At 67.7% G+C, this 43,803-nt stretch carries 41 protein-coding genes and 1 pseudogene; 21 read left to right on the top strand and 21 right to left on the bottom strand.

Going from position 1 to position 43,803, the window contains the following annotated elements:
• The 5 genes from P3H15_RS42355 to P3H15_RS55900 all read right to left on the bottom strand — a co-directional run.
• A partial coding sequence (locus P3H15_RS42355; protein WP_276142748.1) for a methyltransferase occupies window positions 1-250 on the bottom strand: 250 nt, incomplete at its 3' end.
• Window positions 251-422: 172 nt separating this feature from the next.
• Window positions 423-1,463: an ABC transporter ATP-binding protein gene (locus tag P3H15_RS42350; protein ID WP_276142747.1), complete on the bottom strand. Its 1,041-nt coding sequence runs from the start codon at window positions 1,461-1,463 to the stop codon at window positions 423-425.
• Complete coding sequence (locus P3H15_RS42345) at window positions 1,460-2,974, bottom strand: iron ABC transporter permease (protein ID WP_276142746.1); 1,515 nt, start codon at window positions 2,972-2,974, stop codon at window positions 1,460-1,462. The genes P3H15_RS42350 and P3H15_RS42345 overlap by 4 nt, the downstream gene beginning before the upstream one ends.
• Window positions 2,975-3,045: 71 nt before the next feature.
• Window positions 3,046-4,086, bottom strand: a complete 1,041-nt coding sequence (locus P3H15_RS42340) for an iron ABC transporter substrate-binding protein (RefSeq protein WP_276142745.1) — start codon at window positions 4,084-4,086, stop codon at window positions 3,046-3,048.
• Window positions 4,087-4,298: 212 nt separating this feature from the next.
• Window positions 4,299-4,388 (bottom strand): three-helix bundle dimerization domain-containing protein, encoded by a 90-nt coding sequence (locus P3H15_RS55900; protein ID WP_369426227.1) that lies wholly within the window; start codon window positions 4,386-4,388, stop codon window positions 4,299-4,301.
• A gap of 336 nt (window positions 4,389-4,724) precedes the next feature.
• Here P3H15_RS55900 and P3H15_RS42335 point away from each other — a divergent pair, with 336 nt between their 5' ends.
• Both P3H15_RS42335 and P3H15_RS42330 read left to right on the top strand, forming a co-directional pair.
• A complete protein-coding gene (locus P3H15_RS42335) occupies window positions 4,725-5,189 on the top strand; it encodes a hypothetical protein (RefSeq protein ID WP_276142743.1) in 465 nt (154 codons plus the stop codon).
• Window positions 5,186-9,757, top strand: a complete 4,572-nt coding sequence (locus tag P3H15_RS42330; protein WP_276142742.1) for a cation-translocating P-type ATPase — start codon at window positions 5,186-5,188, stop codon at window positions 9,755-9,757. Before P3H15_RS42335 ends, P3H15_RS42330 begins: the two co-directional genes overlap by 4 nt.
• Window positions 9,758-9,772: 15 nt before the next feature.
• Here the strand turns inward: P3H15_RS42330 and P3H15_RS42325 are convergent, their stop codons facing one another.
• Window positions 9,773-9,901, bottom strand: coding sequence for an Rv1535 domain-containing protein (locus P3H15_RS42325; RefSeq protein ID WP_276142741.1), 129 nt, complete (start codon window positions 9,899-9,901; stop codon window positions 9,773-9,775).
• Window positions 9,902-9,963: 62 nt separating this feature from the next.
• On the opposite strand from P3H15_RS42325, the gene P3H15_RS42320 reads away from it, so the two are divergent.
• The 3 genes from P3H15_RS42320 to P3H15_RS42310 all read left to right on the top strand — a co-directional run bounded on the left by P3H15_RS42320 (window position 9,964) and on the right by P3H15_RS42310 (window position 12,598).
• Window positions 9,964-10,236 carry a hypothetical protein gene (locus P3H15_RS42320; protein WP_276142740.1) on the top strand — a complete coding sequence of 91 codons (273 nt, stop codon included), beginning with the start codon at window positions 9,964-9,966 and terminating at the stop codon, window positions 10,234-10,236.
• A gap of 227 nt (window positions 10,237-10,463) precedes the next feature.
• Window positions 10,464-10,991 carry a DUF6328 family protein gene (locus P3H15_RS42315; protein ID WP_276142739.1) on the top strand — a complete coding sequence of 176 codons (528 nt, stop codon included), beginning with the start codon at window positions 10,464-10,466 and terminating at the stop codon, window positions 10,989-10,991.
• Between the two features lie 155 nt (window positions 10,992-11,146).
• On the top strand, window positions 11,147-12,598 hold the full coding sequence (locus tag P3H15_RS42310) for a CYTH and CHAD domain-containing protein (protein WP_276142737.1): 1,452 nt from the start codon (window positions 11,147-11,149) through the stop codon (window positions 12,596-12,598).
• Between the two features lie 169 nt (window positions 12,599-12,767).
• Here the strand turns inward: P3H15_RS42310 and P3H15_RS42305 are convergent, their stop codons facing one another.
• A complete protein-coding gene (locus P3H15_RS42305) occupies window positions 12,768-12,941 on the bottom strand; it encodes a hypothetical protein (protein ID WP_167540941.1) in 174 nt (57 codons plus the stop codon).
• Window positions 12,942-13,084: 143 nt separating this feature from the next.
• On the opposite strand from P3H15_RS42305, the gene P3H15_RS42300 reads away from it, so the two are divergent.
• On the top strand, window positions 13,085-13,579 hold the full coding sequence (locus tag P3H15_RS42300) for a serine/threonine protein kinase (protein ID WP_276142751.1): 495 nt from the start codon (window positions 13,085-13,087) through the stop codon (window positions 13,577-13,579).
• A 20-nt stretch (window positions 13,580-13,599) separates the two neighbouring features.
• On the opposite strand, the gene P3H15_RS42295 is transcribed toward P3H15_RS42300, so the two are convergent.
• Window positions 13,600-13,857 carry a hypothetical protein gene (locus tag P3H15_RS42295; RefSeq protein WP_276142736.1) on the bottom strand — a complete coding sequence of 86 codons (258 nt, stop codon included), beginning with the start codon at window positions 13,855-13,857 and terminating at the stop codon, window positions 13,600-13,602.
• Window positions 13,858-14,065: 208 nt separating this feature from the next.
• On the opposite strand from P3H15_RS42295, the gene P3H15_RS42290 reads away from it, so the two are divergent.
• Window positions 14,066-14,326 (top strand): three-helix bundle dimerization domain-containing protein, encoded by a 261-nt coding sequence (locus tag P3H15_RS42290; RefSeq protein WP_276142735.1) that lies wholly within the window; start codon window positions 14,066-14,068, stop codon window positions 14,324-14,326.
• Between the two features lie 321 nt (window positions 14,327-14,647).
• Here the strand turns inward: P3H15_RS42290 and P3H15_RS42285 are convergent, their stop codons facing one another.
• On the bottom strand, window positions 14,648-15,562 hold the full coding sequence (locus tag P3H15_RS42285) for an undecaprenyl-diphosphate phosphatase (RefSeq protein ID WP_276142734.1): 915 nt from the start codon (window positions 15,560-15,562) through the stop codon (window positions 14,648-14,650).
• Window positions 15,563-15,954: 392 nt separating this feature from the next.
• Here P3H15_RS42285 and P3H15_RS42280 point away from each other — a divergent pair, with 392 nt between their 5' ends.
• Window positions 15,955-16,635 carry an MspA family porin gene (locus tag P3H15_RS42280; protein ID WP_276142733.1) on the top strand — a complete coding sequence of 227 codons (681 nt, stop codon included), beginning with the start codon at window positions 15,955-15,957 and terminating at the stop codon, window positions 16,633-16,635.
• 1,158 nt (window positions 16,636-17,793) lie between these two features.
• Here the strand turns inward: P3H15_RS42280 and P3H15_RS42275 are convergent.
• Window positions 17,794-19,251, bottom strand: coding sequence for a plasmid pRiA4b ORF-3 family protein (locus tag P3H15_RS42275; RefSeq protein WP_276142732.1), 1,458 nt, complete (start codon window positions 19,249-19,251; stop codon window positions 17,794-17,796).
• Between the two features lie 540 nt (window positions 19,252-19,791).
• Here P3H15_RS42275 and P3H15_RS42270 point away from each other — a divergent pair.
• Window positions 19,792-21,795, top strand: a complete 2,004-nt coding sequence (locus P3H15_RS42270) for a cutinase family protein (RefSeq protein ID WP_276142731.1) — start codon at window positions 19,792-19,794, stop codon at window positions 21,793-21,795.
• A gap of 566 nt (window positions 21,796-22,361) precedes the next feature.
• Window positions 22,362-22,715, top strand: a complete 354-nt coding sequence (locus P3H15_RS42265) for a hypothetical protein (RefSeq protein ID WP_276142730.1) — start codon at window positions 22,362-22,364, stop codon at window positions 22,713-22,715.
• A gap of 251 nt (window positions 22,716-22,966) precedes the next feature.
• Here the strand turns inward: P3H15_RS42265 and tcuA are convergent, their stop codons facing one another.
• From tcuA to P3H15_RS42250, 3 genes are all read right to left on the bottom strand, one after another.
• The gene (gene tcuA, locus P3H15_RS42260) at window positions 22,967-24,448 is read right to left on the bottom strand and encodes an FAD-dependent tricarballylate dehydrogenase TcuA (protein ID WP_276142729.1); all 1,482 of its coding nucleotides are present in this window, start codon (window positions 24,446-24,448) and stop codon (window positions 22,967-22,969) included.
• Between the two features lie 75 nt (window positions 24,449-24,523).
• On the bottom strand, window positions 24,524-25,693 hold the full coding sequence (locus P3H15_RS42255) for a hydroxylase (RefSeq protein ID WP_276142728.1): 1,170 nt from the start codon (window positions 25,691-25,693) through the stop codon (window positions 24,524-24,526).
• Window positions 25,694-25,718: 25 nt separating this feature from the next.
• Window positions 25,719-26,624 (bottom strand): VOC family protein, encoded by a 906-nt coding sequence (locus P3H15_RS42250; protein WP_276142727.1) that lies wholly within the window; start codon window positions 26,622-26,624, stop codon window positions 25,719-25,721.
• Window positions 26,625-26,934: 310 nt separating this feature from the next.
• On the opposite strand from P3H15_RS42250, the gene P3H15_RS42245 reads away from it, so the two are divergent.
• On the top strand, window positions 26,935-27,804 hold the full coding sequence (locus tag P3H15_RS42245) for an alpha/beta fold hydrolase (protein WP_276142726.1): 870 nt from the start codon (window positions 26,935-26,937) through the stop codon (window positions 27,802-27,804).
• A gap of 110 nt (window positions 27,805-27,914) precedes the next feature.
• Here the strand turns inward: P3H15_RS42245 and P3H15_RS42240 are convergent, their stop codons facing one another.
• Window positions 27,915-28,793 (bottom strand): IclR family transcriptional regulator, encoded by an 879-nt coding sequence (locus P3H15_RS42240; protein ID WP_276142725.1) that lies wholly within the window; start codon window positions 28,791-28,793, stop codon window positions 27,915-27,917.
• Window positions 28,794-28,922: 129 nt separating this feature from the next.
• Here P3H15_RS42240 and P3H15_RS42235 point away from each other — a divergent pair, with 129 nt between their 5' ends.
• The 3 genes from P3H15_RS42235 to P3H15_RS42225 all read left to right on the top strand — a co-directional run bounded on the left by P3H15_RS42235 (window position 28,923) and on the right by P3H15_RS42225 (window position 33,168).
• On the top strand, window positions 28,923-30,221 hold the full coding sequence (locus tag P3H15_RS42235) for a flavin reductase family protein (protein WP_346348839.1): 1,299 nt from the start codon (window positions 28,923-28,925) through the stop codon (window positions 30,219-30,221).
• A gap of 36 nt (window positions 30,222-30,257) precedes the next feature.
• A complete protein-coding gene (locus P3H15_RS42230; RefSeq protein WP_276142724.1) occupies window positions 30,258-31,631 on the top strand; it encodes an SLC13 family permease in 1,374 nt (457 codons plus the stop codon).
• 823 nt (window positions 31,632-32,454) lie between these two features.
• Window positions 32,455-33,168, top strand: coding sequence for a hypothetical protein (locus P3H15_RS42225; RefSeq protein ID WP_276142723.1), 714 nt, complete (start codon window positions 32,455-32,457; stop codon window positions 33,166-33,168).
• A gap of 438 nt (window positions 33,169-33,606) precedes the next feature.
• Here the strand turns inward: P3H15_RS42225 and P3H15_RS42220 are convergent, their stop codons facing one another.
• The 3 genes from P3H15_RS42220 to P3H15_RS42210 all read right to left on the bottom strand — a co-directional run bounded on the left by P3H15_RS42220 (window position 33,607) and on the right by P3H15_RS42210 (window position 35,864).
• Window positions 33,607-34,101 (bottom strand): hypothetical protein, encoded by a 495-nt coding sequence (locus P3H15_RS42220; protein ID WP_276142722.1) that lies wholly within the window; start codon window positions 34,099-34,101, stop codon window positions 33,607-33,609.
• Between the two features lie 190 nt (window positions 34,102-34,291).
• On the bottom strand, window positions 34,292-34,531 hold the full coding sequence (locus P3H15_RS42215; protein WP_276142721.1) for a hypothetical protein: 240 nt from the start codon (window positions 34,529-34,531) through the stop codon (window positions 34,292-34,294).
• A gap of 385 nt (window positions 34,532-34,916) precedes the next feature.
• Window positions 34,917-35,864, bottom strand: coding sequence for a phosphatidylserine/phosphatidylglycerophosphate/cardiolipin synthase family protein (locus P3H15_RS42210; RefSeq protein WP_276142720.1), 948 nt, complete (start codon window positions 35,862-35,864; stop codon window positions 34,917-34,919).
• 284 nt (window positions 35,865-36,148) lie between these two features.
• Here P3H15_RS42210 and P3H15_RS42205 point away from each other — a divergent pair, with 284 nt between their 5' ends.
• Window positions 36,149-37,033 (top strand): hypothetical protein, encoded by an 885-nt coding sequence (locus tag P3H15_RS42205; protein ID WP_276142719.1) that lies wholly within the window; start codon window positions 36,149-36,151, stop codon window positions 37,031-37,033.
• Entirely contained in the window at window positions 37,033-37,251 is a 219-nt protein-coding gene (locus P3H15_RS42200; protein ID WP_276142718.1) for a hypothetical protein, read from the top strand. Before P3H15_RS42205 ends, P3H15_RS42200 begins: the two co-directional genes overlap by 1 nt.
• A 282-nt stretch (window positions 37,252-37,533) precedes the next feature.
• Here P3H15_RS42200 and P3H15_RS42195 read toward each other — a convergent pair whose 3' ends face one another.
• A complete protein-coding gene (locus tag P3H15_RS42195) occupies window positions 37,534-38,337 on the bottom strand; it encodes a phosphoadenosine phosphosulfate reductase family protein (RefSeq protein WP_276142717.1) in 804 nt (267 codons plus the stop codon).
• Window positions 38,338-38,360: 23 nt separating this feature from the next.
• On the opposite strand from P3H15_RS42195, the gene P3H15_RS42190 reads away from it, so the two are divergent.
• The 5 genes from P3H15_RS42190 to P3H15_RS42170 all read left to right on the top strand — a co-directional run bounded on the left by P3H15_RS42190 (window position 38,361) and on the right by P3H15_RS42170 (window position 41,887).
• The gene (locus tag P3H15_RS42190) at window positions 38,361-39,011 is read left to right on the top strand and encodes a hypothetical protein (protein ID WP_276142716.1); all 651 of its coding nucleotides are present in this window, start codon (window positions 38,361-38,363) and stop codon (window positions 39,009-39,011) included.
• 99 nt (window positions 39,012-39,110) lie between these two features.
• Window positions 39,111-39,551, top strand: coding sequence for a hypothetical protein (locus tag P3H15_RS42185; RefSeq protein ID WP_276142749.1), 441 nt, complete (start codon window positions 39,111-39,113; stop codon window positions 39,549-39,551).
• Window positions 39,548-40,399, top strand: coding sequence for an RAMP superfamily CRISPR-associated protein (locus tag P3H15_RS42180; RefSeq protein ID WP_276142715.1), 852 nt, complete (start codon window positions 39,548-39,550; stop codon window positions 40,397-40,399). Before P3H15_RS42185 ends, P3H15_RS42180 begins: the two co-directional genes overlap by 4 nt.
• A complete protein-coding gene (locus P3H15_RS42175; protein WP_276142714.1) occupies window positions 40,396-41,133 on the top strand; it encodes a hypothetical protein in 738 nt (245 codons plus the stop codon). Before P3H15_RS42180 ends, P3H15_RS42175 begins: the two co-directional genes overlap by 4 nt.
• A 331-nt stretch (window positions 41,134-41,464) precedes the next feature.
• Window positions 41,465-41,887, top strand: a complete 423-nt coding sequence (locus P3H15_RS42170; protein ID WP_276142713.1) for a hypothetical protein — start codon at window positions 41,465-41,467, stop codon at window positions 41,885-41,887.
• Between the two features lie 351 nt (window positions 41,888-42,238).
• Here the strand turns inward: P3H15_RS42170 and P3H15_RS42165 are convergent, their stop codons facing one another.
• The 3 genes and pseudogenes from P3H15_RS42165 to P3H15_RS42155 all read right to left on the bottom strand — a co-directional run.
• On the bottom strand, window positions 42,239-42,361 hold the full coding sequence (locus tag P3H15_RS42165; RefSeq protein ID WP_276142712.1) for a hypothetical protein: 123 nt from the start codon (window positions 42,359-42,361) through the stop codon (window positions 42,239-42,241).
• A gap of 224 nt (window positions 42,362-42,585) precedes the next feature.
• The gene (locus P3H15_RS42160; RefSeq protein ID WP_276142711.1) at window positions 42,586-42,912 is read right to left on the bottom strand and encodes a hypothetical protein; all 327 of its coding nucleotides are present in this window, start codon (window positions 42,910-42,912) and stop codon (window positions 42,586-42,588) included.
• Between the two features lie 166 nt (window positions 42,913-43,078).
• Window positions 43,079-43,639: pseudogene (locus P3H15_RS42155) on the bottom strand (IS21 family transposase); the annotation flags it as partial.
• Window positions 43,640-43,803 lie beyond the last annotated feature (164 nt).

Raw genomic sequence — 43,803 nt, 5'->3', positions numbered from 1 at the left:
TGAGGTCACCGCGCACCACTCGCACCGAACGACGGTGCGGCCGGGTATTGATCCACGTAGTCGCCACGGCGCGCCGCGACACGTCCACCGCCGTGACCCGCGCACCTCGCTCGGCAGCGCAGACACTCACAACCCCGGACCCGGCGCACAGATCGAGCACCCGGGAATCGGGCCCGAGAGCCTCCCGTTTCAGCGCCTCGACCACCACCCATGAATCATGCTGCGCGGGGTATACCCCCGGAAGTCGCATTAGCACAGAGCCCCCTTCACCATCCAGACTCCGCTCCAAGTCGTTCCGAGCGCCGAGGAAACTATACAAACACCACCACACGCGCTGGACCACCCACGCCGCGGCATGAACACCGATACCCTTTTGAGCGCATTCCTCGAGGTCGTTCAACCCTGACGCCCAAGGCGAGGATTCACGTGGGGTATGTCACGGCGCGGCCGAGGACGCGGATACCGACGCGGTCGCCGGGGGTGAGGTCGGTGGCGCCGAAGCGGCGCACGGTGACCCGTTCGGGAACCTCACGATCCGCGGTGTCGAGGCGGATGCCGAGCAGCATCTCCGACCCGAGATATTCGATGTCGACGACCGTCCCGGAGACACCGGCACCCTCCGTGGTCACCTCGATCTGCTCCGGCCGCACCATGACTCGGGCGTTCCCGAGGACGCCGCTCGGTGCCACGGCCACGTCGCCGAGGGCGCAGCGTGCCCTGCTGCCCTCGACGTGCGCCGACAGCACGACGGCGTCGCCGATGAACTGCGCGGTGGGGACGTCGATGGGGGTGGAATAGATTTCGCGCGGGGTGCCGATCTGGGCGAGCCGGCCCGCGCGCATCACCGCGACCCGGTCGGCGAACGACAGTGCCTCGGGCTGGTCGTGGGTGACGAGGATGGTGGTGATCGCTGCCTTCGCCAGGACGTCGGCGACGATCCTGCGGGTGTTTGCCCGCAGCCCGGCGTCCAGTGCGGAGAACGGCTCGTCCAGCAGCATGAGTTCGGGTTCCCGGGCCAGCGCCCGCGCGAGCGCCACGCGCTGCTGCTGCCCGCCCGACAGCTGGTCGGGTCGCCGGGCCGCGTAGGACGGGTCGAGCGAGACCATCTCGAGTAGCTCGGCGATCCTCGCCGGGGTGCGGGCCCGGCGGGGGAGCCCGAACCCGACGTTGGCGCCGACCGTGGCGTGCGGGAACAGCGCACCGTCCTGGGCGACGTATCCCACCGACCGGCGGTGCGCGGGCGCCCATCCACCGCCCGCGACGACCCGGCCGGCCAGTGCGATGGTGCCGGCGTCCGGCTTCTCGAAACCCGCGATCAGGCGGAGCAGGGTGGTCTTGCCGCAGCCGGACGGTCCGACGATTGCCGTGGTCGACCCCGACTCGACCGCGAACGTGACCTGTCGGAGGATCGCCGCCCCGCCGAACGACTTGTCGACGCCGTCCACTTCGAGTGCGAATGTCATAGTCCCGCCACCTTTTTCGACTGGGAGAAGAGCACATACGTCATCGGCAGCGACAGCACGATCATGATGAACGCGTACGGTGCGGCACCGGCGTAATCGATTTCGCTGCTGAGCGACCAGAACTGCATGGACAAGGTGCGGGTACCGGTCGGTGCCAGCAGGAGGGTGGCGGTCAGTTCGTTCACGATCCCCAGAAACACCAACGCCCCGCCCGCCGCCGTCGCCGGGGCGGCCAGTCGTAACGTCACCCGGAAGAACGCCGACAGCGGCGAGATACCCAGCGACTGCGCCGCCTCCTCCAGCCCGACGGGCGCCTGCGCGAGCCCGGCCCGCTGATTGATCAGGGCACGCGGCAGGAACAGCAGCGCGTAGGCCGCGATCACGACGGTGACCGTCTGGTAGAGCGGATGCAGGTAGCGGATGGAGACGGTGACCAACGCCAGCGCCACGACGATGCCGGGCAGCGAACTCGAGATGTACGTGCCGCCCTCGAGGAAACGGCTGAATCGTCCGCGGTGGCGGATCGAGATCCAGGCGATCGGGAACGCGAGTACACAGGTCACGACAGCGCCGGCGATGCCGAAGCCGAGGGTCTGGACCAGCGCGGCGGCGACGGTATCCAGTTCCCAGACCGCGCTCCCGCCGATGACGAGCCAGCGTAGGACACTGACCACCGGGACACCGACGGACGCGGCGATCAGCACCCCAAGGAACAGCAGCACGATCGGCGCATACCGCCAGCCGAGTTCGGCGGGGACGGCCCGGCGCGCCGCACCCGACCCGATCCGGGCATACCGGGCGCTGCCACGGACGACCGATTCGATCACCAGCAGGGTCAGGCACAGCAGCACCAGGACACCGGCGAGCATGGTCGCCGCGGCTCCGTTGAACGTCGACTGGTACTGCTCGAAGATCGCCGTCGTGAACGTGTCGAACCGGATGAACACGAACGCCCCGTACTCGGCGAGAAGGTGCAGCGAGACCAGCAGCGCCCCACCGGCGATGGCCAGGCGCAGTTGCGGCACCACGACGCGGAAGAACACCGCCCAAGACCCGGCGCCGAGGGCGCGCGCCGATTCCTCGACGGCCGGATCCAACCGGCGCAGCGTCGCCGCCGTGGGAATGTAGACGAGCGGAAAGTACGACAGGGTCGCGATGAGGACACCGCCGTGCAGCCCGCCGAGGGAGGGAATCGCCGTCACCCACGAATAACTGTTCACGAACGCCGGAACGGCCAGCGGCGCCGCGAGAACCACCGCCCACACCTTCGCCCCGGGCACCCGGGTGCGCTCGACGAGCCAGGCCGCCGTGACACCGACGGCGACGCAGATCGGCACCGTGACCACGACCAGCATCACGGTGTTGGTGAGCAGTTCGCGGACCCGGGGCCGGAACAGCAGCGCCGACGCGGTGTCCCAGCCCGTGTCGATGCTCGCGGCGATCACGTACCCGAGCGGGATGAACGATGCGGCCACCACGATCACCGCGGCAACGGCCAAGGGCAGCGGCATGCCCGGCCGGGCGGACGGACGACGCGTCGTGTCCGCGCCTCCCGACCGCACTCGGCCGATCAGTGCGAGATTCAGAGCAAACCGGCTTCCGTCATCAGTTCGGTAACCTGCGGGCTGTTGAGCTTCGCGGGGTCGACCTGCGGCGCCTGCAGTTCGGCGAGGGGAACGAGCTTCGGGTTCGCCGGCACGCCACTGCCAACCGTGTATTCGAACGACGTCCCGGTCTGCAGAACCTCCTGCCCCTTCTGGCCGGTAACGAACTTCAGGAACTGCTGCGCCGCATCCTGCTTCGTGCTGGACTTCAGGACGCCACCACCGGAGACGCTGACGAACGCACCGGGGTCCTCGTTCTTGAAGTAATGCAGAGCGACGTTGTTGCTGTTCTCACCGGTCTTGGCCTGATCGCCGAACCAGTAGTAGTGATAGATGACGCCGCCCGGGATCTCCCCGGCGTTGACAGCCTTCATCACCGCGCCGTTGCCCTTGTAGGTGCGGACGTTGTCCTTCATCCCGGCCAGCCACTGCCGGGTGGCGTCCTCGCCCTTCAGCTCGAGCAGTGCGCTGACGATGGCCTGAAAGTCGGCGCCCGACGGGGAGGCGGCCCAGCGGTCCTTCCACGCCGGGTCCTGCAGGTCGAGCAGCGACTTCGGCAGCTGGTCCTGGGGCAGCTTGTCCTTGTTGTATGCGAAGACGGTGGAACGGGCCGCGATGCCGGTCCACTTGCCGCTCGACGGCCGGTACTGGCCCGGGACCTGATCGAGGACGTCCTGGTTCACGTCGGCGAACAGCCCGGCGTTCTCGACCAGCGTCATCGCGGGGGAGTTCTCGGTGAGGAACACATCAGCCGGCGACTGGTCCCCCTCGGCCACGAGTTGGTTGCCGAGTTCGGTGTCGCTGCCGTTGCGCAGTTCCACCTCGATGCCGGTCTCCGCGGTGAAGGCGTCGGCCCATTCCTGGGTGAGCGACTCGTGCTGGGCGTTGTAGACGGTGATCTGGTTGGCTCCGCCGGAGTCCGTCCCACCATCCGAACCGGAGTTCGAGCATCCCGACACCGTCAACACCGCGGCGGTGGCCAGTGCCAGCCCCGACATCAGTCCGATCCGCATCCTCATCGATTGTCCGTCCTCTACCGCAGCGGGACCTGTCCCAGCCGTCTCCAGAAAATGATGCTACATACAGGATTGGCAAACCTAACCATCCGGATCTTGGTGGACCGGGGCACAGTCCCCACTCGGTCGGTCGAGAACTTCTGGGACTTCATGACGACCTTGAAGTCCCGCCATTTCACACTGAAGTTCAGATCGCCCCCAGTCACGGTGACAGTTCAGGACACGGGTCGGTCATCGAAGCGTTCGACGAGCAGGGGCACGAAGTCCCGAACCTTTCGGCCGCGGAAACGGTCGTACGCAGACATCACCACGGCGCTCACTTCACCCTTCACCTCCCGGGATGTCCGGGTGTCTGCGGGTCAGCCTCTCGATGACCTGTTCGATGAGCTGGCGTTCCTCGTCGGTGCCGATCACCTTTCCAGCGTCCGCGATCCGTGCCCGGGTGGTCGATATTCAACGGAACGTATGGCGCTGCCCTTCGCTTCACAAAGACACGCCGAAGGGCATGGCATATTCGTCCATCTGATAGGCACTACCTGTTCATTTCCCATTCACCGAGGATTAGGGTTGCGGGTGGGGGTAATCGAGCCCATTGCGCAACTTCGTTGTGGGCGTGCGTTTCGCGAAATCGGGTGAATGTGATGAACATTCTGAAGAGCACTGCGCGGGTTGTCACCGGGGCGGGGGAGGCCGCCACCGCCGCGGTCGGTGCGGTGGGCGGCGCCGCGGTGGGAAGCTTCGGGGGAAGTATCCGAGGCGCCGTCGAGGGCGCCTATGACGGCGCCCAATATGGTCGCCGTTCGACACCGGTGGCGTTGGCGACTTTGGGTGCGGTCGGCGCGGCTGGGTTGGTGGAGTGGCCGATCGTCCTCGCCGCCGGCGGGACGGCGCTGGTGCTGCGCCAGTTCAGGCCCGAGCCCCCCGACCGAACCGTAAAATCAAAACCGGAAACTGTGTCCTCCCCGAGTGGACCGAAAGTCGTGTCGCCCCCGAATGGGCCCACCGCCGCCGCGGTATCTTCTCCGAGTCCCCGTACCAAACGTGCGGCTTCCGGAAAGACTTCCGGGGCAACGCCGTCGACCGTCCCGGCGCAGCCGCACCCGTGAGTGCCGGATGGGTGAAGGACCTCGTGTCCTTCCCCGGCCGGTGCGTACGCACCGGAACGCACGCGGCCGCCGCCGGCGCCGCGGCGGCCCTCGACGCCACCCTGGTCGGTACGGCCACCGCGCTCGGGGTCGGGTCGGTGTTGCTCAAGGCCCCGGTCGCGGTGCCCAGGCCGTCTCCGGGTGCCGTCGCCAGATCCGTTGCCGGCCTGGCCCGGGAGGCCACCGGGGGGACACCGGTACGGCGATTCGGCTCGGGTTCCGGGCGCACCTGGATCGAGGTGCGCGGTCTCGGCGGCCCGCACGGCCCGGCGGTGGCGGAGCGGGCGCTGTCCGCGGTGCGCGCGGTGCCGGGTGTCGAGAGGGCGGAACTGCATCGTCCGTGGTCGCGGCTCGTGGTAACCGTCGGGCCGGACGGTCCCAGCTCGCAGACGCTGTGCCGGGTTGTCGACGAGGCCGAAACCGCAGTGGACACAGCGGCTTCGGGTAGGTGCCCCATCGACCTGCCCGGCGACGACGCGGTCCTGGTCGCCCGGGTGGTCGGCGCCGCGGTATCGACCCTGGGATTGGGTGTCGCGTTGGTGGGGCGATTCCTGCGGCTGCCCCGGCTTCCCGCTGCCCTGGCGTCCGGGGTGATCTCGGTCGACTATCAGCCCCGGCTGCGACGACTCGTGGAAAGTGCGGTGGGCCCCGACGCCACCGACCTGCTGTTCGCGGCCGCGACCGCGACCGCGTACACGGTGACGCTGTCCCCGGATTCGCTGGCCATCGAGGCCGCCAGGCGCGGCGCGCGGGTCGCGGAGGCCTGGTCGGGGCGGAGGGCGTGGCAACGGATCGAGCCGACCCTGGCCGCCGCCGTCGACGGCGAGCCGCGGGCCGGGTGGCGGCCCGACCGCACCACGGGTCCGGTCGAGCGCTATGCCGAGCACGCCGGACTCGCCGGATTGGCGGGTGACGTCGCGATCGGGGCGCTGACCCGCAACCCGGCCGGCATCGGCACCGCCACCCTGGTGTCCGCCCCCAAGGCCACCCGGACGGCGCGGGAGCTGTTCGCCGGCACCCTGGGCCGGGGGCTGGCCGATCGGCACGACGTACTGCCCCTTCGCCCCGAGGCACTGCGCCGCCTGGACCGGGTCGACGCGGTGGTGATCGATCCCCGCGTCCTCTACACCGCGACCCTGACCGTCAGTCGGGTGGCCGGAGTCCCGGACCGCGACCGGACCCGGGTGTGGGAGGCAGGCCGCGCCGCGGTCGATCAGGGCCGGCTCGCCGCGGGGTGGCATCCCGTGACCGCCGTGCCCGGCCTCGCGGACACCACCCCGGACGACGCTTCTGCCGACGATGATGCCCGGGTGCTGGTCAGCCCGGTCCACGACCCGTACGCCTCCGCGATCGTCGCCGAAGCCCGCCGCGCCCAAGCCCAGGTGATCTCGATCGACGACGACGGACTCCGCTCGCTGCGCAACGGATTCGATCGCCTCGACCCGATCACCGGGTCGATCGATGACACCCTGCGCGAAACCGTGGCACACCTCCAGCGAGACGGCGCGGCGGTCGCGGTGGTCACGGCGCAGGCGCCGCAGGCCCTCGCACTGGCCGACGTCGGTATCGGCGTCACCCGCGCGGGTAGCCCACCGCCGTGGGGCGCGCACCTGTGGGCCGCCGAGCTGACCGGGGTGTGGCGCATCCTGCACGCGTTGCCCGCGGCGCGCACGGCCAGCCGCCGCGGTGTGCAGATCAGCGTGCAGGCGTCCGCGCTCGGCACCCTGCTGATGCTGCCCGGTATCCCCGGCAGCGGACCCGAGTCGGTCACCGCCGGTGCGGCCGCCGGACTGTGGATCGGACGCGCGCACGCCCGCGGAGTACTCACCGCGCCCCTGCCCGCACCGCGGCCGGGACACGAGTGGCACTCGCTGCCCACCGAGGAAGTGCGCCGGCTCCTACCCCCACCGGCAGCAGACTCATCGGGGCAGGAACCCCAATCAGTCCCGAGCCGGTCGTGGAGCGCACCGCTCCTCCGAATGATCCAGCCCCTCACGGCGGGGTGGCGCTTTGTCCGCGCGGTGCGCGAGGAGCTGGACGATCCACTGACCCCGGTGCTGGCGACGTGCTCGGTGGCGAGCGCGGTGCTGGGCTCGCCGATCGACGCGGTACTGGTGGGGTCCGTGGTCGTGCTCAACGCCGGCATCTCCGCAACCCAGCGACTGCGGGCGGAAGAGGTTTTGAATCGCCTTCTGGCGGTGCAGGATCCGTTGGCGCGGAAGGTCACCGACCTCGACGGACACCATAGCGACGTCGACGTCACCTATCCCGGGGGCGAGCGTAGTTTCATCGAGGTCACCGCGGACCGGCTCCGGCCGGGCGAGGTGATCGAGGTCCGTCCCGGTGAGGTGGTCCCGGTGGACGGGCGGCTGCTGGGGGCCGCGGGCGTCGAGGTCGACGAGTCGGCGCTGACCGGGGAATCCCTGCCGGTCGTCAAACAGACCGACCCCACACCCGGTGCGCCGTTGGCCGAGCGCACCTGCATGCTCTACGCCGGCACCACGGTGCTGGCCGGAGCCGCCGTGTCCCTGGTGACCGCGACCGGTCGCGGCACCGAGACCCGGCGCGCCACCGCCCTCGCACCGGCGAAGGTGCGGGAGGTGGGCCTGAATGCACAGCTGAGCCGGCTGACCCGGCGGGCGATGCCGGTCAGCTTCGGCGGCGGCGCCGTCGTGACCGGGCTCGGTCTGCTCCGTGGTGTCGGGGTCCGGTCCGCGGTGACCAGCGGTGTCGCGGTCATCGTGGCGGCGATTCCCGAAGGCCTGCCGCTGGTGGCCACCCTCGCGCAGATGTCCGCCGCCCGCCGGCTCACCACATCCTCGGCGCTGGTCCGCGTCCCACGGTCGGTCGAGGCGCTCGGGCGGGTGGACGTGGTCTGTTTCGACAAGACCGGCACCCTCAGCGAGAACCGGCTACGTGTGTCCGCCGTGGAACCGGCACCCGGCTGTTCCCGGCAACAGGTGCTGTCCTTCGCCGCGCGGACCGGGTGGTCGTCGAACGGCGGACCACCCGATCACGCCACCGACGTCGCCATCGTCGACGCCGCCCACACCGAATCCGCCGAGGAGGACCGCACGCGACGGGCCGCGTACCTACCGTTCCGCTCGGGCCGCTCCTACGCCGCCGCGATGTCCGACACTCATCTGGCGGTGAAGGGCGCACCGGAGGTGATGCTCGAGGCGTTCGGCGACGCCGACTCCGCGCTCGAGGAGCGGGTGCAGTCGATGGCGGCGGCCGGGCTGCGGGTGATCGCCGTCGGAGAGCGCGAGCTCACTCCAACCGAAGCGGCTGGGGCCACCGACGATCCCGCGGTGCTCGAAAAGCTGTCCGCGGGGAAGCTGCACCCGGTGGGTCTCCTCGGACTGTCCGACACTCCCCGCGCCGACGCCGCCGGCCTGCTTCCCGCGCTGCTGGACCAGGACGTCGGTGTCCGGCTGATCACCGGGGATCACCCGGTCACCGCCGTCGCGATCGCCGGCGAGTTGGGCATGCCCGTCACCGAGGATCAGGTGATCAGCGGCACCGACTGGGACACGCTGCCACACCGCGAGCAGGAGCGGGCCGTGCAGGACCGCCGGGTGTTCGCCCGCATGTCCCCCGAACACAAGGTGCAGATCGTGCAGACCCTGGAGCGGATCGGCCGGGTGTGCGCCATGGTCGGTGACGGCGCCAACGACGCCGCCGCCATCCGCGCGGCCAGCGTCGGCATCGGCGTGGCCTCGCACGGCAGCGCTCCCGCCCGCGGCGCCGCCGACGTCGTCCTCCTCGACGGCAAGGTCGGGGCGCTGCTCGACGCACTCGACGAGGGTCGCCAACTGTGGCGACGGGTGCAGGCCGCGGTCGCGGTCCTCGTCGGCGGCAACGCCGGCGAGGTCGCGTTCGCGCTGATCGGCAGCGTGCTCACCGGGCGCTCACCGTTGAACGCGCGCCAATTGTTGTTGGTGAACATGCTGACCGACGCGCTTCCCGCCGCGGCCCTGGCGGTCAGCGCAACGAACCACAACGGGGTCGCTGTCACCCACGGGCCGGACGAGGCGGCCCTGCTGCGCACCGTCGCCTTCCGCGGCGCCACCACCGCCGCCGGTGCCACCGCAGCGTGGGCCATGGCCAGCGTGACGGGCGGTCCCCGGCGGGCCGCCACCGTTGCCCTGGTCGCACTGATCGGAACGCAGCTCGGACAGATTCTGCTGGACTCCCGCAGCCCGCTGGTCGTCACCACCTCGGTCGGCTCGATCGCCGTCATGGTGGCGTTGATCAGCACCCCGGGAGTGAGCCAGTTCCTCGGCTGCGTGCCCCTCGGCCCGCTCGGCTGGGCCCAAGGGTTCGGATCCGCCGCCGCGGCGACCGCGGCCGCCGCGATCGCCCCCGACCTACTCACCCGCACACCCGGGATCAGCCAGACGATCCGCGAACTACTCCACACCGCCGGCAACTACGACCGCACCCTGTCCTACCCGGCCAGTGCCGTCGACGTCCTCGCGAGCCGGAAGAATGGAGCCACTCCACAACCACTGGCACCGAGGCAGTAGGCGGCCGATGGAAATTCAGTCGATGATCTCCACCACACCCACCCGCGCCAGCAGCGCGTACAGCTCCCGCAACGGCGGCGTGAACACCCGCGCCACCACGGACACCACCGGATCTCCACCCACATCGACCGCAGAATTCGCCACGCTGCCACCCTGCGCACCCGAAACGAACCCCCGGTAAACCCCACACAGTGCGGAGGCAAGCAATGACCGACAAGTCAGCCACCACCCGGTCACACCGGGACACCGTCGAACGTGTCCGGCACGCCGACAGCTTCGCCGTGAAGCTGCCGATCGTCGGGAGCGTCGGCATCCCCCGACCCGAGCACCTCGCGTTCTACGCCGCCCTCGGCGCCCTCGCGGCACTCGAGATCATCGAATGGCCCGTCGCCGTGATCATCGCCGCCGGGCACGTCATGGCCGCCGAGAAACACCACCGCGCCCTGCACGAGATCGGCGATGCCCTGGAATCGGCCTAACACTGCAGGAGGGGTTGGGCGCGCCGACGAGGGCGGCGCAATCACCATCGGGGCGGCGGCTCAACGAACGCCGTCCCCATCGCGGGCCTACCGGACCTCCACCGGGTTCGCCGATACCCAGCCCCCGGCGAATTCCGCGGCCCCGTGGTGGCAGCACCCGCGCCATCGCCACCGCCATTCACACTGGCCAGTCGTGAGCGTGCCCGAAAAGCGGGTACTTGGTGGGGATGGACAGCACAGATGACCGGGACGACGCCGCTTGGAATCGCCAGGTTCGGCACGAAACCGAAACCCAGCGACTCGACCGCAACTGGAGCAATCTGCTGTCGGAGCTACGGGTGGTGCAGACCGGCGTCCAGCTGCTGACCGGATTCCTGCTGACCCTGCCGTTCCAGCAACGTTTCCAGGATTTGTCCGACACACAGGAGGTGATTTACCTCGTCACCGTCACCTGCTCGGTCACCGCCACGATGATGCTGGTCGCACCAGTGGGATTACACCGACTGCTGTTCCGCCAGCATGCCCTTCCCACCCTCGTCGCGACCGGACAGCGACTGGCGATCGGCGGCATCACCGTGTTGGGCTTCGCCCTCGTCGGTGTCGTCCTGCTGATCTTCAGCTTCGTTGTCAACATGCTCGCCGGGGTGATCGCGGCAGCAGTGGCCCTGCTGATGTTCTTCGGTTTCTGGATCCTGCCGGCACTGGTCGGCCGCCGCTCCACCGACAACGCCCCGACACCACACGAGACGACGTGAGCCACGACGTTCGCCCCCTCTCGAGTGGACATATCGCGTCCGCCTGATGAAAGGCACAACGATGCGCCTGTGTCGGTACCACCGGGCGAGTCCGTCCGAGCGCCTTGCCCCGCGATTGCCACTGGTGGTCTTGCTGTGGGGTGCAGACTGGACTCATGGTGTCCTCGCAGCGAGAGCGCGCCGTCAAATACAATCTGGGCCTCGATGTCCTGCTGCCGGATCTCGGTGGTCTGATCCCGGCCGGGGGACGCATCGAGACCGGCGAGGCGAACCCGTCGGCGGTCTATTACGACACCGCCGACCGCGACCTGCTCCGGCACCACATCACGCTGGCTCATCACACCGACGGCACCGACACCGGATGGCACTTGACGGTCCCCGCCGACAAGGCCCGCACCGACATCCGGACGCCTTCCGCCGACAGGGATGCGGTCCCCGACGAGTTGACCACCCTGGTGACCGGGATCGCACTGGGCGAACCCCTCCACCGGGTGGCAACGTTGTCCACCACTCGGCGCACCCACCGCCTCCTCGACCGCGACGAGCACCTCCTCGCGGAGATCGCCGACGACCTGGTGCACGCCACCGTCGCCGGAGACGCCGCCCTGGTCAGCGAATGGCGGGAAATCGACATCATGCTGGGCGACGAGGGGAAGAAGCCGCTGCTCACCACGGTCGGCACACGGCTCACCCGGGCCGGTGCCTCGCCCTCGACGCACACATCGACGCTCGACCACGCGTTCGCCGGCGATCACACCCCCACGGGCGTCGACTTCGATTCCCCGGCGCAGGAGGCACTCACCGTGTACCTCGACACCCAGGTCCAGGCGATCGTGGCCGGCGACGTGTGGCTGCGCCGCGGGCTGGACCCGATCCATTCCACCCGGGTGGGGATCCGACGGTTCCGCAGCACCCTGCGCGTATTCAAGAAACTCTTCGATGCCGAGACCGCAACTCACCTCGGCGCCGAATTGTCCTGGTACGCGGGGATACTCGGCGAGGTTCGGGACCGGCAGGTGCAACGGACACGGTTCGCCACCGCGGTCGCGGGCCTGCCGACCGAGCTGGTGATGGGGCCGGTCGCCGCCCGCATCGAAACTGATTTGCTCGCCGAGCAACACCGTTACCGCGGCCACGCGATGGACGCCCTCGGCAGTGACCGCTACCGGGACCTGATCGCCGCGGTGGGCCGGTGGCGCACCGCCCCACCCTGGGCTGCCGCCGCCACCGATTCTGCGGTGACGAAGGCGACCCGCAAGGCCGGGCGGAAAGCGAACAAGAGGCTGACCGCCGCGGTCGCCGACCCCGACGACGCGGCGCTCCATCGGGCGCGCAAGGCCGCCAAGCGGGCCCGCTACGCGGCCGAACTCGCCGTCCCGATCCTCGGGAAGAAGAAGGCGAAAAAGACGACCAAGAAATACAAGAAGATCCAGAAGATTCTCGGCGAGCACCAGGACAGCGTCGTGGCTGCGCAGACCCTCCGCACGCTCGGCGCCCGCGCCGGAGCCACGCCGGGCGAGAACGGATTCGCATTCGGGCTGCTGTACGCACTCGAACAACAGGCCGCCCAGCGGGCGCGGGCGGACGCCGCTCGTCTCGCTCACTGACCCCGCCCCGGAAGAGGCGGCCTTCTTGGGGTGTCAACCAGTCGGCGTGGGCGCGGTCTACCCCAGCCGCCCGACCAAGACGACACTAACGAGTACCGGCGACACAAGGCCGGCGGTCGGGCACCGGGGTGGACGCCACCTCTGGCAGCACGCCGTCAGCCCCTGTAGCTCAGTTGGTCCCTGCTCGCCGGGTCGACCCGGCGGGTCTGCGGGACGCCCGTCGCGGAGTCACGCGTTCTCCGGTGAGGGCCTCCACCACTCCGGCCATATCGTCCGAGGACAGGTCACCGTTCGACACGACCCCGCCGCCCTCATCTGATGCTTCCTCGCTGAACTTCTTCATCGGATACCACCTCCTCCTCGAATCCTTTTGACAGGACAAACTATACAGCTGGAGGGCGGGGCGGGGCTCGACCAGGAGCGCCGTGAACCGCCGCGATACCCGGCAACCGAGTGTGTTTGCGGCCGCCGTGGTGGTCGGGCAACATCGGGTTCGTGCGCAGACTCCGCTGGCCCGCGACCGCACCACCGGCGTGTGGCGGTGTCCAGGTGCACGGCCGCCGACTCCTGTCCGCGGACGCCCACCTGACCTTGGATTTGTTGCGGATCGTGGCGTATCCGTCCGGTCTCGCGGTGCACCTGACGCTGACCGCAACCGGCCAGCGGGCCGAACAAGCGCGGCATGAAACCCGCCCGCTCACCAACCCAGCGGACCCGTCGGCGCAATGGTCGTATCTGGATGTGTGGGCCGGAACGGACGAACTTGCCGTCGCCGACCCATTCCTGCACCGCCCCGATCGGCAGGAGTCGGCAGCGGGGACATGCCGGTACCGGACCCAGCCGATGTACTGGCTGCCGGCATCGCCACCGGTATCGATGGTGGCGCTGACCGCCGAGTGGCCACAGATCGGCCTCCCCGCGAGCGTGAGCACTGTGGCACTGTTCCCAGCCGAACGCTCCTCAACACCCCGCCGCGGGTGAGGTCCCGATGAAACCTCGGGTCAGTTCCGTTCGACGCCCCGGAGCTCCGGATAGCGTGCGGTGAGCCGGGCGACCAGGTGGTGAGCCTCGGAAAGTCGCGCACGCAGGGTGTCCTCCTCCGGCCGTACGCGCGCACCCGGCCGGTCCAGGGCTCCGGGACGGCGTGCGTCGGCTTCGGTCTCCGCGATGCGGGCGGCCAGGACGTCGATCTCGGTGTTGAGCAGGTCCATGAAGACCTGCGCCTGGGCGATATCGGGGTTGTGCTTGATCGGTGTCATCCGGTGACCTCCTGCTCGGCGCGACAGGATTCATGCCGCGGGATTCACACGAGACGGCAGCGCTGCGGCCTGGCGAAGATCGTGCAGCCCGCCGGTCGACCCGTCAACCCGACGACCCAGACACTCGGCGGTGCCGGAGCCCGCGTTCCACCCTGAAGACCGTGAGAAAACAGCCCGACGCGGAATGTGCGGGAGGACAATTCTGGTCATGGACGTCACCGAAAAGCAGCATCTCGACGCGGTGCGCGCACAGCTGGTCCGCCGGTACCAGTTTGTCGATCCGGACCTGGTCGGCGAGATGGTCGACACCGCTCATCACCGGTTCGACGGATGCCGGATCCGGGACTTCGTCCCCCTGCTGGTCGAACGAGCCGCCATCAGGTCCCTCGACACCGCCCTGGCCGCTGCCGCGACAGCACCCGCCACCGTGCCCGCGGCGGTTCCGGCTGAGCACCACAACATGCTCTAGGTGGCTCCGGTCGGCGGTCACGAGGGGCGCACCGCGGCACCGATCAGCCGATACGTCGCCACCGCGACCAGACCGACGAGGCACCGGTGCGCCCCGCGGCAAGCAGCAGCGCCACCACGGCCCGCGTGGATTCGATCGGTTCGCAGTCTGTCTGCACCGACGGCGACCGTGACCGGGCCGGTGACCGACTCGGCGCGGTACACGTCGATCCAGAGGTCCCGTTCTTCGTATCCGGACGATCTCGTCGAACAAGTGCCCCTGGGCGATCATCGCGACGATGGACCCCACAGGGCCTGGTTTCCCCCACAGGGCCTGGTTTCGTCAGGCGAATCGGATGATCGACAGGACCCCGGCGACCAGGCAGTAGACGGCGAACGGGGTCAATGTCCTGGTTGTGAAGTAACGGGTGAGGAACTTCACCGACAGGTATGCCGCGACACCGGCGACGAGGGCCCCGACCAAGATCTGCCCGTGCATGCCGTCGCCCTGCGGACCGACCAGGGTGGGCAGTTTGAGAACACCGGCCGCCAGGATGACCGGGGTGGCCAGCAGGAAGGCGAACTTGGCGGCGTCCTCATGGCTCAGGCCCCGGAGCAGGCCACCGACCATCGTCACGCCCGACCGGCTGATCCCGGCCAGGAGGGCCAGACTCTGGATCACCCCGATGCCCGCCGCTTCCCGATAGTTCAGGGCCGCCAGGGCGCGCTCGGGCGGTTCGTCCGACACCGCGTGCGGGGGTGCCCCGACCGCGGCCGGCTCGACCGCCCCGGCGGCCCGCCGGCGAAGGACCTCACCGGCCGCGAGGACGACCCCGTTGACCGTCAGAAAGATGGCGGCAGCAAGCGGGGTGGCGAACAAGGTGCGCAAAGGGTGTTCGAGGAGCAGGCCCAGGATCCCGACCGGGATGGTGGCCACGATGATCAGCCAGGCCAGCCGCTCGGTGGAGGTCTCGATGCGGCGGGTGCGCACGGTGGTGACGAACGCGCCGATGATCGCCACCCAGTCGCGGGCGTAGAAGATCAGCAGTGCGACGGCGGTCGCGACGTGCAGGGCAACGATGAAGGCGAGGAACGGGGTACCCGAGTCGGAGTCGCCCTCGGTGACCAGGGCCTCCCACGAGCCGCCGAGCCACGCGGGCAGCAGGACCGAGTGGCCCAAGCTCGAGATCGGGAACAGCTCGGTCACGCCCTGGAGCGCGCCGAGGACGATCGACTGGGGATAGGTCAGTGCAGACACCCGGACAGCATGGCCGCTGCGGTGACCATCGGCAACCCGGACGGCCCCCATCCGCGAATTCGACGGAGCCTGTTCTAAGGATGCAGCACAAGGGGTTTCGATGAACCCACAGAGATAGCGTGCCGACGGTACGCGATGGTCGTTGAGAATTCGCTGAGAGCGCGAAACGGACCAAATAGTTTGCGTGACAATGGGTTTCGGTGTCCGTTTGCGGATTGTTATGTTCGTGGCGGTCAGGCACTCGACGCCGTCCGTTCATCGTGTGTTACCCGCGGGCCGTAACGCTGTCGCGGGATCGGAATACCGGTCCTGGCCCACGCCAGCCTCCCCGACGGTTCCGCTCGGATGCGCCCCCGGCGCATGCGGGCGATCGTCCTCACGAGAGACACGACATGAACCAGGACAGCACCACATCCCGGCTGCGCCGGATCCTTTCCCCCGCCCGGACCGCCACCCTCCTCGGCCTGGCCGCCATCACCCTCGGGCTCGGCACCGGAACCGCGAACGCCGCGGTGATCCCGATCGCCGACTCCTCCGCCACCAAGACCACCGTGCTCGGCACGAACCTCGAGGTCGTGCAGTCCGGGCAGTGGATCAACAACGTGATCCCGCTCAACGGCACCCCGTTCGACAAGGACGTCTTCTTCGGCGGCAACACCGCCGTCAAATCCAGCGGCGGTGCCCCGATCACCGCCGGCACCCTCGACGTCGGTGTCGAGGTCGGCTACCTGCTCGACGTCTCCAACGGCCTCTCGCTCGGCGGCAAGGTCGGCATCACACCCCAGGAGGGCCTCGGCCTCCCGGTCGGTGGCCTGCCCACCCTGACGATGTCGGTGCAGACCCCGCTCGAGGGCAACTGGGTGGTCCCGATCCGCCCCGGGCAGATCGTGGCCGTCTCCCTCGACAAGAAGACGATGACGACCGGCAACGGCAACGTCAACCTCGACAACATCCACTTCCAGATCAACGGCGCCGCCGGTCCGGTCTCCCTGCGGACCTACTCGCAGTGGACCGCCTCCACCAAGGAAACCGACGACTCCTTCGCCGCCTACGGACCCCCGATCACCCTCTAGAAAGGCCTCGGCCGGCGATCCCGTTCCCCCGAGCCGCCGACCCGGCCCGGTCCCACCCCACCCACCGAACACCACAGGAGAATTCTCATGCTGCTCGACGTCCTGCACTTCGTCGTCAAGACCCCCACCACCAGCCTTCTCGATGCCATCATCCAGTCCATCCAGTGGTTCACCGGGTCCTCCACCCAGACCGTCTGATACCCCGCGGTTCGGCGCTCATCCTCCACTCAACTGAATGCGGCCGCGTCCCTCATCCGCGGCGCTCCTGTTCCCCACCTCCCGTCCACAGGGAGGTGGGGAACAGCAGCGCCCGGGCACACCGTCGTCGTCTTCGTTCCTCTCCGGCCCCCGTATCCCTGATCAGCTCGGGCGGATGCTTCGGAGTGGACAGGTTGGTGCGGCCGGATGCGCCAAGCGACCTGGCTGGTCTCGAATTGGCCGACTGTCTCGGCGCGCTATATGCCAGCGGCGGGAATGCTCGTCACAGCCGACGAGGCGGTCGTCGCCGACCGTATCGTCTACTGGGTCGAACCCTTCGACAGGCAGCAGTAGCTACGGTGAAGATCATCCGACCAGTTCACCCTGCCCGTGGCAGTCGACGATCAGCGGCACCGACAAGGCCGCCCAACCCCGAGTGGGTCGAGTGCGGCAACGGTCGGCATCGCGTTCGAGCCGCGGCCATCGAAGTCGTCCACGGTGCACAGGACTCCCGACCACAGAAATCAGAAGGCGGCTGCACAGGACGGAAGCTTCAATGAAGCCGTGCAGTCCACTCCTGAAACTGACAGCCGAACTGTGATTCCCAGCGGTATTTGGCACGGTTTTGCCGACCGCTATTTGGCACGATCCGGTTGGTTGCTGCTCAGGTGAGGTTGCAGTAGACGTTCCGTTTCCAAGTGCACCTCACCCGCCGGTGGTAGATGCCGACGACGAACTCGCCAGTTGATCGCCGTGCCAGTTGATCGCTGTGGAGACCCGGGCCAAGGGCGATCCGCAGCCGTCGAGCGTAAGACGAACCCCCGAGCACATGCCGTAGCCGCGGACACGGGAAACTTGACACCGACGACCTGGGGAAACGTCCTCGGGTTCGGGGTATCTCGCGAACCATCGTTTCCATGCCATAGAACCGGGGGCGGTTGAGTCCGAGGGGTGCTCGGGTCAGCGGTCGGGGCCGATCACGGCGAGGGCGGTGGCGGCGACGGCGGGATCCGTGCCGGTGATCTTGCCGCGTGTCTTCCCGGCGAGGAGCTCGAGGACGTCGAGCGTGGGGCTGTCGACGGCGACGCGGTCGGGGGACGGACTGCCCTGGACGCGCCAGCCGAGGCCGAGCAGCAGGTTTCGGATCTCGCGGGTCCATTCCTCGGCCGGGGTGCCGCTGGCGACGACGGCGAGGGCCAGCCAGCCCGCCTGGCGGTCGAACTCGGTTCTGCTCACCGGTAGTCGGGACAGGATGTGCCGCCACAGCGCCAGTGGCTGGTTACCGCTGCGGCGGGCGAGCGCGGTCGGCGCCAGCCGGCCCTTGCGCACACTCACCAGGCCGAGCACTCGCGCGCTGTCGCGGAGCTGCGCGACCGGCCACGTGAGGTCCTCGCGGTTCGCCTTGCCGATCCACCAACCGGTGACGCCGGTCCGCTCGGCGAGCTGCTCGACCAGCGCCGGCGGAAGGTAGCCGGCGCTCGTCAGCCGCACCCCGTCACCGATCACGTCGAGCAGGACGGTGTACGGCTCGATCAGGCGTGCGGCATCGGCCTCGGTCACCTCGACCGCGGTGTGTGACGCCGACCGTTCCAGCAGCTGCGTGAGTGCCCGGTTGCCGCCCCGCTCCAGTTGCTCACACAGCGCGGCCAGTTCCCCGGCCACCCGGAGCGGCGCGGCCACCGCCGCCGCGAGAGCGGTGTTGGCCTCGTCGACGTCGAACCGGTCGGGGTGCCAGTCGAGCGGCAGCCAGTCGCGGGCGTGGCCGGCGTCCTCGAACGGGGCCGGGACGGACCCCGGGTCGCACCCGCCGCGCACCCATGCCGCCAGCTCCGTGTACCCCCAGATCCCGCCGCAATCCTCGGGTGGGCAGGCCATCCGGCCACCGGTGCAGCGCGCCTCGGTGGGCGGCTGGTCGAGGACCGCCTCCACCGCGAGCACGTGGTCCCAGTCGTCGCCGAAGTCGTACTGGTACCACAGGCGGTCACCGGTGCCGGTCAGCACCTGATCGAGCCGGACGCCGTCTTCGAGCACGCCGTCCTCGCCCTCCTCGACGTCGAACGGTGTGACGAAGTACGGCGACCGGGGATCGCTGCCCGTGCGGAACCGGTGCAGGTGGCCGTCGAGCCACCCCATCGCGGCCTGGATCACCAGGTGCAGCCGGTCGAGGGGGAGGTCGCCGGGCAGCTCGAGCCGCCGCCACACCGGGGGCTTGGCGCCGGCCAGGTCGAGCCGGACCCGAAAGCCGCGGATGCGGGTCGGGGCATCACCGACCGTGGGCTCGGGGGTTCGCCGCGCATTCTCGATCAACGCCATCGAATGATCCGCCCCGATCGCGGCCAGGAATGTCTGTTGCTGCTGCGGGGACAACTCGGCCATGAGCTGCTCGGCGAGCCGTCGTACGTCGTCTGAGGTCGGCACGACACCAGTCAACCATCGACCGGGAACGGCCGTGCCCAGCCGATCCACGAATCAGGGCACCGAGGTGCTCGGCGTGCAGGGTCGCCCGTGTTGCCGCCACCTCGCCCGATCGGCACCGTGCCAAATAGCGCCGGCAAAACGTGCCAGACAGCGCTGGGAGTCACATGCCTGAGGGTGTTAGCCGCCAGCCGAGTTGGACCTTCAGAGAGGCGCTCTGGTGGCCGAGAACTGGCCTCAATGCGTGTCGGCGGTCGGGTCGGCGCCAACCAGCGGAGATGGCCCCGGCCAAAAGCGTGCCAGATCCCGCGAATGGTCGAGGACGGAACACCGAGAACGGAGATCGCTGCCGTCCGTAGAAAACCGGAGCAGTTCGGTACCCGGCCGAGGTCATGGCCGGCGACCGCAAGACCCCGACTGCTGGATGCCGACGGCCATAGCCGACACGCCCGACCGCGTGCGGGGGTCGTCGCTGGCAGGAGGGCTGCTATCCGAGACTGAATCCGGAAGAGCAGTGGTGGCAGCGCGATAGGAGTCCGGACGATGGCACGGTCGGCGAGGGGTCGGCTCGCGGCGGTCACCACCATCACCGCCGTGCTGTGCGGGACCGCCCTCATCTGTGCGCCCGCGATCGCGCACGCCGACCCGGTCGGCTGCGCGTCGACGTTCAACCTGCTCATCCCCGGCACCTGGGAGACCGACGAGAACGCCGACCCGAACCGGCCGGTGGGGATGCTGGCGCCGATCGCGGAGGCGATCGAGGCGAAGAACGGTGCCCGCGCACAGACATACACGCTGCCGTACATGGCGCGCGCGTTCGACAACGGCCACACCTACGCCGACAGCAAACTCGACGCGGTCGACAAGGCCACCACGGTGCTGAAGTCCTACGCCGACAAGTGCCGGGGCGCGAAGTTCTCGATCACCGGGTACTCCCAGGGTGCGGACGCGGCAGGCGATCTCGCGTCGGCGATCGGCAACGCTCGCGGACCGGTCGAGGCGGATCGGGTCCTCGGGGTGGCCTTGCTCGCCGACCCGGGTGCCGGCACGCCGGGCACTGCGACGGTCGGCCCGACGACGTCGGGGGAGGGCATCGCCGGTCCCCGGTCACAGGGCATGGGAACCCTGTCGGGGCGGGTGGCCTCGATCTGCGATCCGAACGACCTGTACTGCTCGATCCGCAAGGGCGCGAACCCGTTCCTCGGATCCCTCGGGTCGATCCTGTCGAAGACCCCCAGCACCACCAACACCAGCGGTGGTTCCGGTGCCGGTGGGGGTGACGCGGCGGTCGCCACCGCGCTGACCTCAAATTTCAGTGGCGCCGACCTGCCCGGTCTCGGATCCACTGTCGACGCGCTCGGAAAACAACTGTCGGGCAACGACACCGGCGGGACGGTGGACGTGCACCAGGTCGCCGACGCTGCGACCTCACTATCCAAGACGCTCAGCCCACTCGTCGATTTGCTGCAGTCCGGCGCCGCGAACACCGCCGCCACCACCACCCTGGCCGCAGCACCGGTGGGCACACCGGAACACGCGGCCGCCCAGGTCCTCACCACCGCCGGTCACGCGGACCTGACCGGTGCACTCGACTCGGTGGCCACGATCGCGAACACCGCAGCCGCGCTCGCGAACAACGGCACCACCACCCTGCCCGCCACCGCCCCCGAGATCTCTCCACTCGCGGACACCGCCGCAACGCTCGGCAGCCAGATCGCGCCCGTCGCCGCCACCCCGGCAGATGCCCTCTCGACAGCGTCGAGCGTGTTGTCGGTGCTCAAACCGACAGTCGTCGTCGACCAGGCCCTGAACGTCGTCACCGGGGTCACCGCCCTCGATATCCCGGCGATCCTGCACAACCTGACCGTGCTCCCGCAGAAGATCGCCGCCGGCGATGTCCGCGGCGCCCGAGATGCCGCCCGGGAACTGAACGTGCAATTCGCACCGGTGGTGAAGATGGCCGCCGGTGTCGACTTGAAGTGGATCTCGCAGATCCTCGCGATCATCCCGGACCCGACGGGGTACACCCAGATCGCGGCGCTGGTCACAGGCATTCTCGGCAACGTCGACGTGATCAAGCTGGCCAACATCGCCGGCCAGGCCCAGGAAATCGCGTGGGCCGCCGCGGACAAACTCTTCCCTCCGCCCGGGGTGCTCCCCGACCCGGTGGGTGCTGCCGCGCAGACCACGGCGTTGCTCCCACTCGGCCTCGAACTCGCCTCGGTGGCCGCGAACATGCTCACCGGCACAGCCGGCAAGACCGACCCAGAGCTCCTGGGGAAACAGGTCAACCCGGTCGGGAATGCGATCACCACCCAGGCGCAGACCCTCGACCTGAAAGGACTCGCCGGATCGGTGTCGACGATGGCGCGCTCGCAGGGCGCCGAGGACCTCGCCGCGGTCGTCGGTGAGGGCCTGAACGCGGCCAGCTTCCTCGCCTCCGGCGCACACCAGAGCTACCAGCACCTGGTAGTCGACAACGCCGGCCGCAACGCCATCCAATGGGTCTCGGATTGGCTGAACCTGCAGATCACCCGCGCCGCCTGACGATCCCGACCGCGCGCGTATAGCGTCTCACGCCGCGCTTCCCAATCTCACAGCGAACTGCACTCGGACTTCACGGAACTGAGACCTGGCAGGCCAGAGCGGTTGCCGTGTCGAGGAAAAACACGACTCGGCCAAGGAAATGAGGGACTACGTGAGACAACGACGAGGTGAAGGCCTTGTGAGACAACATGAACGCAGCAGTCATGGCGTTCGAAGATGAAATTCAGCCCGAGACCCTACAGCGCGCGGCGTCGTCCCCGCCCGAACAGGAGCACCGAAAAATTGGCCCCTCACGCCCACCGCCCCTCCTGCTGGGTGACCTGCCCGCACTGCGATAAACGCACCTACTTCACCCGCAGGGATGCCCGCGCCGCCCGCACCCACCACGAAAGGCGCCGCGGCCTGTCGATCTACCCCTGCCCACACCAAGACCAGGACAGTGACGGCTTCCACGTCGGGCTCCGGCCAATCGGGTTGGGCCGCGGGAGTATCGACCGCGGCACCCTCGCCGAGAACCAGCGAGGAACACAAACACTGCCCGAAGCCAGGTTCACAGTGCGGGGTACGTGGTGACCCTGATAAACGCCACGGGATCACCGACCACCCCGATCCCACTCGCCCCCGGTGACCGGATCCGCTTCGGTATCGAACCCCGCCGCCCCTACACCGTCCGCGCACTCTCGGAGAACTTCGTCGTCTGCACCCGCCACCGCGACTTCGCAACCCAAGGTGAATTCGTCTACACGGTCATCGACTGGCGCAGCGGAATCCGCGGCCCGGTCACCGTGATCGGACACAGCATGGATGTGAGCACCGATCAGCAGTGCCGCGACCTCCTCGACGATCTCGAAGCCGGTCGGTGGGAAATCAGCCACCGCAACCGTGTCCCGCTCGACATCCTCGACCGGGGTGAAGCATGAGAGACCCCACGCCCCGAGGTGCCTTCTCGCGGCACGGATGCTGCTCATCGCACCCGCGGTGGTCCTGCTGTGACCGGAGGCCATCCTGCGCTCGTTCGACCATCCGCCACTACCGATTCCACAGACATAGAGTGGGCATCAACCTGCTCGCCTCTCCGCCCTACCTACCCGACGGCGGCCACGATGTCACGATGGCACCGAGACCTCAGCACAAGGAAACCGAACGCCGATCTCCGTGGGCTGAGTGTGATCTACCTCAGCGTGGTAAGCGCGGAGTGGTAGCCGGCGATCCGGCCGAACACCGATCCGTTGGTCAGTCCAGACCCACCGGGGTAGTTGAAGTAGAAGATGCCACCGACCAGCTCGCCGGCTGCGTAGAGACCCGGCATCGGGTTCATGTCGGTGTCGAGTACCTGGGCGTTTTTGTTGATCCGCAGGCCACCGAAGGTGAACGTGATTCCGCAGGTGACCTGGTACGCCTCGAACGGACCTTCGTCGAGGGTGTTGGCCCAGTTGGTCTTGTTCACCGGTAGGCCATTGGTGGAGCGACCGTCCTTGACGTTCGGGTTGAACTCGGTGTTCGTGTCGACCGCGGCGTTGTAGGCCTGGACCTCAGCGAGGAAGCCGGCGGGATCGACGCCCTCGAGCTTCTCGGCGATTGCTTCGAGTGTGGGTGCGGTGACCTTGGTGACCTCGCGGATCCGGTACTCGTCACGGAGCAGGTGAGTGACCTTCTGGTCGAAGATCTGCCAGGCGAACTGGTTGGGTTGCTCGAGGATCCGGCGTCCGTACTTGGCGTAGGTGTAGTTGCGGAAGTCGGCGCCTTCGTCGACGAAGCGCTGGCCGTGGGCGTTGACGAGAATGCCGAACGGGTAGCTGTGTTTCTGGAAACCGTCGCCGACGGCGAGGTCGCCGAACTCGGGGGCGTTGCGTTCCCAGCCGACGGCGTGGCAACCCGACCAGTTGCCTGTCGGGCTGGCACCGATGTCGAGGGCCATCTTGTGGCCGTCGCCGGTGTTGAACATGGTGCCGCGGACCTTGGCCAGGTCCCACGAGGGGCCGAGGTAGCGGGTGCGCCATTCTGTGTTGGCCTGGAATCCGCCGCTGGCGAGGATGACCGCGTCGGCCTCTTCGTTGCGGGTCACGCCGTCCTGGGTGAGGGTCACGCCGGTGATGCCCTCGTCGCCGTGGATGAGCGAGACGACGCGGGCGCCGTACTCGATCTTGATGCCCTCGCGATCGGCGGCTTTGGTGAGGTACTCGACCAGTCCGGGTCCGCCGCCGTTGACTTCGACGGTCAGTCCGCCCCAGAACTTGAACTTTCCATCCACCTTGAATGCCTGGCGTCCGTAGATCGGCATGAACTTCACACCCTGGTCCTTCATCCAGGACAGGGTCGGGTAGCTCTGGTCGACGAGGATGCCGGCGAGGTCGGGGTCTGTGCGGTACTCGGTGACCCGCGCGAGGTCGTCGAGGAAATTCTCGGTGGTGTAGGAGCCGAAGTCGGTGTTGGCGACGTCCTCGTCGGTCAGGTCGGGCATCAGTTCGCGCAGGTCGTCGACGCCGTTGTAGGCGACGCGCATGGCGCCGGCGGTGAAGGCGGTGTTGCCGCCGCGGCGGGTCTTGTCGGCGCGTTCGAGAACGAGGACCTCCGCGCCTCGTTCGCGTGCGGCCAACGCTGCGCAGAGTGCCGCATTTCCGGCTCCGACGACGATCACCCGGCGTGTAGACATGGATCAACCTCTCGATGAAACAGTTGGGGAAGATTGGTGTTGCGAAAATGTGATTCGAAGATCGAATACTGATGTTCAGTAGCGGGCGGTCGGCGGCAATTCGTGCCCGAACAGATTGAGCCCGTACTGGACATACGTTGGGGCTGTCGTATTCATCATGTGATTCATCGCTGCGTGGGCGTCCCGCCACATCCTCTGGATGGGGTGCGAGGTGTGCAGTGCCGCACCACCGGTGTTGACGAACAGACGGTCCGCGGCCTGCACTGCACGGGCACTGGCGTTCACTTGGTTGCGGCGCACCTCGATCCGGAGATCCTTCGAGATCGTCTCGCCCTGTGCAGCGAGGTCGTAGACGCGGTCGATGTCCCAGAGAAAGTGCTGGATGGACGCCTGAATGTCGGCGGCGGCCTCGCCGAGCACGGCGAGACTGTTCGGGTCTTGGCTGGTGCTCCCCGACAGCCGCGACACCCGCTGGCGGCTGTGATCGATGTACGCCTGCAGCACGCCCTGGCAGATCGCCAGTGTGCCCGCGGTGATCGCGCCGGAGAACATGGTCTGCCGGGGGATCGAATACAGCGGGTTGTCCAGGCCGATGGCCCGAGCGGCGGTACCGGCGATGATCTCCTCCTGGTCGATGACGCGGTGCGCCGGCACGAAGGTGTCTCGGACGATCAGGTCCTTGGATCCGGTGCCGCGCAGTCCCATGACGTCCCAGGAGTCGGGGACGATCTCGTAATCGCCTCGGGGAAGGCAGAAATGACGAGTGCCTGCTCCGTCGGGCTTGCCCTCGGCGTCGAGGACCAAGCCGCCGATCATCACCCACTGGCACTGATCGGTGCCGGATGAGAACGACCACCGTCCGTTGAAGATGTATCCGCCGTCGACCGGCTTGGCCCGGCCCATCGGCGCGTACGGCGAGGCCACCCAGGTGTCCTCGTTTTCACCCCACACCTCCTCTTGAAGTTGCGGGTCCGTCTGCGCCAGCTCGTGTGCGTGTACCCCGACGACACCGGCTACCCAGCCGGTGGACGAGCATCGACTGCCCAGTTCGATCAGTGTCTCGAAGAAGTCGCGGGGGTGACACTCGTATCCGCCGTATCGCTTGGGCTGGAGCATGCGCATCACTCCGATGGCGCGTAGCTGTGCCGCGACTTCGTCGGTGATCTGTCCCGCTGCCTCGTTTTCGGCGGCGTGGTCGCGCCAGAAGTCGGACAGTTCCAGCACGCGGGCCTTTACCTCGAACATCAGTTGCCTTTCGTTGAATCTGTCGCTAGTCGACGTCGGCCGCGGGAAGGAGGTTCGCCACCGGTTCGGCTCGTCGGTGCCCCCAGTAGTGCGCGTCGTTGTAGCGGGCCGGCCGCCACGATTCGTCGACAAGCGTTCCGCCGGTGCCGTATTCGAGTCCGAATCCGGATGGCGTTCGGACGTAGAACGAGAGCATGTCGTCGTTGGTGTGTTTCCCGAACGTGGTGATCAGTGGTGCTTCACCGTCGAGGACCTTGTCGTAGGCGCGGCCTACCGCGTCGAGATCGGTCACCTCGAGCATCAGATGGCCGACACCCGGCTCGACCCCGTCGAGTTGGGCGAAAGCGAAGGAGTGATGTCGTGCATTGCACCGCAGGAAAAGTAATTCGGCTTGGCGCTTCGGGGAGTCGACCAGGTCGGTGAACTTCATGCCGAGCACGTCGACGTAGAGGTGCCAGTAGGCGTCGCGATCGTTGACGATCTGCAGTAAGTGGCCGAGCCCGTGCTCGCCGGCAACGAAGGAGACGCCGTTCGGGGAGGCGAACCGCTCCAAGGATTCGGTCAGACCGTAGAAGATTTCGAGCGAGGCGAGGCCGTCGGGATCGGCGAACGAGAAGAGTTCGATGACGCCGCGGTTGCGGGCGTCGTCCTTCGATCCCATGGTTGTCACGTAGCCTTCTGCTTCCAACCGTGCTCGCAGGGCTTGTAGCTCCTGGGGGCCTGAGACCTCCCATCCGATCACCGCGATTCTATCGCGGGTGGATCGTCGGACCTCGACACGATAATTCTTGTTGTCGATCCGGAAACGGAGAAAGCCGTCGAACTCGTCGGCGATCTGCATGCCGCAAAGCGACTTCCCGAAGCGTCTCCACTCGTCGAACTGTGTCGTCTCGATGACGACGTAGCCCAGTGCCTTCACACTCGGATCCATCGGGGGTCCCCCTTCTTGATCGGGGCGGCGGCGCAGTCGTCAGCTGCGCTTTCGCTTGCTGGGTGCCCCGCGGGTCAAGCGGCTCGCGATGGGTGGAGCACCGCCTGCACGAGCCGATGACGGCCGGGACACGAGCCATCCTGTGGCCTGGCCCACGAGAGGGCCAGCATTGTGTTCCAAAGCCTGAAACTTTCGCTCAACGGCCAGATTGTTCCAAACCTCGGAAACCGAGGATGGTGTTCGCGAGAGGCGGTGCGGCACTCTGCGCGGTGAGAGCAATTTCGCTGCGTTATATCGAGGAGGGTGCATCATGATTCCGTTCACCGAGGAAGCGACCAGCCGGTTCGTCGACACACCCAGTGGGACGTTGCACTTCCACGAGTACGGGGAAGGGCATCCGGTCGTGTTTCTGCACGGCTCCGGCCCCGGGGCGACCGGATGGAGCAACTTCTCGGAGAACATCAGGACCCTCGGTGCCCACTTCCGGTGCTTGGCGGTGGACATGCCCGGGTGGGGCCGCTCCGCCGCGGTCAGTCCGGCCGACCGGTGCCATCACCGAACCGCGGTCGAGTTCCTCGATGCACTCGGCATCGATTCCGCCGCGTTCATCGGCAACTCCATGGGCGGTGCGACCTGCCTCAAGGTTGCAGCTACCGCACCCGAGCGCGTAACGCACCTGGTCACCATGGGTGCAGGAGGAGGGGGCGCGAAACTGTTCGGGCCCGGTGACGGACCGACCGAGGGACTGAAGGTCCTCCAGCGGGCCTACCGAGATCCATCTCCGGAATCGATGCGCGCCCTCGTCGACATCATGACCTACGACCCCGCACACGCCGGCGACGCGCTTGCCGAAGAGCGATCCCGGAACGCGAAGAGCAACCCGGAGCATCTGGCCAACTTCATCTCGGGTATCGGCAAGGATCGACCGCACCGTGCCACCGATGCGGAACTCGCCGCTATTTCGGTGTCGTCGTTGATCATTCACGGGCGAGATGACCGTGTTGTGCACTGGGAAAACGGACTGAAGCTGTGCACGATAATCCCCGACTCGCGCCTGGTGATGATCAATCGATGTGGGCACTGGGCCCAGATCGAGCACGCCGACGAGTTCAACCGACTGGTAGCCGGCTTCGTGGGTGCGAGATCCGTCGAGTCCCGCGAGGCTGTCCTCAGCCGATGACCTGCTGACTTCCGGACAGAGGACCGTGTGACCCGACGATAGCTCCATCGTCGGGTCACACCCATGTCTACGGGCGGGCCAGACCGACCCTGCTGCCGGTGGACCGTCGACTAGGGGTTCCGGGGAGCATCGTCGTCTTCTTCCTCCTCTGCGGACACCAGCATGTCCGACAGCAATCGTGCATATCGCACGACCCGCCTGGAGAGCTTCGCTTCGTCGAAGGCATGGCTTCGTACGGACACCGAGAGCGCCCCCACCGGACGCTGGCCGCGCATCACGGGCGCTCCGACACAGCTCACGCCCAGGATCGTTTCTTCCAGGTCGACGGTGTAACCCATCGCGCCGGTCCGGGCGAGCTGGTCGACGAGAAGTTGGGGGGCGACCTTGGAGTTCCTGGTCAGACGGGGGAACGGTGTTGCCGGTACCGCCTGTCGACCTTCCTTACGTATCTGTTCGGCCAACAGTGCCTTGCCCAGTGCGGTGGTAGTGATCGGCAGGCGCGCGCCGATCCGAGTCGGGATTGCCACCGAATCCATGCCGAAGATCTTCTGCGCGATCATGACCTCGTCGCCGCGCCTCACGCCGAAGTGGACCACCCCACGCGTCTCCACGTACAACTCGGTCATCAGAGGCAACGCCAGTGCAGGCGGTCCATCCACACGGCCGAGAATCGAGCTCTGGGCGAGTTCGAAGATCTGCCAGCTCGGCCGGTACTTGAGTCCGTCTCGTTCGAGCACCCCGCTCGTCACGAGATGTGAGAGCAGCCGGTAGGTCGTCGACTTGGGTAGCCCATTGGCCTCGGCAACCTCGGTGACGCCGAGGGAGGAAAGTTTGCCCCGGAAGGAATCCAGGACGCTGACGGCCTTCTCCACCGAGGTCATCTCGACCATGTCGAGGGGCACGCCGGCGCGAGGGTCCGGACCGGGCCGACCCGGGTCGGTGGGTTCTACCCAACCTGGATTCCACGGGTAGTTGCGATCATGGGACATCGTCGTCCTTCCCGACTCGACGAGCGGGCCATCAAAAAGCAGTTCAGGGGTACCTGAATATAGGGCACAACGGTGCGGTTGAAGAAGCTCGGGCGGGCGCCTCAGATTTTTTCCACCCTTTGAAACCCGGTGGTGGTCAGGCTCACATTTACGCCCCTAGTGTTGCGCGGCAGACCGCCAGGCCGAACCAGAGCCGCGGGTGACGAAGGGATCGACGTGGTCGAAGCGGATGACTTTCGGGAGGTGCTCGGTCATCACCCGACCGGGGTTTCGCTCGTGACGAGCTTGTCCGAAGACAGTGACCCCATCGGCATGGTCGTCGGGACGTTCAGCTCGGTCTCGATGGACCCACCCCTGGTGTCCTTCATGCCGATGAAGTCCTCCTACACGTGGTCGAGGATGAAGCCGGCCAAGCGCTTCTGCATCAACATCTTGGCCGCAGATCAGCAGCAGCGCTGCGGAGAATTCATGAGAGCTGCTGCAGAAGAACGCTTTTCGGACTGGCGGTGGGACCCCTCTCCTCACGGGCTTCCGATTCTCAGTGATGTCATCGCATGGATCGACTGCAGCGTCGTCGACGAAGTGGAGGCAGGCGATCACTGGATCGTCCTCGGTAAGGTCGAGTCCCTCGGTGTGTCCAGATCCGTACCGCCGCTCCTGCACTTCCAGGGTGGCTACGGACGATTCGCCCCCAAGTCTCTGGTGTCGATCCCCGATCACGACATCAGGTTCGGTGTCCGCGACGCCGAGCTCGCCCGACCGGTGCTCGAGCGCCTCGCCAACGCTCACGACGCCGAATGCTCCAGCGTCGTCACCATCGGGAACGAAGCCGTGGCCGTCGTCGGCGCCGCTACCGGCCCCAACGTGTCCAACGCGCGCAGGCTCGGCCTTCGGATGCCGCTGGTACCGCCGGTCGGCGACGTGTTCGCCGCGTTCAACTCCCAAGACTTCGCCGACCGCTGGATCGACAGACGGACAGACCGCAGCGAAGGGGCCGCGCAGCGACTCCGTGACCGGCTTCGCCTGGTCCGGGAGCAGGGGTGGTCGGCGTCAGCGACGGCCAGCGGAACCTACAGCGACCTGGCCCTTCATCAGGCCTTCCGCAACTTCACCACCGGAACCTACACACCGGCCGAGGAGCGGAAAATCCTCTCGGCCGTCGCGAAGTCGACCGAGTACTACTCACCCGACCCGATCACACGCCAAGCGCTCTACACCGTCGGATCCCTCGTCGTTCCCGTCCATCACGAGGACGGTGGCGTGCGTTCTGCACTGCGGCTCGGCCAGCTCAACAAGTCCATGACCGGTGCCGAGCTGTTCGCGCTGGCCGACGAACTCATGGAATCCGCACGAGAAATTCAAGCGATCCATCGAACACACGACGGTGCCGGGACGCCCGATCTGCAGGTCGAAATCCTCTCACACTGAACACAACCCGACCTTCTCCGACTCGAGGAACACACAATGGGTATTCAAATACTCTCTCTGCTGGTACTGGGTGCAATCATCCTGATCGGCACCTGGAAGACCATTCACATCGGGATCCTGGCCCTGGTAGCCGCCTTCGGGGTCGGCGTACTGCTGGCCGGGCAATCGATAAAAGACGTCATGTCGGGATTTCCCGTCAGCCTGCTCATCCTGCTTGTCGGAATCACGTATCTTTTCGCGATCGTGAGAGATTCCGGCGTGATCGATTGGATCGTCCAGAAGACGCTCGCGCTGGTGGGCGGACATGTCTTCGCAATCCCCTGGGTGTTCTTCTTCCTTGCTGCCATTCTCGGTTCCATGGGCTCGTCGCTGACCTCCCTCGCCTTGGCGCCGATAGCCATGATCTTCGCGGGAAAGCACAAACTGCATCCCCTGCTGATGGCATTGACAATCGTTCTCGGCGGAGGTGCCGGGGGCTTCGCTCCCACCTCGTTGTTCGGAATCATCGCCAACGGGGTTGCGGCCGACAACGGCATCGAGCCCCAACCGTGGCTGCTGTTCGGCGCTGCCTTCGGAATCAACCTTGCGCTCTTCGCAGCCGCCTTCGTTGCGCTGGGACTGCGAAATCGGGAAAAGACGGCAACGACAGCGGGCGACCATGGTGGGGCCGTCCCGACATGGCCCCTCCGCGGTCCGCTGAGTGCTCCCGGCGCAACAGGTTCGTCCGGAGCGCAACCTGATCGTGCACCGACCGCCGTCGCCACGGCCGAGCCGGAACGGGCCGACGACGTCGTCAGCAAGCTTTCCCGGTATCAGCTCGTGTGCCTGTTCGCGGTCGCGGCGTTGATGGGGCTCGTCATCCTGTTCATGTTCCTGGACATCGAATCCGATGTCGGGGTTCTCGCCCTTGCGCTGGCTCTGATCATTTCGATGCTCGACCCGACACGGACACGAGAGGCCGTGAAGGGGATCGACTGGTCGACGATCCTCCTGGTTGGAGGGATTCTGACCTACGTCAGCGTGATGCAGAGGATGGGGACGGTAGAACTTCTCGGACATGCCGCCGAGTCGGTCGGATCCCCGCTGCTCGCCGCCTTTGCCCTGTGCCTCGTTGCGGCGTTCGTCTCCGCGTTCGCTTCGACCACGGGAATCCTCGGTGCACTGATCCCCCTGGCGGTACCGGTGATCGCGATCGGTGGCCTTCCCGGGTTCGGTCTGATCGCCGCCATCGCCATCTCGTCCAACCTGGTGGACAGCACGCCCTTCTCCTCACCTGGAGCAACGTGCATCGCCAATGCCGAGCCGGGCCAGCGGGCCAAGCTGACCAAGCTGATGCTTGCCTGGGGTTTCACCATGATCATCGCCGGTCCCATCATCACGGTGACTGCGTTTGTAGTTCCGGGCATGTGACGAGACCTCAGGTGCGCAGCCCGGGTTGCCTAACAGAACAACGACCGGGCTGCGCCCCTCCGCAGGCGGTTACAGCAGGTGAGGTGAGGAGCCGCCGGAATGCGGAGATACCTGGTGGACGCAATGACGCATTGCGCAGGCACATCCGGCCCAATGCTCGGTTTCGAAGTGGGCGAGTGAAATCCGGATCCGCACCGCTCCTCGGCCGATATCGTACCGGCCCTTTCCGGGCCGTCAGTGCGCACGCAGGTCACCGAGTCGAGACTCTGGAGGGCATGTCGAGTGGGCCACAATCCAGCACCGGAGCCGTCTCATCGGGTGCCGGACTGGCGGGTGTGTTGATCCGATCGGTCGGTACGATCCGCATCGTGTTCGTCGGGGAACGGGCACGCAGTTCAATTCGGAGGGGATCGTCAATGCCAACGTTCGCGGGCTACCTAAGGAGCACAGGTCGGAGGCGACGCACCGCACTGGCCTTCGCGATGTCCGTGAGCGCGACACTTCTCACTGCCGCACCTGCCGCACCTGCCGCCGCCCTGCCCGGCGACACGCACCCGGCGGGCGCATTGCTCGCCGAACAGCATGTCACCGCTGCGATTCTCCCCGCCGGCGCCGCGGACACCAGCACTGTCATCCGCTATTCCACCTTGCGCACCGCCACCGAAGCCGGTGAGTCCACCGGCTCGATATTCCTGCCGCAGGGTGCACCCTCCGCCGGTGGATGGCCCGTCGTGTCCTACGCGCATGGCAACGTCGGCATCGACGACGAATGTGCACCGTCGGTCACCGGATCCGGTGACGTGGAACGGGAATTCATCCAGCAGTGGCTCGCCGCCGGCTACGCGGTCGCGGCCACCGACTACGCCGGGATCGGCACCGACGGGGTCAACGCATACCCGACGGACCCGCGGCTGGCACCAACACCGTCGACATCGCCCGCGCCGCCCACCAGCTCTACGGTGACCAACTCAGCGACCGGTGGATCGCCGCGGGCCTGTCCCAAGGCGGTCACGCCACCTACTTCGCCGCCCCCACCCACCTCGATCAGCTCTTCCCGCTGGCCGGACCGAACTTCCCCGCTGTGCCGGTCGCCGGGATCGCGCACTACGTCCTCTACACGCCCGGACTCGACGACACTCGTCCGGAACTCGGAATCCGCCAGTATCTGACCCCCACCGGAATCGAGTTGATGGAGAAGGCGAGGGCGACCTGCAACAACGACCTGAACGACTATCTGAGCGCCCAACCGGTGACCGTCGCGGAACTGTTCACCACCCCACTCGACACCCCCGGCCTCCGTGAGGCGCTCGATGAGATGCAGCACGTCCCCACTGATGGGTTCGACCGACCGATACGGGTCGTGCACAGCCTCGCCGACACCAAGGTCCCGATCCCACTGACCTGGGCGCAACTCACCGAAATGCGTTCCAGTGCTGTCGACGTCGAGTATCAGCAACTGTCCGAGGCAGACCATGCCCACAGCCTCACCGCGTCGATGCCCGAATCCCTGGACTTCGCCGCCCGGGTCCTGCGCTGAGCGCACGCCCGGCCACCCGAGGTAATGAGTCGGCCCCGGATGCGTGCCGACACCATCGATCCGTGAGCAGTGGCGACTATGAGGGTGGACCTGATGGCAGGGGGAGGGACAGCCGCAGATTCATCACCGTGACGGAAGTGCCCAGCAGGTCGGTGTCTGTCTACTTCGAGCCGAGGGCGGGTGCCGCGGAAAGTGGGCATCGCCATCACCCGTGCGAGGACACGGTTCGCTAGCGTAGCACTGCTAGCTATCAGCGCTACGCTAGCAATCGTAAATTTCTTGGCTTGATCGTCGGCGAGACCACCCAAGGCCTGGGTTGCGGTCCACCGACTCGGCCGAGCCCCTTCGGGGGCGGGGCAGTGAACCGGGGGTTCCGACACTCGGAGATCGTCACCGGCGGCGCGGGCGTTCCGTTCGTCGAACAGGATTGGCAACCCGTCATCGACGGGCATCGGACCCGGACGCGGTGGTGGGGAAGGGGCTGGGACCGAGCGTGAGGGTGACCGAGGTGGGGTGGAGTCCGACCTGTGGCCAGCCGGTGGTGACGGTCAGTGATCCGGTGGTCGGGTAGGTGCCGATCCAGTATTGCGGCGTGGTGCGGTACGGCCGAGATCCCTGCGAGGCGGGGTCGGGTGTCGGGTGGAACGGGTCGGCGAACCCGTCGAGGTCGTCGGCGCCGACGCGCACGGCCAGGTAGGACCACTGCGCCGACCAGTCACCGGGGTCGGTCAGGGCCCGGGTTTCGTAGCGCGCGAAGTCGGCGCGGACACCGCTGACACACAGCGTGAACCGCAGCAGCAACCCGGACGCGAACGCGGTCGCCGCGGACAGCTCGAGGGCGAGGTCCTTGTCCGCCGCGATCGGCATGCCCGCGTGCACGACGACCCCTCCGGTAGTGGGCGGCGCGAGGGCCGGCCAACGATGGCGGCGCATGCTTCATCGTCGCATCACCCGGCCCCACCATGCCTGTGAATCTCCTGAGAGTCCCACTCCCAGAAAGTAATTTGAGACCACAACCTGCAGGCCGGTAACACAGATCGGGGTGCACATCCACCACAAGCGTGCTGCCGCCAGGGGAGCGGATCTGTCCGCTCCAGGCAGCGGACGGGGCATGCCGGCCGGATCAGAGGGCGGCGGTGACCAGACCGGCAACGCCGGCGACCGCGACGAGCGCGAAAAGAGCCAGCGGGAAGGATCCGAGGACGGTGCACACCAGGGTCGTCAGCACGGCCAGGCCGATGATCACGGCGATACCCGCTTCCCAGGACTCGAGCAGCGCCACGTCGGTCGGCGCGGGCTCGCCGCGACCGGCGGCGCGGGTGGGCTGAGTGGTGGGCAGATGCGGGCCGGGGACGGCGGTCACGGGTGCTGCGGATCCTTTCTGGGCGTTGCAGGTTCGTGCGGGTTGATGTCACCGCGCGCAGAGAATTTAGCACTCCCCACGATGGAGTGCTAATGCATTGTTCTGTCGGCATGATTCGGTGAACACCGCGGTCGACTGCACACGATGAGGGGTGTTGACCGGCGTGCGGAGCCGTCTCCCTGCTCGGGCACGGGTCGACCACGAACGACGGGTCGACCACCAATGGTGAGAACGGTTCACCCTGTCGGTGGGGCCGCCAGCACCGCATGGGATCGCTCGAGCGGCGAGCAGCACTGTCGGGGTTTCCAGCGCCGTCTAGTGTTTCCGCTTTCGGGTTCGGCGGTTCCGGCGCAGCCGGGTCCCCAGGTTGGGGCGTCGAGGACGGTCAGAGATCCCACAATGCGAGCAGGTCGGTCCGGAGACCGGGGGAGCGGACGAAGTGATCGGTCCGCAACCGGGAGCCAGGGTGCCCGAGATCGGTGAGCGCCCTCTCGGCATCGGAGAGGGGAAGCGGTGGCAGGTCGGTGCGGATTCGCAGGAAATACAGCACCGCGCCACCGGATCGCGGGATCTTCATCGGGTCGGACACCACGACGGCCGGCGGGTACACCCACCCGTCGTCGACGGAGACGAAAACGACCACGTCGCCGCGCCGGACAGCGCTGGCTCGGTCGAGGCGCAGCGATTCGAGCGCGTACTTCACCGCCGGCCCTACCGTGGCCGGTCGCCGCGACCGGCGCTCGTCGAGCACATGCCGTTCGGTGGGACTGGGCTCGTAATCGACCGCATGCTTGACGAACATCCGGGTGACCGGGACCGGCAGAAACTCCGCATCCGGGTCACGGATTCGACCGGTCACCCCGGGGATCGGCACCGCCCGCCCGATCTCCCACTCCCGAGCGGCGTCATCGAGGAAAACCTCATCGACCTCGGTGACCTCGTCGATGCGATCGATGAACGTCCGCACCGACGCAATCACCTCGGGGTCATCGGTGATGACCACAGCGTCATCGGCGAAGGCAGAGTTCTCGGAGGCATTCGCCGACCCGACCACCGCCCGCCGACCGGTGACGATCACCTTCGCATGCAGGGTCGGCGACGACAGCACCCGAACACCCTTGCTGAGGTAGTAGGCGAGGGCCGCGGGGGAGGTGGCATGCGCCCGGATCGCAGCCTTGGACGCGTTGACGACCAACAAGTCACCGGCGCGCAGGGGAAGCAAATCGGGTGCATCCTGACCGAGGTAGGCGATCGCCGCATGGCGCGCGCCGCGGGTGCCGATCGCGCGGGTGATGTGTGGCCACGGACTCGGCCCGTGGAAGGTGGTCCCCATACCCACTGACGGTAGCGGCCCGTACGTGAGCGGGTGCACTGTTGGTCGCCATGCTTTGGCGGAGCCTGATGCTGGGCACGATCTTTCGGTATAGTTTCGGGCATCCGGCGCGGTGACGCCGGCGGTACGCACGCCGAACGTTGTTGATGGTTTGGTCGCCAGAGGACGCACGTTCGCCGTGGCACCCACCAGGTGTGGGTCCGAGCGTGGCAGATGGTTACTAAGGCCCGTCTGCCACGCTTCGTCGTATCCACGGGGCGAAATCGCAGTCGGGGAGGCGACGGGTGGCCTACAGCATCAGCCCGGACACTCGGGACACTCGCCTGGACCCCGAGGCCGGCATCAGCACCACCCCCGCGGCCAAGCCCGCCGGCTACCGCACGGCAGCGAACTACGAGGACCGTGCTGCCGACCGTGACGGGGCCCGGGAATTGGACCGGATGGTCGAGGACGCCGCATTCACCCGCGCCCGCAAGGACCTGGAGCGAGCCTTTCCCCGGACCGCAGTTCCGGAGGTGTCCGAGCGGAAACGCCGGGAGCTGCCGATCCCGGATTCGATTCGCCAGGCACCGAGTTCGCGGCAGCGCAAGGCCCGGTCGGTGAACAAGAACCGGGCGCAAACCCAGCTTCCGAAGGTCGGGTACACCGCGGTGCAGAACCTGATCACCGACCCCGACCGGTGGGACGAGGTCGGCGGCGCGCTCTCACGCGCGCGGGGCGATGCCCAGCAGTTGGAGGAGACGATGCGCTCCCAGGTCCAGCGTGTCGATCGCGCGATTCAGACCGCGGAACGGTTCAACGATCGCGGCCACATCCTCTACGCCGCCGTCCGCCTCCCGCACGCCGCCCCGCGGGAGGCGGTGAACCTGCCGTCGACGCTGCAGCCCGGCTCCCGCCTCGAGTTCGACCGGTACACCGGGGCGGCGCATGCCCTCCACGAACTCGATCAGACACTGACCGAACGGGACGTGGTGTTCGAGATCGACACCGGCCGGGGCATGTACCTGGGCCGCTCGGACTCGGTCGACGACACCGCGCACCTGCTGCCGCGCGGGATGCGGTTCGAGGTGATCTCCTCCGGCCCGGGGCGGTACCGCCGCCCGGATGGGTGGATCGGCGAGCAGATGATCGTGCAACTGAAAGACATCACCGACGAGAAGGGGTTGTGATGGGATTGTTCACCGACGGCAAGGGCCGACCCGAGCTGGTCATGCACCCGGACATCAAGCTGGGACGCGCACATTACCGGCCTGTCGACGACGAGTCCGAGCCGGAGGAGACCCCGAAGCAGCGCGCCCGCCGCGAGCTGAAAATGCGGCTGAGCGCCGAGAAACGGGCACGAGAGAAGAAAGAAAAGACCGGAGACACCAACCCCCAGCAGGGGTGACGCCTCCGGCTCATCCTGTGCAACCGCAGTAAACGAGACACTACCTCAGGTAGTACAGCAGTGACGGGACCCGGGAGACCTCATGGATCGGCTGTCGCGGGCGACGTCGTCGACGCGCTGGGCGGTCACCCCGGCCGAGGCGCTCGATCATCTCGCTTCCCACTCGAGTTCACCAGTGCGACATGCCGTGGGTGAAACCATCGGCGGCGCAGTCACGTACGAGGGCACCTTCGCGGCCGACGTACTCCGGCGTCACCCACATTGTGCGTGGTGATGCAGCCGTCAGGTCATCTGCCGAATACGGGGCAGCGTGTCGGCAATCTGCTCGAAGAGGGTGGGCCAGCCGCGCCGCAGCCAGGTCAGCCGGCCGCGGTCGAGGTGCCCGCCGTCGATCAGGTGCGAGAGCCGGTGCTGGTGTTCGGGCACACCGAGTTCGCGGAGTCTGGTGTAGACGGGGTTGACGGGTAGTCGGTGTCGGGCGATGTGCGCCCAGACGTCGGTGGTGGCCCAGTTCCAGATCGGCCCGTACGCGGTGGTGCCGTCCGCGCGGACGATGACCCCGTCGCGGCGACCGTTGCGGGTGTAGAGCAGGCGGCGGGCGGTCGATTCGTCGGCCCGCACACCCCACAACTCACCCGGCCCGAGGACCTGATGGGCGCGGCGGGCGGGTTCGGTGATCAGCACCTCGTGCAAATCCACCGCGGCCGCTGTGACGGCGGCGGTCGCGTGGTGGTCCCACAACCCGGAGTCGGCGAGGACATCGAGCAGCGGCGGATCAGTGCGGATACGGTGCAGATCCAGCCGCCAATGGTGGGCGAGTTCGGTGAGGTAGTCGTAGGTTTCGGGGTAGTCGAGGCCGGAATCGAAGAACACCACCGGCACATCCTTCTCGACCCGGCGGGCCAGGTCGAGCACGATAAGCGAGTCCTTGCCGCCGGAGAACGCGACGTACCCGTCATGCGCGGCGAGGTGTGCCTCGATTCGCGTGAGGATGGTCTCGAGGGCGGCCGGACCGGCCTTCGTCGACGGCGCCCGCAGGCCACGGAGCACGCTCAGGTCCAGGCCGGGGCCGGCTGCATCCACCACAGCTGGCAGGTTACGGTGCCGCCATGACCCTCGCCGCCGACACCGATGTCGTCTGGGCCGCCTATACCGCCGCCGTCGGGCCCGTCGACGCGGCAACGCCCGACGACCGAAGGACGGGGTGCGCGCGCTGCGGCCACACCACACCGGTCATGTTCCCGGTCGGGCAGGTGATCTCCCGGCGGTTCACCGGCTTCGAGTCCTGGACGAATCTGTCCGCCCGGAAACTCTGTCAGGTGTGCGCGTGGGCATACCGAGACCGGACGTTGCGTGTCGACGCGCATATCGTCACCCGTGATCCCGCCACCCTGAGGCCGGCGACCCCCGCACTGCTACACCAGGTGCTCTCCACCCCGATCGGTACGGACACGGCGGTGATCGTGCCGCTGCGGCCCGGCCGCAAACACCTGATCCCCGATGCCAGGTGGGGCGCCGTCACGGTCGACGACAGCCGGCTGGTCTGGCAGGAGCACGATGCTGCTCGGCTGGCGGTGATGTGCCGGCTCCGCAGTCATGGCTTCACCGAGACCATGCTCCGCGACACCGCCCCCACCTACTCTGTGGTGCGCCGCCCCCCGGCCGACCGCTGGCCGCAGGTGTTCGAGGACTGGAACCTGTTGGCGCCGTGGCGGCACGCGGACCCGTGGTGGGAGGTCGGCCTCCGCGCCACCCGATAGCACCAGCGCACTCCGGCACCGTGACCTCGCCGGATCATCAGCTGGTGAGCTCTCGACTCGAGAAAACGCCGGTTCTTCTCTAGCATTGCGGTGATGACTATGTCGGGGGAGAACGACCTTTCAGTGACCGACCGTTGGCTGGCCGCGGTTCCACAGCTACCCGGGCTGACCGATCCCGCTGCGCAGGCGGCGGAGCGGTTGGTGTTGTTGCTGCACTACGGAATCGACTGGTCCGACCGCAACTGGGTGGCCGCCCGCCGCAGTGACTACTGGGACACCCTGCTGCCCACCCGGGTGCGGGTGGCCACCTACAACAGCATCAACCTGCACCAGTGGTGGACCGCCTCGGCCGCCCGGCTCGGCTCCGCCCCGCGCACCGACGAACAACGCTCCGAACTGGCCATACTGCTCACGATTCAGGCGCGGCCGGTGCTGCAGGTGATGCGCGATCAAACCACCGCGCTCACACTTCGAACGCGGATCGTGGCCGACGCGGTCCGTGCCGCCCGCACCGGCGCGGCAGAGGGGTTGGCGTCGTGACCGTCTCGCGGGTGTGGGAGATCGAGATGACCGCGAAATCCCCGATCTCGCACCGCGGGGAGCTGATCGGCACCACCGCGATCGGCCGGCGCATGAAAATCCTCCAAGCCGACGGGGCGGTGGAGCTGGTCCCGGTCATCTCCGGCAACTCCTTCCGCGGCGTACTGCGCCGGATCGGCGAAGAACTGCTGCGCGACGTCCTCGGCTACGAGGGCCAGCTGCCGCTGGCGGTCGCCCACACCCTCCGCAACGGCGGCGCGATCGTAAAATCCTCCGCCGAGCCCATCACGGGCCGCCGCCTGCACCAACTCCGGGAACTGGTGCCGCAGCTGAGCGTGTTCGGCGGCGCCGTCGGCGCCGCCCCGATCGACGGCTGCCTACGCGTCGGCCACGTGGTCCCGATCGTCACCGAAGCCACCCCGATCCTTCGCCGCACCTACGAGGGGCCGATCCCATCGAGGTTCGACATCGAAGCCCTCGAGTCCTACTCCCACCTCGACGACGTCACCACCGGCCACGCCGGCACCACCGTCGACCCCGACACCGAGATCGGTGGGTCGGGGTCGCCGGTGATGCGCTACGACATCGAAGCCCTCGCCCCCGGAACCCGCCTCGAATCGTGGGCGCAACTGGTCCGCGGATCCGACCTCGACCACGCCTTCACCGCCGACGTCCTGGCCGAGTTCACCCGCACCGGCTGGCTCGGTGGGCGCACCGGAATCGGCCACGGCCAGATCACCACCACCCTCGACCCAACCCCTGTTGGTGCGCCGGTGGTCGATTGGCGGGAGATCGTCGCCGCACACCGCGATGAGGCCCTTCACATGCTGCTCTCACTCCCGGCATGACCCTCCACACCGCCGCGGGGACGGTGCCGCTCGTCATCCGCGCAAGAATGGCCGCCGGCGTCGCGCACGGGGTGCCGTGGGGCATCAGCCTCGATGGGCTCCTCGCCTCGGAGATCCGCGAGAACACCAAGGCCGCCGCCCGGGAAGTGGGCACCGACTACGAGCCGTACAGTCCCGACACCGTGCCGGAGGACCTGGAACTGCCATTGGCGCGTTGCCCGGGCGACGGCGGCGACCGGTGGCATTGGGCGGCGACATTCGCCTTCCCGGAGGACGAGGCCCCGGGCCCGCACGTGCAGTACTGGTCCGCCCGCCCCGACCAACAGGCCCTCGGCCAGATATCCGCGGAGTTGCCGGCGTTGGTGTCCGAACGGCAGGGCCGCTACCGCTCCCGCGTCATGCCGCTGCCGCTGACGGTCTGCCGGCACCTGGTGTGGCGCGCGGTCGGTCACCGGGCCGCCATCACCGAGCTGCTGACGCCGATCGTGTCGATCGGGAAGAAACGCGGCGCCGGACACGGCCACATCCTGTCCTGGGAGATCACCGAACACCCGGCCTCCGACCTGTGGGAGTTCGCGCACCTACACCCCGACGGCACACTCGGCCGCACCGCACCCCCGGCCTGCCTACACGAGCACGGGCACGTGCCGACCGGTGGGGAGGGGCGGATGGGGTTGCGGCCGCCCTATATGCACCCCTCCCGCCGCACACCGGTGCTGCTCCCGGCGACCTGACCGACTTCCGGGAAAAGACATGGGGCCCCCACCCTCCCACCCCAGACCGATGCGAGACCGCGCTCACCGGCAGGGCACCATTCGGCGGCGAGAAACCCCTCCCCGAACTGCCCATTGAGGCGGGTTCGGAGAGGGTTTAGCGTAGAAGGTGCGAGCCGTATCCCGTCGGGTCGAGACTTGACACATTCCGGGATACGACTCGCCACTCTACCGAGATTGTTCGCAGGCGAGGCGAATTCCCCGGGTGAGTCGAAGCAGGACGGCGGTGTTGTTCACGTCCCGGTTCCCCAGGTCTGCGACCTCGGCAACCATCGTGGACCATCCCGACTGCGTGAGTGACGAACGCGCACCGGTGCGGTACATGCCGGGTACCGGCATACTCGGGTGCATGGGCAGCCCCGACGGAAGTGACCTCGCAACCCGACGCCGCGACGCTCAGCGCGTGGTCCAGCATCTGCGATTTCTTGCCGAAAATTATGTCGATCAGGCGCTGGTCAAGGACGCGCTGCTTCGGGGGTTCTCCCAGTCGGAGGTGGCGAAACTGCTGGGCATGAGTAAGAAAACGGTCAACACCCACGCCCGGGTGCCGTTCATGCGCTACGCGGCCGCGATCGACTCCCGGATCGATGACCTCTGTCGCACGGACCGAGAATTCTTCGCCTACGTGTGGGGCTCCGAGGAGGCAGCGAACGCGGCTGTCGCGCGGTGCAAGCAGTACGACAGCGAACGCCTACTGGTGGAGTCCGATGGCTGAACCCCCACCCCCACGCTCGGAGGACACGTCTCATGGCGGTTCTCGGGACCCGCGTTGCCTGGTCCAGCCCAGCGCCGGCCGTTATTCGCTCCGGCGGCGGCCGCGCTCGGGGTCAGGTCGATGCCGGCGTTCCCGCTCTCCATCACCGAAACGACGATGGGTGCGTTGAACCTGCATTCGAGCCACCTGGGCGCGTTCGACGACAGGTCGCCGAGCTGCTCGGCTGTGAATTTCCTGAGAGTCCCTTCCCGCGAGAATGATTCGACCACGAGACCGGGCATCCAGGTAGGAGATCGGGGTGTCGACCCGCACCGGACGTGCGATGTCGCCGAGACCGGCATGGGGCAGTCGTCAGAGGGCGGCGATGGTCAGACCGGCGATGGTCAGACCGGCGATGGTCAGGCCGGCGATGCCGGCGACCGCGACGAGCGCGAGTAGGGCCGGCGTGAGCGATCCGAGGAGGGCGCACACCACGGTGGTCAGCAGCGTCAGGCGACGGTTACGGCGATACCCGCTTCCCGGGACCCGGGCAGCGCCGCCGAGTTCGGCATCCCGTCGGTGCGGCTGGTGTGGAAGGAGGTCGTGGGGGTGGCAGATGTGGGCCGGGAACGGCGGTCACGGGCGGTGCGGATCCGTGTCGACGATCGAGGGTTGAGGGTTGAGTGGGTTGGGGTGACGGCTGTGCGGCAGTGCGTCGGTCACAGGTACTCCAGGACGGGAAACAGCGCGATCGCGGACACGATGATCCCCGCGACTCCGGTGACGACACCGAGCAACGCCCGCAGCGAGGCGGGCTCATCCTCCGCCGCACCGGACCGGGATGCGGCGATCGCCCCGCACACCACGGCGCACACACCCAGGACGAACCCGAGTCCGGACACCCAGAACGACGCGAGGGACACCACCCCGAGAGCGAACGACACCGACGGCAACCGTGACCTTCTGCGCGGCGGTCGGGGCCGGGCACCCGCAGAGGCACTCCCGTCGCTGGTGGCACCTGATTCGGGTGGCGTCGCGGCGGTCATGATCCTCCTCGGAGTGCTCGGGTGGGTCCGGTCGTCGATGCCGCGAGCCGGGCAACAGCATCTGCGCTGCACCTGGACCGGCGACTGTGCCTGGGCCCGGCAGTATCGCGCGGGTGGTTCGTGTGCTCGGGTACGCAGAATTTAGCACTCTCGATGGCGGAGTGCTAATGATGGGCTGCACGAACAGCATCCGCGAACAGGCCAGGATCATCGCGAACGCCCACACCGCCACCCGCCGGTCGGTGGCCGGATCCCGCCACATCCCGAGCTTGCCGTAATCCACCTGAGCCTCGTCGCCGGGAGGGACCGCACCCCGGAGCACCGTCACCTTCGACTCCGCCACCTGATCGGCGAATTGCACTGCCACATACCGTCGTACCGTCGACTCGGACACCGTAACACCGTGGTCGTCACGCAGGCGTTGCGCGATGGTCGCGACCGTCACTGACCCCTTCAACTGCCCGTCGATCCAGTCGTGATGCGCGGCGATCGCCGGCCACGTCACCGCCCGCGCTGCCGGGTCGCCGACCTCCGGGAACCACCCCGTGATCAGCTCCCGCCAGAGCGCCTCGTCGAACTTCCCACCCTCGCCCGGCGCCAGCCCGGCCGCCAACGCGGGTGCCAGGTATTTCCGGATGGTTTTGCGGTCGATCCCCAGGGCCGTCGAGATCTGCACCTGAGACCTTCCGGCATGCCAATGCCGGAACAACTCCATCAGATCGATCATCGTCCACGTTCTCCTTGCCACCTCGGGCCCCTTCCCGGGCCCCGTGTCGGTGGCCCAGTCAGGAGCGAACCTGCAGCAGCACCCCAACCCCGGCCGACACGCCCCAGGGTGGGGTGCCTCTCTATTTGTCAAGCCGCCCTTGCGGAATCCGCTTCGTTTAGTCG

Source organism: Rhodococcus sp. T2V, assembly GCF_029269925.1.
Taxonomy (GTDB): domain Bacteria; phylum Actinomycetota; class Actinomycetes; order Mycobacteriales; family Mycobacteriaceae; genus Rhodococcus_F; species Rhodococcus_F koreensis.
The sequence above is the reverse complement of the archived record's forward strand: the minus strand, read 5'-3'. Positions and strand labels throughout refer to the sequence as shown.

Bases quoted from the DNA above. Each gene is read 5' to 3' on its own strand.
- P3H15_RS42350 (WP_276142747.1), bottom strand. From the start codon at position 1,463: ATGACATTCGCACTCGAAGTGGACGGCGTCGACAAGTCGTTCGGCGGG.
- P3H15_RS42220 (WP_276142722.1), bottom strand. From the start codon at position 34,101: ATGCGCCGCCATCGTTGGCCGGCCCTCGCGCCGCCCACTACCGGAGGG.
- P3H15_RS42245 (WP_276142726.1), top strand. From the start codon at position 26,935: ATGATTCCGTTCACCGAGGAAGCGACCAGCCGGTTCGTCGACACACCC.
- P3H15_RS42270 (WP_276142731.1), top strand. From the start codon at position 19,792: ATGGCACGGTCGGCGAGGGGTCGGCTCGCGGCGGTCACCACCATCACC.
- P3H15_RS42310 (WP_276142737.1), top strand. From the start codon at position 11,147: ATGGTGTCCTCGCAGCGAGAGCGCGCCGTCAAATACAATCTGGGCCTC.
- P3H15_RS42305 (WP_167540941.1), bottom strand. From the start codon at position 12,941: ATGAAGAAGTTCAGCGAGGAAGCATCAGATGAGGGCGGCGGGGTCGTG.
- P3H15_RS42320 (WP_276142740.1), top strand. From the start codon at position 9,964: ATGACCGACAAGTCAGCCACCACCCGGTCACACCGGGACACCGTCGAA.
- P3H15_RS42295 (WP_276142736.1), bottom strand. From the start codon at position 13,857: ATGACACCGATCAAGCACAACCCCGATATCGCCCAGGCGCAGGTCTTC.
- P3H15_RS42250 (WP_276142727.1), bottom strand. From the start codon at position 26,624: ATGGATCCGAGTGTGAAGGCACTGGGCTACGTCGTCATCGAGACGACA.
- P3H15_RS55900 (WP_369426227.1), bottom strand. From the start codon at position 4,388: ATGTCTGCGTACGACCGTTTCCGCGGCCGAAAGGTTCGGGACTTCGTG.
- tcuA (WP_276142729.1), bottom strand. From the start codon at position 24,448: ATGTCTACACGCCGGGTGATCGTCGTCGGAGCCGGAAATGCGGCACTC.
- P3H15_RS42230 (WP_276142724.1), top strand. From the start codon at position 30,258: ATGGGTATTCAAATACTCTCTCTGCTGGTACTGGGTGCAATCATCCTG.
- P3H15_RS42200 (WP_276142718.1), top strand. From the start codon at position 37,033: ATGGGATTGTTCACCGACGGCAAGGGCCGACCCGAGCTGGTCATGCAC.
- P3H15_RS42290 (WP_276142735.1), top strand. From the start codon at position 14,066: ATGGACGTCACCGAAAAGCAGCATCTCGACGCGGTGCGCGCACAGCTG.
- P3H15_RS42240 (WP_276142725.1), bottom strand. From the start codon at position 28,793: ATGTCCCATGATCGCAACTACCCGTGGAATCCAGGTTGGGTAGAACCC.
- P3H15_RS42340 (WP_276142745.1), bottom strand. From the start codon at position 4,086: ATGAGGATGCGGATCGGACTGATGTCGGGGCTGGCACTGGCCACCGCC.
- P3H15_RS42160 (WP_276142711.1), bottom strand. From the start codon at position 42,912: ATGACCGCCGCGACGCCACCCGAATCAGGTGCCACCAGCGACGGGAGT.
- P3H15_RS42315 (WP_276142739.1), top strand. From the start codon at position 10,464: ATGGACAGCACAGATGACCGGGACGACGCCGCTTGGAATCGCCAGGTT.
- P3H15_RS42190 (WP_276142716.1), top strand. From the start codon at position 38,361: ATGACCCTCGCCGCCGACACCGATGTCGTCTGGGCCGCCTATACCGCC.
- P3H15_RS42175 (WP_276142714.1), top strand. From the start codon at position 40,396: ATGACCCTCCACACCGCCGCGGGGACGGTGCCGCTCGTCATCCGCGCA.
- P3H15_RS42185 (WP_276142749.1), top strand. From the start codon at position 39,111: ATGTCGGGGGAGAACGACCTTTCAGTGACCGACCGTTGGCTGGCCGCG.
- P3H15_RS42255 (WP_276142728.1), bottom strand. From the start codon at position 25,693: ATGTTCGAGGTAAAGGCCCGCGTGCTGGAACTGTCCGACTTCTGGCGC.
- P3H15_RS42210 (WP_276142720.1), bottom strand. From the start codon at position 35,864: ATGGGGACCACCTTCCACGGGCCGAGTCCGTGGCCACACATCACCCGC.
- P3H15_RS42335 (WP_276142743.1), top strand. From the start codon at position 4,725: ATGAACATTCTGAAGAGCACTGCGCGGGTTGTCACCGGGGCGGGGGAG.
- P3H15_RS42345 (WP_276142746.1), bottom strand. From the start codon at position 2,974: ATGCCGCTGCCCTTGGCCGTTGCCGCGGTGATCGTGGTGGCCGCATCG.
- P3H15_RS42280 (WP_276142733.1), top strand. From the start codon at position 15,955: ATGAACCAGGACAGCACCACATCCCGGCTGCGCCGGATCCTTTCCCCC.